Here is a 45,354-nt window from a genome sequence, read left to right on the forward strand (position 1 = left end):
AGCGTACGAGAACAACAAGCTGTTCAAGCGGATCGTGCGCCAGGTCGGCCAGGCGATCGGCGACTACAACATGATCGAGCAGGGCGACAAGGTGATGGTGTGCCTGTCGGGCGGCAAGGACAGCTACGCGATGCTCGACGTGCTGCTGCGCCTGCGCGAGCGCGCGCCGATCGACTTCGACATCGTCGCGGTCAACCTCGACCAGAAGCAGCCGGGCTTCCCTGAACACGTGCTGCCCGAGTACCTGACGCAGGTCGGCGTGCCGTTCCACATCGAGAACCAGGACACCTACAGCATCGTCAAGCGGCTCGTGCCCGAAGGCAAGACGACCTGCTCGCTGTGCTCGCGGCTGCGCCGCGGGATCCTGTACCGCGTGGCCGGCGAGCTCGGCGCGACCAAGATCGCGCTCGGCCACCACCGCGACGACATCCTGCAGACGCTGCTGCTCAACATGTTCTACGGCGGCAAGCTGAAGGGAATGCCGCCGAAGCTGCAGTCGGACGACGGCAGGAACGTCGTGATCCGCCCGCTCGCATACGTGAAGGAAACCGATCTCGAGAAATACGCGGAGCTGCGCGAATTCCCGATCATCCCGTGCAACCTGTGCGGCAGCCAGCCGAACCTGAAGCGCGCGGAAATGAAGGCGCTGATCCGCGAATGGGACAAGCGCTTCCCGGGTCGCGTCGACAACATGTTCAGCGCGCTCGCGAACGTCGTGCCGTCGCACCTGATGGATACGACCCAGTTCCCGTTCGCGTCGCTGCGCGCGACCGGCGTTGCCGATCCGCAGGGCGACATCGCGTTCGACGAGGAGCCGTGCGCGTCCGGCGAAGAGACCGCCGCGCCGGGCGCCGCGAAACCGATCTCGATCGTCCAGTTCGACGACCTGTAAGCAGGGTCCGAACACCCGCCGGAACCGGGGCCGCAGCGTCGTTCCGGCGCTGTCGCCCCGCCGCGACAGGCCCGGAACGACGGGGGCCGCATGCTAAAATGGACGGCTTCGAACTCCTCTGACAAGCTGGCGCCATGAATATCGTGATTTTGGCGGCAGGCACCGGCAAGCGCATGCGTTCCGCGCTGCCGAAAGTGCTCCATCCCCTGGCCGGCAGGCCGCTCCTCTCCCACGTCATCGCCACCGCGCGCACGCTGCAGCCGTCGCGGCTCGTCGTCGTGGTCGGTCACGGCGCCGAGCAGGTCCAGGCCGCCGTCGCCGCGCCCGACGTCCAGTTCGCGGTGCAGGCCGAGCAGCTCGGCACCGGCCACGCGGTACGCCAGGCGCTGCCGCTGCTCGATCCCGCGCAACCGACGCTGGTGCTGTACGGCGACGTGCCGCTCACCCGCGCGTCGACGCTGCGGCGTCTCGTCGACGCCGCGCGCGAGGGCCGCTACGGGATTCTGACCGTCACGCTCGACGACCCGACCGGCTACGGCCGCATCGTGCGCGACGCGTCCGGCTTCGTCACGCGCATCGTCGAGCAGAAGGACGCGTCGCCCGAGCAACTGAAGATCGCCGAGATCAACACCGGCATCATCGTCACGCCCACGGCCCAGCTGTCGATGTGGCTCGGCGCGCTGAAGAACGAGAACGCGCAGGGCGAGTACTACCTGACCGACGTCGTCGAGCTCGCGATCGAGGCCGGCTTCGAGATCGTCACGGCGCAGCCCGACGAGGAATGGGAAACGCTCGGCGTGAACAGCAAGGCGCAGCTCGCGGAGCTCGAGCGCATCCATCAGCGCAACGTCGCCGATGCGCTGCTCGTCGACGGCGTCACGCTCGCCGATCCGGCGCGGCTCGACGTGCGCGGCACGCTGCGCTGCGGCCGCGACGTGTCGATCGACGTGAACTGCGTGTTCGAAGGCAACGTGACGCTCGCCGACAACGTGACGATCGGCGCGAACTGCGTGATCCGCGACGCGTCGGTCGGCGCCGGCACGCGCATCGACGCGTTCACGCACATCGACGGCGCCGAGCTCGGCGCGAACACCGTGATCGGCCCGTACGCGCGGCTGCGCCCCGGCGCGCAGCTCGCGGACGAGGCGCACGTCGGCAATTTCGTCGAGGTGAAGAACGCGGTGATCGGCCACGGTTCGAAGGCGAACCACCTCACCTACATCGGCGACGCCGACATCGGCGCGCGCGTGAACATCGGCGCGGGCACGATCACCTGCAACTACGACGGCGCGAACAAGTTCCGCACCGTGATCGAGGACGACGTGTTCGTCGGCTCCGACACGCAGCTCGTTGCGCCGGTGCGCGTCGGCCGTGGCGTGACGATCGCGGCCGGCACGACGATCTGGAAGGACGTTGCCGACGGCCTGCTCGCATTGAACGAGAAGACCCAAACGACGAAGAGCGGCTACGTCCGCCCGGTCAAGAAGAAGAGCTGAACCTTTAGCGGGCGCCCGGACGGCGCCCGCGTCGACTTACAGGACTGACCCATTCATGTGCGGCATTGTCGGCGCAGTTGCGCAGCGTAATATCGTTCCGGTGCTGATCGAAGGATTGCGGCGCCTTGAATACCGTGGCTACGACTCGTGCGGCGTCGCCGTGCTCGAGCCGGGCGCGCCCAAGCGCGCGCGCAGCGTCGCGCGCGTCGCCGATCTCGATGCGCAGGTGCAGGAATCGCATCTCGAAGGCACGACCGGCGTCGCGCACACGCGCTGGGCGACGCACGGCGCGCCCGTCACGAACAACGCGCATCCGATCTTCTCGTCGAACGCGCTCGCGCTGGTGCACAACGGCATCATCGAGAACTTCGAGCCGCTGCGCGAAGCGCTGCGCGCGAAGGGCTACGAGTTCGTGTCGCAGACCGACACCGAAGTCATTGCGCACCTCGTGCACAGCCTGTATCGCGGCGACCTGTTCGAGGCCGTGCGCGAAGCCGTGCAGCAGCTGCACGGCGCCTATGCGATCGCGGTGACGCACAAGGACCAGCCGCACACCGTCGTCGGCGCGCGCCAGGGTTCGCCGCTCGTCGTCGGCCACGGCGACGGCGAGAACTTCCTCGCGTCCGACGCACTCGCACTGGCCGGCAGCACCGACCGCTTCACGTTCCTCGAGGAAGGCGACGTGTGCGAGCTGTCGCTGGACGGCGTGAAGATCGTCGATCGTCACGGCGCGCTCGCGCAGCGCGAGATCCGCGTCGTCAGCGCATACGGCGGCGCGGTTGAGCTGGGCCCGTATCGCCACTTCATGCAGAAGGAAATCTTCGAGCAGCCGCGCGCGATCGGCGACACGGTGCCGCAAACCGAAGCGTTCGACGCGACGCTGTTCGGCGATGCGGCCCCCGCCGCGTTCGCGGAGATCGACAGCCTGCTGATCCTCGCGTGCGGCACGAGCTACTACTCGGGCCTCACCGCGAAGTACTGGCTCGAATCGATCGCGAAGATCCCGACCCAGGTCGAGATCGCGAGCGAATACCGCTACCGCGAATCGGTCCCGAACCCGCGCCAGCTCGTGCTGGTGATCTCGCAGTCGGGCGAGACGGCCGACACGCTCGCCGCGCTCAAGCACGCGCAGTCGCTCGGTCACACGCATACGCTCGCGGTGTGCAACGTCGCGACGAGCGCGATGGTGCGCCTCACGGAGATGCAGTTCCTGACGCACGCAGGCACCGAGATCGGCGTTGCGTCGACCAAGGCGTTCACGACGCAGCTCGTCGCGTTGTTCGTGCTGGCCGCGACGCTCGGCAAGCTGCGCGGGCACGTCGACGCCGCGCAGGAAGCCGAATTCCTGAAGCAGTTGCGCCACCTGCCGGCCGCGCTGAACAGCGTGCTCGCGCTCGAGCCGCAGATCATCGCGTGGTCGGAGGAATTCGCACGCAAGGAAAACGCGCTGTTCCTCGGCCGCGGGCTGCACTACCCGATCGCGCTCGAAGGCGCGCTGAAGCTGAAGGAAATCTCGTACATCCATGCGGAGGCGTATCCGGCCGGCGAACTGAAGCACGGGCCGCTCGCGCTCGTCACTGAAGCGATGCCGGTCGTCACGGTCGCGCCGAACGACACGCTGCTCGAGAAGCTGAAGTCGAACATGCAGGAAGTGCGCGCACGCGGCGGCGAGCTGTACGTGTTCGCGGATGCCGACACGCAGATCGTCAACGACGAAGGCCTGCACGTGATCCGGATGCCGGAACACTACGGGCAGCTGTCGCCGATCCTGCACGTCGTGCCGCTGCAACTGCTCGCGTATCACACCGCGTGCGCGCGCGGCACCGACGTCGACAAACCGCGTAACCTCGCGAAGTCGGTGACGGTGGAGTAAGCAATCGGCGCAGCGCGGTCCGGCGCGCCGACGAGACTGACGGAGAGACCATGGTAAGACTGTTTGGATGCGGATTGCTGGCGCTGACCTTCGCGTCGACGGGCTGGGCGGCCGAGCACTACGTCGAAGTCTGGAACCCGCCCGAGGCGCGGTTGCCGGCGGCGCGTACGCCGGATGCCCGCACGCCGGCAGCGCGCCCAGGTGCCGACGCGCACGCCGGCGTCAAGACCGTGGAAAAGCACGCGAGCGTGCAGCCGAAGGCTGCGGTCAAGCCGCACAAGCGCCGCGTCGCACAAGCCGTGAAAAGCACGCCGCATCGACCGACCGCCGCGACGGTCGATGCGCCGGCCGCACCGCGCCCGGTCGCGCAGCCTACGCCGGGCCGGCTCACGGTGATGCAGCCGGCCATGCCCGACACGCCGCACGCACTCAAGTTCTCGGACATCCCGCGGCAATACACACCGGACGGCAACGTGCTGCGTGTCGGCACGAGCAGCCGCTCCGCGGAGGTGACGCGATAATGGAAGCGCAGACCTATCACGGCTACCAGATCTGGGGCCATTCGATCCTGCAGCAGGATGAAATCCTGCAGCCCGAACGCTTCGCGGCGAGCGGCACGATCACGCAGAACAATCGGCTCGTCGAAGCGTCGGGCGTGCTCGGCGTGTTCGATACCGAGGACGAAGCGCGCGAAGCGGGGCTCGAATGGGCCCGCGCATGGATCGACAACCATCGCTGAACGGGCCGCGCGGCTGCGCGCGAGCCGTCAACGCAAGAAAAAAGGGGCGTCCATGACGCCCCTTTCTGCATTCGGCCCCGGCCCGCTCAGGCAACGGGCCGCGGCGGCGGCACCACCGTCCGGGGCCGGCCGACGAGCCGCGCCAGCACGACGATCGCGACCAGCGTGACGACGTACGCAACGATCTGGATCCCCGCCGGACGCGCGGTATAGCCGATCAGCGTATGCAGCGCCTTGCCGACGATGCTCGATTCCTTGAGCAGCCACGAGGTATCCCAGACCGCATCGCCCCACGACGGCACGAGGCCGGCGGCAAGCAGGAAGCCGACGCACTGGCTCGCCATCCCCGCCGCGAGCAGCACGATCAGCGCGTTGGTGACGGAGAAAAGGCGCTTGAGCGGAATCTGCAGCAGGCCCGCATACATCGCGTAGCCGAGCCCGGCGCCGCCCAGCACGCCGAGCAGCCCGCCGACGATCATCTGCGGCGTCTGTCCCGGATCGCCCGCCGCGATGCCGTACAGGAACAGCACGGCCTCGGAGCCCTCGCGCAGCACCGCGACGCCGACAACGATCGCGAGCCCCGTCAGCGGCCGGCTGCCGGCTGCGACGGCCCGGCCGACCTCGCCCATGTGCAGCGCCATCTCGCGGCCGTGGCGGCTCATCCAGATGCAGTGCCACGCGAGCATCAGCGTCGCGACGAACATCACGCCGGCGTTGAAGACTTCCTGCCCCATGCCGGAGGCCCACTGCGAAATCACGTCGGCGAACGCGGCGATCAGGCCGGCGCCGATCACGCCGCCGACGAGGCCGCCGCCGACCCACCAGCCGCGGCTCGGCACGCCCTTCGTCGCGGCCATTACGATCGACACCACCAGCGCGGCCTCGAGCACTTCACGAAAGACGATCAGGGCGGTAGACAGCATGGCGATATCCGCTTATTTGACGGTCAGGTGCGTCTTCGACTGCGCTTCATGATACTCGTCGTGGAACTCGTAGGTGCCGGCGTTCAGCGGCCCGACCAGGATCTCGACCGACTTGCCGGCCGGCACGACCTTCTCCGCCTTGAAATCGTCACTTTCGAATTCCGCGGGCGTCGCATCGAGGTTCTTCACGACGAACTTCACCTTCTTGCCGGCCGGAATCGTCACGCCGTCCGGCGAAAACTTGTGATTCTTCAGGGTCAGGTTGACGACGTCGTCGGCAGCGAATGCGGACGTTGCCGATGCGCCCAGCAGGGCCAGTGCGAAACCGAAAGCGAAGCGATTCATACGGGTACCGAAATGAAATATCGAGGGGAATCGATAGTAAGATCGATTCGCATTCCCTTCTCCCAGTACCCTTACTTGCGTCATGGACATCGGGCGTCAGTGATGCGACGCGCACCTTGTCGCGCAAGGCTCCGCGAGATTTCGCCGGCAATATGCGGCCGTCAATCGGGAAAAATTCGGACTGACGCACACGGGCAGATTGCGATTCGTCTGACATCAGCTTTACAAATTGCTTGTGCGGTGTCGAACGCGACGAATGGCTTGACCTTCCCACCATGGCAAGCTTCATGCTGGCGATGTTTGTGAATCGCCAATCAACCCAGGAGAACACGATGGAATTCGAAGTCCAGGACATGACCTGCGGCGGCTGCGCCAACGCCATCACGCGCGCCGTGACGGCAGCGGACCCCGCCGCGAAGCTCGACATCGACGTGGCCGCGAAGACGGTCAAGGTCGAATCGGCGCAAGGCGCCGAACGCGTGCAGTCGATCATCGAAGCCGCGGGCTTCCACCCGGCATTGCGCTCGGCCTGACGCGCGCGGGCGCGGCGCCCCTCGGCACCGCGCCCGTACACCGGCCGCGTCAGCGCAGCCGGATCAGCGTCGACTTCAGCTCGGTGTATTTCTCGAGCGCGTGCAGCGACTTGTCGCGGCCGTTGCCCGACTGCTTGTAGCCGCCGAACGGGAAGTTCATGTCGCCGCCTTCGTCGTAGCAGTTCACCCACACCGTGCCCGCCCGCAGCCGGCGCGACACGTCGTGCGCGGTCGTCAGGTTCGACGTCCACACGGCCGCGGCCAGCCCGTATTCGGTGTCGTTCGCGATCCGCACCGCCTCGTCGACATCGTCGAACACGATCACCGACAGCACGGGGCCGAAGATCTCCTCGCGCGCGATCTTCGCATCGGGCTTGACCTCGAACACCGTCGGTTCCACGTAGAAGCCGCCCGTCTCCTCCTTCACGCGCGCGCCGCCCGTGACGAGCGTGCCTTCCTTGCGCCCGGCATCGATGTAGCCGAGCACGCGCTCGAGCTGGATCCCGTCGACGATCGCGCCCATCGATACCGACGGATCGAGCGGGTTGCCCGGCACGTACGCACGCGCGGCCGCCACCAGCTTCTCGATGAACGCGTCCTTGATGTCGCGATGCACGAGCAGGCGCGAGCCGGCCGTGCACATCTCGCCCATGTTGTAGAAGATCGCCCCGGCCGCGGCCTGCGCGGCGCGCTCGAGGTCCGGACAATCCGGCAGCACGATGTTCGGCGACTTGCCGCCGAGCTCGAGCCACGCGCGCTTCAGGTTCGACTGCGCGGCGTACTGCATGATCAGCTTGCCGACCGCGGTGGAGCCGGTGAACGCGATGCAGTCGACATCGCGATGCAGCGCGAGCAGCTTGCCCGGTTCGCCCGCGCCCGGCACGACGTTGAACACGCCGGCCGGGATGCCGGCCTCGTATGCGAGCTGCGCGACGCGAATCGCGGTCAGCGGCGATTTCTCCGACGGCTTCAGCACGACGCTGTTGCCGGCCGCGAGCGCCGGGCCGAACTTCCATGCGGCCATCAGGATCGGGAAGTTCCACGGCACGACGGCCGCCACCACGCCGACCGGCTCGCGCGTGACGAGACCGACGAGATGATGGTCGGCCGGCGCGACTTCGCCGCCGACCTTGTCGATCGCTTCGGCGAACCACTCGACGCAATAAGCGGCGCCCGGCACGTCAACCGTCGTGGTGTCGCCGATCGGCTTGCCCGCATCGAGCGTCTCGAGCAGCGAAAGTTCGTCGAGATGCTCGCGCATCAGCGCGGCCCAGCGCAGCAGCACGGCCTTGCGCGCACGCGGGTTCAGTCCGGCCCACACGCCGGCGTCGAACGCGCGGCGCGCGGCCGCGACGGCGGCGTTCACGTCGGGCTCTCCGCAATCGGCCACCTTCGCGAGCACGCGACCGTCGATCGGGCTCACGCAGTCGAACGTCCTGCCGCCGTGCGCGTCGCGCGACGTGCCGTCGATGAATGCGCGCCCTTCAATCGTGAGCGACGCCGCCTTGTCCTGCCAGTCAGCCAAAGTCAACTTGTTCATCAGGATGCCTCAATTGTCGTGGCATTCGCGCTGCGGCACGCCGCGCAACGGCAAGACTGCCGGCGACGAATGCAGTGATGCGGGCTCAGAAGGTGGCCGGCGAATTCGCCGACACGACCTCGCAGAGCTGTTCCGCGCTGGGATTGCGAAAACGGTGCGGCAAACGGCTTTCGAAGTAGTAGCCGTCTCCGGGGTCGAGCAGCCAGGTCGCGCCGTCGACGGTGAGCTCGAGCCTGCCCGACACGACCACGCCGCCCTCGTGCCCCGCGTGCACGAGCATCTCTGGCCCCGTATCGGCGAGCGGCTGGTAGATCTCGCGCATGATGCACATGTTGCGGTCCTTCACGCCCGCGCCGACGAGATGAAATGCGAGCGCGTCGTTGCCAAGGTTCGGCATCTCGTCGCGGCGCGATACGACCGAGCGCGATTCGACGAGTTCGAACGTGAAGAACTCCGCGAGACTCATCGGAATGCATTCGAGCAGTTTCTTCAGCGAGCCGACCGACGGGCTTACGCGCCCCTGTTCGATCAGCGAGATCGTGCCGTTGGTCACGCCGGCCCGCTTCGCGAGTTCACGCTGCGACAGGCCATGCTTGTTGCGCACGAAACGCAGGCGCTCGGCGACTTCGGTGGACATCGATTCGGTTTCGGACACGATAGAAGTGCGGTGAAAAAGTGAAACGACGCGTGGAGCGGCGTTACGCAGCCGTTGAATATTCTAATCACTTTATGCCGCACATCAGCGGGGAAAACCCTGAAAGGCGTTCGAAATAATGAACACCCAGCGGGTCATTCCATTTACGAATATTTTGTTCGGAGTGCCTCGGGAAAGCCCTGACACGAGACCGTCAAAAAACATTTGACGCCGTTTTTGGCTCGTATATGCTGGCTCTCAGGTCAGCGTCATTGGCCATTCATCGGCACCGAAAAACGTTATTGCAACGTAAAAATTGATGCCCATCGATGTAAATGACGCAGGTCCGGCACCTCGATTATTTTAAACGCCTCGCGCGCCGAAACGATCAGGTGTTCAATACTTTCAACAAATCAGTCGAGTGTAATCGTGAGAGTCCGTGGCCCTCTGGTGAGGTGGGATCGAGGCGATGTGCGAAGTTTGCGCAGCGCTGTTCCCGCTTCCGATGGCAGTTGCGGCTGGCATAGTCCTCGCCTGCTGCATCTGTCGATCTACACCATCCTGTCCCGTCGTTCCGTTCGCCGTCACAACGCCGTTTCCGCACGCGCGTTCGTGGCCGTCGATACCGACGAAGTCGCATCGCTGCTGCCATAGCGCCTCTCCTCCTTTTCTCGTCGTTCGTTTCAACTGCCTGCTCGTCAGCCGCGTCGTCTGCGCGGTGACGGAACGCGTTCGCGCATCCATTGCCGCGTCGCGCAGCGCAACGAAACGAACGACGGCCTGACCGTCGCGCGCAGCGCGGATCGCCATGCGACCCCGTTGCGCCCATTCACCAGCGGCCTTGCGCATTTCGCCAGGCTGCGGGGCCGTGTCGCGCCTGCATTTCGCGATTTTCCCGCGTAACGCACGCCATGGCCCTACGGACAACTGATTGACGTCATGGAAAGGAAACCCCTCGTCGGCATCACCGCCGACTTCACGCAAATCGGCGCACATGCGTCGCACACGGTCGGCGACAAGTACGTCGCGGCGATCGTCGACGGCGCACACGCGCTCGCGATGGTGCTGCCCGCGCTCGGCGATCGCCAGTCGACCGACGACGTGCTCGCCACGGTCGACGGCCTGTTGTTTACCGGCAGCTATTCGAACGTCGAGCCGCACCTGTATGGCGGCGAGCCGAGCGCGCCCGGCACGAAGCACGATCCCGCGCGTGACGCGACGACGCTGCCGCTGCTGCGCGCGGCGATCGCCGCTGGCGTGCCCGTGCTGGCCGTGTGCCGCGGCTTCCAGGAGCTGAACGTCGTCTGCGGCGGCACGCTGCATCAGCGCGTGCACGAAGTGCCCGGCCTCGCCGATCACCGCGAGGACGACGACGCGCCGATGGACACGCAATACGGCCCCGCGCACGTCGTGCGCCTGACGCCCGGCGGCGTGCTGCACACGCTCGCCGGTGGCCGCGACGACGTGCACGTGAACTCGCTGCACAAACAGGGCGTCGCGCAGCTCGGTGCCGGCCTCGCCGTCGAAGCCGTCGCGCCGGACGGCCTGATCGAGGCCGTCAGCGTCGTCGATGCACCGGCCTTCGCCCTTGCCGTGCAATGGCACCCGGAATGGCGGCATGCGCATGACCCGCTGTCGAGCGCGATCTTCCGCGCCTTCGGCGACGCATGCCGCGCCCGCCGGAACGCCAGCGAGCGCACCAGGGCCGCCGCCGCGCTCGCATGAGCGCGTCGAACAACCAACGAGAACGAACATGCAAGACATCGACGAATTTCTGAAGCAGTACCGGATCACCGAGATCGAAGCAATCATTCCCGACATGGCCGGCATCGCGCGCGGCAAGATCACGCCGCGCAACAAGTTCACGTCCGGCGAATCGATGCGCCTGCCGCAGGCCGTGATGGTACAGACCGTCACCGGCGAGTATCCGGAAGACGGCTCGCTGACCGGCGTGACCGACCCCGACATGGTGTGCGTGCCCGACACGTCGACCATTCGCCTGATCCCGTGGGCGGTCGACCCGACCGCGCAAGTGATCCACGACTGCGTGCACTTCGACGGCTCGCCGGTCGAGATCTCGCCGCGCTACGTGCTGCGCCGCGTGCTCGACCTGTACAAGGCGAAGGGCTGGAAGCCCGTCGTCGCGCCGGAGCTCGAGTTCTACCTGGTCGACATGAACAAGGACCCGGACCTGCCGCTGCGTCCGCCGGTCGGCCGCACGGGCCGCCCCGAGACGGGCCGCCAGTCGTATTCGATCGAGGCGGTCAACGAGTTCGACCCGCTGTTCGAGGACATCTACGAGTACTGCGAAGCACAGAACCTCGACATCGACACGCTGATCCACGAAGTCGGCGCCGCGCAGATGGAGATCAACTTCATGCACGGCGACGCGCTGTCGCTCGCCGACCAGGTGTTCCTGTTCAAGCGCACGGTGCGCGAGGCCGCGCTGCGTCACAACATGTACGCGACGTTCATGGCCAAGCCGATGGAAAACGAGCCGGGTTCGGCGATGCACGTGCACCAGAGCATCGTCGACGAGGAGACGGGCCAGAACCTGTTCACGTCGCGGGAAACCGGCGGCGCGACGTCGATGTTCTACAACTACCTCGCGGGGCTGCAGAAATACACGCCCGCCTTGATGCCGATCTTCGCGCCGTACATCAATTCGTACCGCCGGCTGTCGCGCTTCATGGCCGCGCCGATCAACGTGCAGTGGGGCTACGACAACCGCACGGTCGGCTTCCGCATCCCGCACTCGGGCCCGGCCGCGCGCCGCATCGAGAACCGGATCCCGGGCGTCGACTGCAACCCGTATCTCGCGCTCGCGGCGACGCTCGCGGCCGGCTATCTCGGCATGACGCAGCGTCTCGAACCGACCGAACCGCTCGTCAGCGACGGCTACGAACTGCCGTACCAGCTGCCGCGCAACCTCGAGGAAGGGCTCACGCTGATGGCCGCGTGCGAGCCGCTCGGCGAAATTCTCGGCCACAAGTTCCTGAAGGCGTATTTCGCACTGAAGGAAACCGAATACGAAGCGTTCTTCCGCGTGATCAGCTCGTGGGAACGCCGCCATCTGCTGCTGCACGTCTGAGCGTGCGCACGACCGAATACGGAATCACGGAGGAAACATGACTTACCGCAACGAATCTGCATGGATCCAGCCGGCCGCGCCGGCCGCCGCACCGCGCACGACGCAGGCACGCTCGACCGCCGAATACCGCGCGCTCGACGCTGCGCACCACATCCACCCGTTCTCGGACATGGGCGCACTCAACCGCGCGGGCAGCCGCGTGATCGTGAAGGCCGACGGCGTCTATCTGTGGGACTCGGACGGCAACAAGGTCATCGACGGGATGGCCGGCCTCTGGTGCGTGAACGTCGGCTACGGCCGCAAGGAACTCGCCGACGCCGCATATCGCCAGCTCCAGGAACTGCCGTTCTACAACACGTTCTTCAAGACGACGCACCCGCCGGTGATCGAGCTTTCCGCGATGCTCGCGGAAGTGACGCCCGCCGGCTTCAACCACTTCTTCTATTGCAACAGCGGCTCGGAAGGCAACGACACCGTGCTGCGCCTCGTGCACCAGTACTGGCGCGTGCAGGGCAAGCCGCAGAAGAAATACGTGATCTCGCGCAAGAACGGCTACCACGGCTCGACGATCGCGGGCGGCACGCTCGGCGGGATGGGCTACATGCACGAGCAGATGCCGTCGAAGGTCGAGCACATCGTGCACATCGATCAGCCGTATTTCTTCGGCGAAGCGCAGGCCGGCGAGACGCCCGAGGCATTCGGCCTCGCACGCGCGCAGCAGCTCGAGGCGAAGATCCTCGAACTCGGCGCGGAGAACGTCGCGGCGTTCATTGGCGAGCCGTTCCAGGGCGCGGGTGGCGTGATCTTTCCGCCGTCGACGTACTGGCCGGAAATTCAGCGGATCTGCCGCAAGTACGACATCCTGCTCGTCGCCGACGAAGTGATCGGCGGCTTCGGCCGCACCGGCGAATGGTTCGCGCATCAGCACTTCGGCTTCGAGCCGGACCTGATCACGATGGCCAAGGGCCTGACGTCGGGTTACGTGCCGATGGGCGCGGTGGGCATCCATGAACGCATCGCGCGCCCGATCATCGACAACGGCGAATTCAATCACGGCCTCACGTACTCGGGCCATCCGGTCGCGGCGGCGGTGGCGGTCGCGAACCTGAAGCTGCTGCGCGACGAAGGGATCGTCGAGCGCGTCAAGCACGACACTGGCCCTTACTTCCAGGCGCTGATGCGCGAGACCTTCGCGCGTCATCCGATCGTCGGCGAAGTGCACGGCCACGGGATGGTCGCGAGCCTGCAGCTCGCCGAGTCGCCGGCCGAACGCCACCGCTTCGCGAACGGCGGCGACGTCGGCACGATCTGCCGGGACTTCTGCTTCAGCGGCAACCTGATCATGCGTGCGACCGGCGACCGGATGCTGCTGTCGCCGCCGCTCGTGATCTCGCGTCAGGAAATCGATGAGCTCGTATCGAAGGCGAAGAAGGCCGTCGATGCGACCGCCCAGCAACTGGGCCTTTCGTAACGACTTTGCCTACAGGCGTGCGGCGGGTGCCGCACGCCGCCATAACCCAGGGGAATTCCACCATGCGTGCCTGCTTTCTTCGCCAAGCCTGTTCCGTCGCGGCCCTTGCCGCCGCGGCCGCGTTCACTTCGGTCGCCAGCCCGTCGGCGCACGCCGACGAACTGAACGTCTACAACTGGTCCGACTACATCGCACCCGACACGATTCCGAACTTCCAGAAACAGACGGGCATTCACGTCAAGTACGACAACTACGACAGCGACGACACGCTGCAGGCGAAGCTGCTCGCGGGCAGCTCGGGCTACGACATCGTCGTGCCGACCTCGAACTACATGGCCAAGCAGATCCAGGCCGGCGTGTATCAAAAGCTCGACAAATCAAAGATCCCGAACCTCGCGAATCTCGATCCGCTGCTGATGAAGATGATCTCGGATGCCGATCCGGGCAACCAGTACGGCGTGCCGTGGGCGTATGGCACCGACGGCATCGGCTACAACGTGCAGGCAGTGAAGAAGGCGCTCGGCGACAAGGCGCCGGTCGACAGCTGGGCGCTGGTGTTCGACCCGGCCAACATGGAAAAGCTGAAGGGCTGCGGCGTGTCGTTCCTCGACCAGGCCGTCGACGTGTTCGCAGCCACGCTGCAATACATGGGCAAGAACCCGAACAGCACGAACCCCGGCGACTACCAGGCTGCGTTCGAAGTCCTGAAGAAAGTCCGCCCGTACATCACCCAGTTCAACTCGTCCGGCTACATCAACGACCTCGCGAACAACGACGTATGCGTCGCGCTCGGCTGGTCAGGCGACATCGGTATCGCGCATCGCCGCTCGGCGGAGGCCAAGCGCGCGTATGACATCAAGTTCGCGAATCCGAAGGAAGGCGGGCTGCTGTGGTTCGACGTGATGGTTGTCCCGAAAGATGCGCCGCACCCCGAGGCCGCGATGAAGTGGATCAACTACGTGTCGGACGCGAAGGTCAACGCGGCGATCACCAACACGGTGTTCTACCCGACCGCGAACAAGGCCGCGCGTCAGTTCGTGACGCCGGCCGTCGCGCAGGATCCGACCGTCTATCCGCCCGAAGACGTGCTGAAGAAGATGGTGCTGATGAAGCCGATGCCGGCCGACATCCTGCGCCTCGAGAACCGTCTGTGGGCGCAACTGAAAACCGGCCACTGATCGCCATGCATCACGGCGGCGCAGGCATCGCTCCACGCCTGCGCGCCTGAGATACGCGGACCGCCGTCCGCCTGCGCGCGCCGCGCGCCCTGTTCCATCCGGCACGAGCCGTTGTCCGCGAGTCGCGTTGCGCGTCTCGCGCGGGGACGCTCACGCCTGCAATCCGTGAAGAACGAATGGTGACTCCCATGCAATCGATACCCTCTTCCGCTGCTGCACGCCAGACCCAACCGGCCGCCCCGGCCCGCTCGAAGAACGACGCGTTCGTGCGCATCGAAAACGTCGTGAAGAAATTCGGCGACAGCACGGCCGTCGACAACGTGAATCTGACGATCGCGAAAAACGAATTGTTCGCACTGCTCGGCAGCTCGGGCTGCGGCAAGTCGACGCTGCTGCGCATGCTCGCCGGGCTGGAAACGGCCACCTCCGGCAAGATCTTCGTCGACGGCGAGGACCTCGCGTCGCTGCCGCCGTACCGCCGGCCGGTGAACATGATGTTCCAGTCGTACGCACTCTTTCCGCACATGTCGGTCGAGTCGAACGTCGCATTCGGCCTGAAGCAGGAAGGCACGCCGAAGAACGAAATCAAGGAACGCGTGGCCGACGCGCTTGCACTCGTGCAGATGAGCAAGTACGCGAAGCGCAAGCCGCATCAACTGTCGGGCGGCCAGCAGCAGCGCGTCGCGCTCGCCCGCTCGCTGGTGAAGCGCCCGAAGCTGCTGCTGCTCGACGAGCCGATGTCCGCGCTCGACAAGAAGATCCGCCAGAAGACCCAGCTCGAACTCGTGAACATCATCGAGAAGGTCGACGTGACCTGCGTGATGGTCACGCACGACCAGGAAGAAGCGATGACGATGGCGAGCCGCCTCGCGGTGATGAGCGAAGGCAAGATCGTGCAGATCGGCTCGCCCGGCGAAGTGTACGAATTCCCGAACAGCCGCTTCTCGGCCGAATTCATCGGCTCGACGAACCTGTTCGAGGGGCGCGTCGTCGAGGACGAACCCGATCACATCTTCGTCGAGAGCGACGACCTCGAGGCACGCATGTACGTGAGCCACGGCGTGACCGGCCCGCTCGGCATGCCGGTCGGCATCTCGGTGCGCCCGGAACGCGTGCACGTGTCCCGCGAAAAGCCCGGCTCGCATCACAACTGGGCGCGCGGCGTCGTGACCGACATCGCGTACATGGGCGCGTACTCGCTGTACCACGTGCGCCTGCCGAGCGGCAAGACGGTGGTGTCGAACCTGTCGAGCTCGCACCTGATGCACGACAGCGCGCCGGCGTGGAACGACGACGTGTTCGTGTCGTGGTCGCCGGCCAGCGGCGTCGTGCTGACGCAATGAGGGCGACATGATGAGAACTTCCGCTTCCACGCCTTCCGCGCCGGTGCCGACCGGTGCGACCGCTACGACTCAGGCCGCCAAACGCCGCAGCCGCTTCGCCGCGCTGTCGCGCTTCCTGCCGTCGGGCCGCGGCATCGCGATCGGCGTGCCGTTCGTGTGGCTCACGATCTTCTTCGCGCTGCCGTTCGTGCTGGTGTTCAAGATCAGCTTCGCCGACCAGGTGATGGGGATCCCGCCGTACACGTCGCTCGTCGAGATCAAGGACGGCGTCGTGCACTTCGCGCTGCAGCTGTCGCACTACGCGTTCCTGCTGCAGGACGACCTGTACATCGCGACCTACCTCAGCTCGCTGAAGATGGCCGCCGTGTCGACGCTGCTGTGCCTGCTGATCGGTTACCCGATGGCGTACTACATCGCGCGCTCGGAACCGGCCCGGCGCAACGTGCTGATGATGGCCGTGATGCTGCCGTTCTGGACATCGTTCCTGATTCGCGTGTACGCATGGATCGGCATCCTGAAGGATGACGGCCTCCTGAACCACACGCTGATCGCACTGGGCATCATCCACACGCCGCTGCGCCTCTATCACAGCGACGCGGGCGTCTACATCGGGATGGTCTATTCGTACCTGCCGTTCATGGTGATGCCGCTGTATGCGCACCTCGTGAAGATGGATCTGACACTGCTCGAGGCCGCGTACGACCTTGGCGCCAGACCGTGGGTCGCGTTCACGCGCATCACGCTGCCGCTGTCGAAGAACGGGATCATCGCCGGCAGCCTGCTGGTGTTCATTCCGGCGGTCGGCGAGTACGTGATTCCGGAGCTGCTCGGCGGCGCCGACACGCTGATGATCGGCCGCGTGATGTGGGACGAGTTCTTCAACAACATGGACTGGCCGATGGCGTCCGCGGTGACGGTCGCGATGGTGCTGCTGTTGCTGGTGCCGATGGCGCTGTTCCAGTACTACCAGGTCAAGGAACTGGAGGAAGCGAAATGATCAAGCCGAGCAAACCGCTGTCGACAGGCGTCCTCGCCTTCGGCTTTCTGTTCCTGTACATCCCGATCATCAGCCTGGTCGTGTACTCGTTCAACGAGTCGAAGCTGGTGACGGTGTGGTCGGGCTTCTCGCTGAAGTGGTACGCGGCGCTGTGGCAGGACGACGAGCTGCTCACGGCCGCGTGGCTGTCGCTGAAGATCGGCCTCCTGACGGCCACCGCGTCGGTCGTGATCGGCACGTGGGCGGGCTTCGTGCTCGCGCGCTTCGGCCGCTTCAAGGGCTTCACGCTGTACACGGGGATGATCAACGCGCCGCTCGTGATTCCCGAGGTGATCCAGGGCATCTCGCTGCTGCTGCTTTTCGTGGCGCTGGAGCAGATGTTCGGCTGGCCGAAGGGTCGCGGGATGGTGACGATCTGGATCGGCCACGTGATGCTCTGCGTGTCGTACGTGGCGATCATCGTGCAGTCGCGCGTGAAGGAGATGAACAAGTCGCTGGAGGAAGCGGCGCTCGATCTGGGCGCGACGCCGCTGAAGGTGTTCTTCGTGGTGACGCTGCCGCTGATCTCGCAGGCGCTGCTGTCGGGCTGGCTGCTGTCGTTCACGCTGTCGATCGACGACCTGGTGCTGTCGGCGTTCCTGTCCGGGCCCGGCTCGACGACGCTGCCGCTGGTGGTGTTCTCGCGTGTGCGTCTTGGCCTGAACCCTGAAATGAATGCACTCGCGACGCTGTTCATCACCGCAGTGACGATCGGCGTGATCGTCGTGAACCAGATGATGATCGCGCGCGAGCGACGCCGCGTGGCCGACATGAAGGCGGCGTTCGCGGCGGCCTGACTTCCCTCTTCCCGTTCCATCGATAACAAGACCCGCGCGCCGCGTGATGCGGCGCGCAAACCGATCACACATTGACAGGCCCACGACAAGGAGAATCCGCAATGAAGAAGAAACTGATCTGCCTGCTGGTGGCCGGCGCGTTGCCGGGCATCGCGCTGGCCGACTCGACCTCCGCCGAAATCAAGGCACTGCAGGCGCAGGTCGCCGCGCTGCAGAAGCAGATGAAGGCCATGCAGGCGCAGCTCGCCGCGAAACCGGGCGGCGCGCCGGTCGCGCAGGCCGGCGCGACGGCCTCGGCCAAGCCGGCGATGGTGGCCGCCGATCCGTCCTCGCCGGACTACGGCCGTGCCCAGGCGACGCTGACCAACGACGAAGTCAGCGAAATGAAGCAGCAGATCGCGAACCAGCAGCTGAAGGTCGACTCGCTGACGGACGCGGCCAACACCGGGCCGCTCGCGGGCCTGTCGGTCACGGGCTACATCGACCCGACCTACATCTACAACCGCGCGGCCGGCACGTCGTCGTTCCTGTTCGCGAACCACGAGAACGCGTACAACTACTTCAACAGCACGTTCGGCGATCTCTACCTCGACATCAAGAAGACCTTCGGCGTCGGCCCGATGGCGCCGTCGGCGGAGATCACGCTGATGCCGAACCGCGGCAACGGCATCACGCTGCTGCAGAACTCGCGCGGCTCGATCACCGACAACCTGCTGAACACGGCGGTCGTCAACGTGCCGATCACCGCGTCGACGACGCTCGTCGCCGGTTTGATCCCGAGCTTCGGCGGCTACGAGGTGCAGCAGTCGAACCAGATGCTCACGCTCACGCACAACCTGCTGTACGATTTCTCGGATCCGGGCAGCTACGTCGGCGTCGGTGCGAACTACACGAAGGGCAACTGGGCGTGGAAGTTCTTCCTCGGCAACGAGCAGTACCGCACGTACGGCTCGGTCACGCAGACGGGCACCAATGCGCTCGGCGACCCGATCAGCACGAGCAACAAGGTGCCGACCTTCACCGCGCGCGCGGACTACACGTGGTCGAGCGCGCTCGATATCGGCGGGTCGTTCAACATCGGGCGGCAGACGCTGGCGAGCGCGATCGACGACCAGGGCGTCGTCCACTACGGCCCGGGCGGTGCGGCACCGAGCGCCTATGGTTCGTTCTTCTTCGGCGAACTCGATGCGACCTACACGCTCGCCGATATTCAGTACAACGCCGAAGTCGACTACGGCCGGCAGCAGCATGCGGCGTTCAACGGCGGGCTCGCGCAGTGGTACGGTCTGTCGCTGCTCGCGCACCGCAAGTTCAACGCGCCGGTGGTCGGTCGCATGGGCGTGACGCTGCGCTACGACCTGCTCGCCAACACGAAGAACGGCGGCGGCGGTGGCGGCATCGCGCTGAACGGCAACGGGATGGATCCGAACAACGGCTTCGGCGTCGACGCGGACTGCCTCGCGATGTCGAAGGCCGGCGGCGGCCTGGGCTTCGAGTGCAAGGGCGCGGTGCGCCAGGACGTCGCGCTCGATCTGCTGTTCTATCCGACCCAGCAGATCACCGTGAAGGTCGAATACCGGCACGACTGGGCGAACAACAAGGTGTTCCTGCGCAACGACGGCTCGTACGGCAAGTCCAACGACCTGCTCGCGACGCAGTTCATCTATTCGTTCTGATGCTGGCCTCGCGGGACGCCGTGCCGCGTGCATGGCGTCCCGCATCGTTTCACCCGGCCGGATCGCGGTGCGTCGCGCACCGGCGCCGGCCGTCCTCGAGGGAGTCGGTTTGATGACGCAGTCTTTCACCCGCCGCGCCGACGCGCTCGCGCGCGACTCGTACTACGAAGCGACCGCCGCGCGACCCGCGGCCGACGATCCCGTGCTGGAAGACGCGATCGACGTCGACGTGTGCGTGATCGGCGCGGGCTTCGCGGGCCTGTCGACGGCGCTCGACTGCCGCGCGCGCGGGCTGTCGGTCGCCGTGATCGATGCGCACCGGCCCGGCTGGGGCGCGTCGGGCCGCAACGGCGGCCAGGCAATCACGGGCTTCGCGAAAGACGAGGTGATCGAGCGGCAGCTCGGCGCCGCCGGCGCGCGTGCCGCGTGGTCGCTGTCGCTCGACGGCGTCGCGCTGATCGCCGAGCGCATCGCGCGCCACGGCATCGACTGCGACTTCACGCGCGGCTACCTCACGGTCGCGACGAAGCCGCGCCGCATCGACGACCTGCGCGCATGGATGGATGCCGCGACGTCGCGCTGGGGCCATCCGTCGCTGTCGTGGCTCGACACCGGCGCGATTCGCGCGCGCATCGCATCGTCCCGTTATCTGGCGGGCGTCTACGATCCGCTGTCGGGTCACCTGCATCCGCTCAAATATTGCCTGGGCCTCGCCGATGCCGCGCGCCGCGAAGGCGTCGCGCTCCATGCGCACACGCCCGCGCTCGACGTCGTTCGCGGCGCGCGGCCGGTCGTGCGCACACCGTCGGGCGAAGTGCGCTGCCGCTTCGTCGTGTCGTGCTGCAACGCAGGCCCCGGCGGCATCCTGCCGGCCGCCACCGCCGCGCGCATCGCGCCGATCGCGTCGTACATCATCGCGACCGAACCGCTCGGCCGCGCGCGCGCCGACGCGCTGATCGCGCAGCGCGAAGCCGTGTGCGACAACAACTTCTTCCTCGACTACTTCCGGCTGTCGGCCGACCATCGCATGCTGTTCGGCGGCCGCGCGAACTCCGCGGGCGCGTCACCCGACACGCTCGCGGAAACGATCCGGCAGCGCATGGTCGGCGTGTTCCCGCAGCTCGCCGACGTGCGCGTCGACCACGCGTGGGGCGGCTTCGTCGACGTCACGCGCAACCGCGCGCCGGACTTCGGCGCGCTCGATCCGAACTTCTTCTACGTCCAGGGCTTCAGCGGGCACGGCGTCGCGCTGACCGGAGTCGCCGGACGCGCGATCGCCGGCGCGATCGCGGGCGACACGCGCGCGTTCGACCTGTTCGCGCAGCTGCGCCACCGGCGCTTTCCCGGCGGCGACGCGTGGCGGCAACCCGCGCTCGAACTCGGGATGCTGTACCACCGCGTGCGCGAGCTGTTCTGAGTCCCTTCATTCGCTTTCCTGATCATGCAGACATTCGCCAACCAGCCGCACGTCGCGTCTTACTACGCGGCGACCGCCAACGATACGACCCGCCATGCGCCGCTCGCCGGCACGACCGACGCCGACGTGTGCGTGATCGGCGCGGGCCTCACCGGTTTGTCCGCCGCGCTCAACCTCGCCGAGCGCGGCCACTCGGTGACCGTGCTCGAAGCGTCGCGGGTCGGATGGGCGGCGAGCGGGCGCAACGGCGGCCAGCTGATCGGCGGCTTTGCATGCGACATCGACACGTTCGGCAACTTCATGCCGGAAGGCGACGTGAAGCGGATCTGGGACATGGGGCTCGAAACGCTGTCGCTCGTGAAGTCCCGCATCGCGCGGCACGACATCGACTGCGCGCTCGTACCGGGCTACCTGACCGCCGCGAACACCGAGCGCGACGCGGATGCGCTGAAGCGCTGGCGCGACGAGGCCGCGAAGCGCTTCGGCTACGACCGCTTCCATTTCGTGGAGGCAGACGAGCTCGGCGACTACGTGCAGTCGGCGCGCTATCGCGGCGGTCTGTACGACCCCGACAGCGGCCACCTGCATCCGCTGAACTACACGCTCGGGCTCGCGCGTGCGGCCACCGACGCCGGCGTGCGGATCCACGAGGACAGCTGCGTGACGCGCGTGCGCGACATGTCGGGCGGCCACGTCGTCGAAACCGCCCAGGGGCAGGTGCGCGCGCGCTTCGTCGTGCTCGCGTGCAATACGTACGTGGGTACGCTCGCGCCCGCGCTGTCGAAGAAGATCATGCCGGTCGGCACCTACGTGATCGCCACCGAGCCGCTCGGCGAAGCGCGCGCCGCCGCGCTGATGCCCGCGCGCGCGGCGATCTGCGACAGCCGCTTCGTGCTCGACTATTTCCGGCCGGCGCCCGACACGCGGCTCGTGTGGGGCGGCAAGGTCAGCTATTCGACGCGGGAACCGCGCGATCTCGCGGCGGCAATGCGCGCGGACATGCTGAAGACGTTCCCGCAGCTCGCGGACGTCAAGGTCGACTACGCATGGGGCGGCTTCGTCGACATCACGATGAACCGCGCGCCGCACTTCGGGCGCGTCGCGCCGACGATGTACTTCGCGCAGGGCTTCTCGGGGCACGGCGTGAACACGACCGCGCTCGCGGGCAAGCTGATCGCCGAGGCGATCGACGGCCAGGCGAGCCGCTTCGACCTGTTCGGCAAGATCCGGCATCGCGACTTCCCCGGCGGCGCGACGCTGCGCACGCCGGCGCTGGTGCTCGCCATGAGCTGGTACCGGCTGCTCGACGCGTTCGGCATGCATTGAGCGGGCCGCGTCGGAGCGATGCGAGCCGTAAGCGCGTCGCACACCGCGCGTCTCACGCCACACACCGATGCAAAATGAAAAACGGCCGCGCAACCAGCGCGGCCGTGCAATCGATTCGCGTGACATCGGTGCGTCGGGCACATACCGTGCCCACGCACCGCGCACGACATGCACCGATCAGTCCGTCCCGTACTTCGGCGAATGCGGACCGTACAGCAGCCCGTTCGGCGGACCGGCCGACAGCAGCCGCGTGCTGGTGAACGCGGCGACGTCATGGCTCTGGTCGATCAGCGTGTTCGCGATCTGCTTGACCGCTGCCGTCACCAGCATGCCGATCAGGCTGCCGCCGCCGTTGTTGCCGCCCTCGTCGCTGCTCGCGCTCGCCCGGCCCTGCCACAGCACGTCGCCGGTGCGCAGATCGACGAGCTTCGCCGAGGCCGACACGACCGTTGCGCTCGCAAGGATCCGGTAGACGGTGCCGTACTGCGACACCTTCGAATACAGCGCGGCATCCGCACCGAAAATCTCGCGCAGCTTCGCGGGCGACGTCTGCTGGATCTCGGCCGCGTTGGTCAGGCCGTTCTGCTTGAACGTCTCGTCCATCACGGCAACCGGCACCACGTAGTAGCCGGATTCGGCGAGCGGCAGCGTCATCTGCGACAGCATCCCGTAGGTTGCCGCCACGTCGGACGTCTCGTTGAGGGGCGGCAGGACGAGGATCGAGCGCGGCTGGCTCTTCTTGAACGCCGTGTAGTCGGGTCGTTTCACCGGCTGCGCGCACGCGCTCAGCAGCGCGACGATCGACAGCACGGACATCAGCTTGAATGAGAGTGTCTTGAACATGGCGGGCGCGTTACGGTTTGGCGGTGGTCGGGGCAATATCCTTCTGGCCGGCGATCGCCTGGGCGGCTGGCTTCTGATCCGCGGTCTTCGACGCACCGGTCTTCTTCTTCATCAGGAAATCCATGAAGGTCGACGATTCCGGGAACGACTGCTTCTCGGCCTGCAGTTCCTGCTCGGCCTGCTGCTCGTTGCCGACGCTCGCGTACAGCATCCCCAGATGCGCATGGAAGCCCGGCGGCGGCATGTTGCCCTTCGCGCGAATCTCCTGCAGCGCCTTTTCGAGCGCGTCGATCTGCTCCTGCGGCGACTTCTGCCCCTTGAAGTACTCGTACACCTGCGGCTGATAGCCGGTCCACTGATAAAGCGGCGGCGTGGAGCTCGCGCAGCCGGCGAGCAGCAAGGCGGCGGCCGTTGCCGGCAGCCAGTTACCCCGTTTCATGGTCTGTTCTCTTTTGATGTCGTTGTCAATCGGTCCAGCGCGGCGCCGGCCCCGGCGCCGCGCTGCTACATGGGCTGCGACGCTTACTGCGGTACCTTCAGCGTGCCGGCGTCGACCTGGTCGACGAGATGATTCACGGCTTCCTGGATCGCGAGGTCAAGCACCTTGCCGTTGAGCGTCGAGTCGTAACCGGCCGTGCCGCCGAAGCCGATCACTTCCCGGTTCGACAGGCTGAACTCGCCCGCACCCTGGCTCGACGCGACGACTTCCGACGTCGTCGTGTCGACGATGTTCAGGTTGACCTTCGCGTACGCGACCTGCGTCTTGCCGCGGCCGAGAATGCCGAACAGCTGGTGATCGCCGACGTCCTTGCGGCCGAACTCGGTCACGTCGCCGGTCACGACGTAGTTCGCGCCCTTCACGGCCTGTGCCTTCTTCATGAAGCCGGCTTCCTGCTTGATCTCGTCGAGGTTCTCGCGATCGAGCACGTTGAAGCGGCGGCTCTGCTGCAGGCGCGTGACGAGGATCGTCTTCGCCTGTCCGCCGAGGCGGTCGATGCCGTCCGAGAAGATGCCGCGCATGTAGCTCGAGCGATTGTCGAACTTGCCGACCGCGATCGCGACGGGCTTGCCCGCATACGGCTTCTGCGCGCTGCTCACTGCCGGCACGTCGAGCGTGCGCGACGATTCGGTCGCGCAGCCGGACAGCGCCGCGACGAGCGCCGCCGCCACGAGAACGGTGCGTCGTGTCTGAATGTTCACTGCTGGTCTCCTTGCGTGAAAAGATTGCCCGGAACGGGCGCGCCGGCGCGTTGACGAGCCGGCGGTCGATGCGGTGATTGAAACGGTTGGGGCACGCATTGGCGCGCGCGACTTCATCGCCCGGACGGCGACGGAGATGGCGGCATGCGAAGGGAAAGTGCGCGCAACGGACGTGCTGCGGCAAGACGCGAACGCGCGGCGCATGGATCGACCACCCCGCTTGCGCCGGCTACCCCTTGATTTTGTTTACTGCGCTGTTGATCGCGCATGATCGGCCCCGAATATGATTTTGGCCGATGATACCAAGCCTGATTATCGAGACGGGGATTCTTTGGAAGAATTGACGTTCTTTACGAATCATCGCGGATCCGTGGTGCGTCACACGCCAGCCGGGCGCGCGGAACACGCGCGCCGGCCGGCGAGCCGGCGCACCGGTTGCGGTCAGTCGGCCACTTTCTGGCGCATCGTCACGAATTCCTCCGCTGCGGTCGGGTGAATGCCGATCGTGTCGTCGAACTGCGCCTTCGTCGCGCCCGCGCGGATCGCGATCGCGATGCCCTGGATGATCTCGCCCGCGTCGCGGCCGACCATGTGCGCGCCGATCACGCGCTGGCTGTCGCGCGCGACCACGAGCTTCATCAGCGTGCGCTCGTCGCGGCCCGACAGCGTGTGGCGCAGCGCCTTGAACGACGCGCGGTAGATGTCGACCTCCCCGTGCAGGCGACGCGCATCGGCCTCGGTCAGGCCGACCGTCGCGACCTCGGGCTGGCTGAACACGGCCGACGGCACATAATCGTGATCGGCCGCGACACGCGCGCCGCCGAACAATGTCCGCGCGAGCAGTCCGCCGTCGCGCGTCGCCACCGGGGTGAGCTGCGGCCGCGACGTGACGTCGCCGATCGCATGGATCGAGGGCACCGACGTCGCCGAATACGCATCGACGGCGATCGCACCACGCGCGTCGAGCACGACGCCCGCCCGTTCGAGCCCCAGCCCTTCGACGTTCGGCACGCGGCCGGTCGCGTAGAGCACCGCGTCGTACGGCCCGTGCTGCGCGTCGCCGACACGCACGGAGAGCGTGCCGTCGTCCGCGCGCGCGATCGATTCGACCACCGCGCGCGCATGGATCGCGACGCCCTGCCTGGTCATCTCGTCGGTCAGGAATTGACGCACGTCGTCGTCGAAGCCGCGCAGGATCTTCTCGCCGCGATAGAAGAGATCGACATGGCTGCCGACGCCGTTGAAGATGCCCGCGAACTCGACCGCGATATAGCCGCCGCCGACCACCGCGATGCGTGCGGGCAGCGTCGCGAGCGACAGCGCCTCGCGCGACGTGATCGCATGCTCGATGCCGGGCCGCGACGGCAGCGACGGGCGCGAACCGGTCGCGATCGCGATGTGGCGCGCACGGATCGTGCGTTCGCCGATCGCGACGGTATGCGCATCGACGAGCGTCGCGCGCCCCGCGTGCATCGCGACGCCGGATTGCCGCAGCAGGTTGATGTAGATGTCGCTGAGCCGGTTGATCTCGCGATCCTTCGCGGCGATCAGCGCGGGCCAGTCGAGCGTGCCGGCGCCGAAGGTCCAGCCGAAGCCCTTCGCGTCCTCGAGCTCGTGCGGATAGTGCGATGCGTAGACGAGCAGCTTCTTCGGAATGCAGCCGCGCAGCACGCAGGTACCGCCGATCTGCTCTTCTTCCGCTATGCCGACGCGCGCGCCGTATGACGCCGACATCCGGGCGAGCCTCACGCCGCCGGAGCCGGCCCCGATGACGAACAGGTCGTAGTCGAAATCCATCGCAAGCCCTCATCTCGATTCGGATGACGGCACGATAACAAGATTCGGGAATTCGTGTGGACCGTGGCGCCGCAGGACGCGCGCGCCATAAAAAACGGCGAGAGACGTTGCCTCTCGCCGGTCAAACCAGCTGCCGGGTTTGCCATGCGTCACCGATCGACCACATGCCCGGCCTGCCGGCCGCGCGGCACCGGTCCGTCCGGGCGCGCGAGGGGCGCACCCGCGGCGGGACCGGCCGCCATGCTCAGGCCTGCGACGTGTCGCTGCCGTCCGTCGCCTGCGTATCGTCTGCCTGCTGGGGCTGCTCTTCCTTCTTCTCGAGCATGCCTTCGATCGCCTCGGCGCCCTTGAAGCCGGCGACGGCTGCCGCCGCCTTGGTCAGCAAACCCGCATCCGGATCGACCTTCTCGGCCGCCTCGACGGCTGCCACTGCGCCAGCGATTTCACCCACGGTGTTCAGGATACCCATCGTCATCCCCTTTCAAGAAAATCGTGAGCGCATCGTCCCACGAAAAAAACCGGCAGACCGTGTTTGTCATCACCGGATACACAAGTTACGCACGAGGCCGGCCGCACGCGAAACGCACGCCGGAACGACGCCCGCGCGTGCGTTGCGGCACGCGGCGGACCCTGCACGCAGCGTAGCGGAATCGCTTCGCGCGCACTGTCAAAGTATGTTCTGGAATGCCGACGGAATCCTTACGGGCTGGCCGTTCCCGATGGAGCGGTCGCTGAATGGTCGGCCACGCGCATGAAGGTCGCGTGACGAAAAAAAGAGGCTCCCGCAGGAGCCTCTTCGATACGCGCCGAGCCTGGGCCGGCGCATGCATACCGACTTTCGTCAGAAGATATTGCGCAGGCCGATCGCGATGCCGGTCTGGTTGCTGCGACCCGGCAGTTCGACGTTCGCCGCGCCGTTCGTCTTGTTGAAGTCGATGGTGCCGTAGACTTCCGTGCGCTTGCTGAGCGCGTATTCGGCGATGCCGACGATCGCGTAGCGGTTGCCGCTCGCGAGCGTGCCGTTCGTGGTCATCGCGTTGCGCATGTGGTCGTAGTAGAACGCGCCCGTCAGCGTCAGCGGCGTGCTGACCTGCCAGCTCACGCCCGCGAACGGACCGTCGTCGATCCGGCCCGTGCCCTTCGCGACCGGAATCGACTGCTGCGCGAGCAGGCTGTCGACGAAACCGGTGTCGTCCTTCGAGCGCAGGTAGCCGGCATAGACCTTCGCCTTGCTGAACGCGTACACGACGTTCGCGTGGTAGATCGTCTGCTTGCGTGCGGAGTTGTCGCTGTTCTGCTGCGCGCCGGCCGCGATGCTGAGCGGGCCCATCACGTACGACAGCGAGACGCCCCACGCATTGCCCTTGCCGAGCGAGCCCGGGATCTGGCCCGAGAAGCCGCCCGCGCCGGTCGATTCGTAGTTCGTGCCCGTCGAATACATCGCCTTCGCGGTCAGGCCCGCGAAAGTGCCCGAGTACTTGATCTGATTGTCCGCATACAGGCCGCCGCCGAGTGCGACCGGCAGCCAGGCATTTTCGAAGTAGTTGCCGACCGTCAGCGGATCGTAGGTGTCCGACAGCAGGTCGAAGAGCGGCGTCTTCTGGCGGCCGAGCGTCACCGTGCCGTACGGGCTATCCAGACCGACGTATGCCGCACGGTTGAACAGGCGGCCGCTGTCGGAGAATGCGCCGTTCTGCAGGTTCACGCCGCTTTCGAGCTTGAACACGGCCTTCAGGCCGCTGCCCAGGTCTTCCGTGCCGTAGATGCCGAAGCGGCTGTTGGTGATCGCGCCGTTGGTCATCGACAGCAGGCCGTCGTTCTTGGCGTTTGCGTTGGTCAGGTAGCGGACGCTGACGTCGGCGACGCCCCAGAGCGTGACCGAGCTTTGTGCGGCCGCGTACTGGCTGGCGAATGCGAGCGCGGCGCCCCCTGCGATGACTGCGAGTCGGGTGGTCTGCTTCATGAGCTTTCCTATTTGTAGGTGTCTCCGTTCATTGCCGGCCGCGTGCGCAGCCGGGTGGCGATCGCGCACGTTCATGGCGCGCGCGATATGGGCTGAATCATATGACGACTGCAATCTCTGAAAGAAATTGAAACGCGCGGTAATCGCGCGACTGTCGCCCGGGAACAACGTTTCCCGTACCGGGCTTGCCTCGCGCGCCGTCAGGCCGTTCGCGCCACCCCGTCGCCGTCGCGACCGTCGCCGCCGCCGGTCCCCGCGCGACGCCACGCGCGCCGCACGATCTCCGCGAACGCGCCCGCAAGCAGCAGCACGGCGCCCCACAGCGCGACGTCCGGCGCGAGCCGCGTCGCGAGGCCGCCGACCACCGCGCCGGCCAGGAAGCAGAAGCTGATCGTCGCGAGCAGCGCCGAGTCGTGCAGCGCACCCGCGTCGTAGCGCGGGATCAACCCGACGAACAGCTTCTGCGCGGCACGCCGCAGGTTGCCGGTCGTCATCACCGACGTGTACGACAGTTCCTCGAGATGGGTGAACGACAGCGTCTGCAGCGTCGCGACGAACGAGATGCCCGGAATCAGCCACGCGCTCGACGCGCCGACCAGGCCACTCGCGGCGACGCCGAGAAACGCGATCTCGACGATCAGGCTCGCGAACGCGGTGTGCCGCATCCAGCCGCGCTGCGCGGCGAGACCGAGCAGGTGCGCCACGAACACTGCGATCACGAAGCCGACGAGCGGCGGCACGTGATGCAGCGCGGCGGCCCATTCGCCGGCCGACAGGTTGATGCCGAGCAGCGCGACGTTGCCGGTCATCGTGTTCGCGAACACGTGGCCGTGGCCGACGTACGTGTACGCGTCGAGGTAGCCGCCGGACAGCGTCAGCAACGCGGCGACAGTGAGATTGCGGCTGGCGCCGTCCAGATCCATCGATCCTCCCGTGAATATTCGCGCCAGTATGCTGCACGGGAGATGGCTTGTCCTTGGCTCACTGCCCGATGCCCGTGAGCCCGATCAACGCGCCGCCCGCGAGCAGCCACAGCGGATGGAGGCGCGTGCGCCACGCGAGCACCGCGCAGGCGGCCGTGATGCCCCACTGGATCGCCGTGCGGTTCGACGCCTCGGAGATCAGCACCGCGCTGGCCGCGACGAGCCCGACCGTGACCGGCATCAGCCCCTGCTGCACGTAGCGGCGCCACGGCCGGTCGCGAAAGCGCTCCCACGCGTGCAGCGCCAGCACAGTGACGAGCGACGACGGCCCGAACTTCGCGATCGACGCGACCAGCAGCCCGGCCCAGCCGGCCACGTGCCAGCCGACCAGCGACACGATCATCATGTTCGGCCCCGGCGCGGCCTGCGCGAGCGCGAACAGCGCGGTGAACTCGTGCGCGCTCATCCAGTGGTGCACGTCGACGACCTGCCGCTGCATCTCCGGCAGGATCGTGTTGCCGCCGCCAAACGCGAGCAGCGAAAGCTGGCTGAAGATCGTCGCGATCGCGACCAGCGTGTCGTTCATGACTGGCCTCCGTCGCGCGCGGCGGCGTGCTGCGGTGCCGGCGTATCGCGGCGGCGCGACGCGAGCCAGATGCTCGCGGGCGTCAACACCAGCATCGTGGTCAGGAGCGGCATGCGCAGCACCGCGATCGCGACGAACGCGAGCGCCGCGATGCCGGCCGCGGTGCGCGGCGCGTGCCGCAGCTGTTTCGCGACCTTCACGGCCATCGCGACGAGCAGGCCCGCGGCCGCGGCAGCGAGCCCGCCGAACAGGTGCTGCACACGCGGATCGCCCTGCGTCTTCGCATACAGCACGCCGAGCGCGACGACCACGAGCGTTGGGCCCGCGATCAACCCGAGAATGCCGGCGAACGCGCCCGCGACGCCGCGAAAGCGCATGCCGACGGCGACCGACAGGTTGATCACGTTGCCGCCCGGCAGGAACTGGCACAGCCCGAGCAGATCCGTGAATTCGTCGGCGGTGAGCCATTTGCGCTCGTCGACGATCGTACGCCGTGCGAACGGCAGCGCGCCGCCGAACGACATCAGGCCGAGCGACAGGAAACCGGTGAACAGCTCGGCGAGGCGGATCCGGCGCGGGGACGCGACGGGCGGCGGAGAAACGGATTGCATTGGGGTCCTCATCAAACGGTGCCTCGAGGTTACCGCCGTTCCGCACCCCGGCAAAGCGATTTTATCGGCGCGCCTTTGTGACCTAGAATCACAAGCATGGCACGCGATCTCCCTTCCTTTTCCGCGCTTCGGGCCTTTGAAGCAGCGGCACGACACGAAAGCTTCAGCGCCGCCGGCGACGAGCTGCATGTGACTCACGGTGCCATCAGTCGGCAAATCGCCGGGTTCGAGGCGTGGCTCGGCAAGCCGGTGTTCCACCGCTATGGCAAGCGCGTGAAGCTCACCGACGAAGGCCGCCGCTATCTGGATACCGTCCGTGCCGCGTTCGACAGCATCGCGCTCGCCACCGAGCAGCTGCGCAACACCGGTGCCGCACGCGTGCTGCGCATCAATGCGCTGCCGACCTTCGCGATGAAATGGCTGCTGCCGCGCCTGTCGCGGTTCCAGCGCGACGTGCCGAACGTCGAGCTGAAGCTGTCCACGTCGAACGCGCCGCTCGACACGCTCGACGGTTTCGACGTCGCGATCCGCCGCGGCCCCGGCCACTGGCCGAACTGCACGAGCGGCCACTTCCTCGACGAAAGCGTGATTCCGGTCTGCAGCCCGGCGCTGCTCAAGCGCGCGCCAATCGCCCGGGCGGACGATCTCGCGCGGCACGTGCTGCTGCATTCGGATACGCGGCCGGAAGGCTGGCGCGACTGGTTCGCGGCGGCCGGCGTGACGATGAAGGGGCGCAAGCGGCAGTCGTTCGATCACTTCTACCTGGCGCTGCAGGCGGCCGTCGACGGGCTGGGCGTCGCGCTCGGCCCGCTGCCGCTGATCGACGACGAGCTCGCGAGCGGCCGCCTCGTGATGCCGCTGCCCGGGCCGCGCATCGCGACGCGCAGCTACTGGTGGATCGCGCCGGGTGCGCCGGCCGGCGATACGCTCGTCGCGCAGTTCTGCGCGTGGCTGCAGGCGCAGTCGAATATCGGCCCGTAAATACGTGCCGGCGGGCGGCATTGCACCGCCCGCTGCCAGATCAGACCACCGGGCCCGGTTCCTTTTCCTTGCGCAGGATCGCGTACAGGATGATCGCGCCGAACGTCGCCGTGCCGATCCCGCCGAGCCCGAAGCCGCCGAACTTCAGCGAGAAGTCGCCGGCGCCGAGCACCAGCGTGACGGCCGCGACGATCAGGTTGCGGTTGTCGGAGAAGTCGACCTTGTTGACGACCCAGATCCGCGCGCCCGTCACCGCGATCAGCCCGAACACGACGATCGACACGCCGCCGAGCACCGGGCCCGGAATCGTCTGGATCACCGCGCCGAACTTCGGCGAGAAGCCCAGCCCGATCGCGATCAGCGCGGCGACCGCGAACACCAGCGTCGAATAGATCCGCGTGACGGCCATCACGCCGATGTTCTCCGCGTAGGTGGTCACGCCCGTGCCGCCGACGCTGCCCGACACGATCGTCGCGAGCCCGTCGCCGATGAACGCGCGACCGACGTAGCGGTCGAGGTTGGTGCCCGTCATCGCGCTCACCGCCTTGATGTGGCCGAGGTTCTCCGCGACCAGGATCACCGCGATCGGCGCGAGCATCAGCATCGCGTGCGGATCGAAGACCGGCGCACGGAAGCTCGGCACGCCGAACCACGCGGCATGCGCGACGATCGAGAAATCGACCGGCTTGCCGAGGCCCATCCCGTTGGTGGCGATCGCATAGATCACGTAGGCGATCACCAGCCCGACGAGGATCAGCAGGCGCTGCATCATCCCGCGCGCGAACACCGCGACGCCGCCGACGCACAGCACCGTGACGAGCGCCATCACCGAGTCGAAGGTCGACGCCGACACGCCCTTGACCGCGATCGGCGCCAGGTTCAGCCCGATCACCGCGACCACCGCGCCGGTGACGACGGGCGGCATCAGCGTCTCGATCCAGCGCGTGCCGATCGCCTGCACCAGCGCGCCGAGCGCGACGTACACGACGCCGCACGCGATGATCCCGCCGAGCGCGACGGGGATGTTCGGGTTCGGCCCGCTGCCGCCGTAGCCCGTCACCGCGATCACGAGGCCGATGAACGCGAAGCTCGAGCCGAGGTAGCTCGGCACGCGACCGCCGACCAGCACGAAGAACAGCAGCGTGCCGATGCCCGACATGAAGATGCACAGGTTCGGGTCGAAGCCCATCAGCAGCGGCGCGAGCACGGTCGAGCCGAACATCGCGACGACGTGCTGCACGCCCATCGCGACCATCTGCGGCCACGCGAGGCGTTCGTCGGGGCCGACCACGCGCGAGGCGGCGCCGGTCGGTTGCACCCGCCAGCGCGGGAAGTAGGAATCGGACATGGGGAAAAGGGCTCCTGTCGAACGCCGGCTGCGGACGGTGCGCCGGTCTGGAATCTGGCGCGAGTTTACGGAGCGGAATTGGGGCTGGCAAGCGCGAACCGCCGGTGCAGCGGTCGTGCCGTCGGGCGGAGTGCCGGACGGCACGATCGCGCAGATGAAGCCAGATGAAGGCCGACGGAGGCCTGCCGGCGCTCGCCGCGATGCAAGCGTGCGCTCACGTCGCGGCGGGCGCCACGGGGATCACGGATTGATGTACTGGAACAGCGACATGTTCTGCAGCTGCGCGTACGCCTTCTGCGCGCCGCTCAGCGCGTTCTGCACCTGCAGGTACTGGCTGATCGTCGTCACCATGTTGGTGCTGGTCAGGTCCGACAGGTTGCTGCTCGTCTGCAGCGCCGCGGTCTGGTTGACGGCCTGCATCGCCTTGACTTCCTGCTCGCGGCCGCCGACCGATGCCAGCACCGTCGTGACGTTGCGCATCGTGTTGTTGATCTTCGTCGCGGCCGTGCCCATCGTGTTCGACAGCGCGGCGCTCGCCGTCGCGTTGCCGGTGACGGGCGTCTTCAACGCCGTGATCATCGAATCGAGCGTCGAGAACACGTCGACCCCGCTCGCCTGCGGCGCGGGCGTGACCGAAAAGGTGTCGTTGACCGACGGCGTGCCCGACACCGCCACCTTCATCCCGCTGCCGAGCGCGATCGCGGTGCCCGACGTATAGGCCTGCGCGGGCGTGGTCGTCGGCGGCGACGCCGTATTGTCGGTCACCGTGTAGGTCGGCGCGGCCGCCGTGCCGCCGAAGGTGATCGTGAACTGATGCGCGTTCGTCGCGGCCGACGGGTCCGTCACCGTGACGTTGCCGATGGTGGCCGTGCCCGTGTTGCCCACGCCGGCCGCCTGGACAGGCGAGCTGCCCAGCGCCTGCACCGACATGAACACCGAGAGGCCCGAGTCGCCCTGCGGCACGCTGCGCGAATCGTCGATCTGTACCGTGCGCGTGCCCGTATCGCCGACATAGCTGATGCCGCCGGCCGCGTTCTTCGTAAACGGCGCCGCCGCATTCTTGTAGCCGGCGAACAGGTAGTTGCCCGCGCCGTCCGTCGAGTTCGCGAGCGACAACAACTGGTCGCGATAGCCCTCGAGCTGCGTCGCGAGCGCCGCGCGGTCGCTGTCCGCGAGCGAACCGTCGCCGGCGCGCACGATCACCGACTGGACGCTGCCGAGCACGGTGCCGACGTTCTGCAGCGTCTGGTCCTCGGCCTGCAGCGACGCGAGCGCCACGTTCTGGTTCGCCGCGTACTGCGACAGCGTGGCCGACGTCATCGACAACTGCACCGCCTGCGCCGCGCCCACCGGGTTGTCGGCCGGCGTCGTCAGGCTCACGCCGCTCGAGATCTGCTGGTAGAGCTGCGCGAGCTGGGCCTGCTGATCGTTCATCTGGCCAACGTTCAGCTGGTAGAACTGGGTCGTGGAAATCCGCATCGTTTCTATCCTCTCGAATCCGGTCAGCTGAACAGGCCCAGCACGGTCTGGAACAGCGACGACGCCGTCTGGATCACTTTCGCGTTCGCCTGGTAGAGCTGCTGGTACTGCATCAGGTTCGCGGCTTCCTCGTTCTGGTTCACGCCCGACACCGACTGCTGCGCGGACGTGATCTGGCCGACCAGCGCCGTCTGTGCCGTGCTCGACGACTTGAGCTGGCTCGCGGCGTTGCCGATGTTGTTCACGTAGTTCGCATAGGCCCCGGTGAGCGTCGTCGTGCCGCCGCCGAGCGTCTTCGCGTTGACGAGCTTCGACAGCGCGAGCGCGTTGCTGCCGTCGCTCGTGCCGCCCGCGTACGGTCCGATCGTGAACGAATCGCCGTCCGACGGCGTGCCCGACAGCGTGACGGTCACGCCGTTCATCGCCCCGGCGGCCGTCCCGGACATCGTCATCACCGCACCGGTCGACGGGTCGTACGGCACGGAGTCGGTCGGCGTGTTGATCGTCACCGAAGTCGGCGGCGTGCCCGGGATCGTCACCGTGGTTCCGACCGGGAAGCCCGACAGCGACTGCGTCGCCGCATCGTAGGTCAGCTTGGTCGACGGCACCTGGTAGCCGGCGCTCACCCCGCTCAGCGCGATCTTGGCGGTGCCGATGTTGGTGCTCGACGGCGACGTGATGGCCGGCGACGCGGCCGCGATCGCCGAGCCGCTCGTCGTCGCGAGGCCGAAGCCCGACAGCGCGCCGCGCGTCGGAAGCACGGTGAACTGGTCGCCGGCATTCATCGCGCCGGACGAGAACGAGAAGTTCAGCCCGCCGAGCGAAAGCGGCATCGGCCCGGCCTTCTGGTCGACCACCGTGCCGCTCGCGCGGTCGGTCAGCGTGTAGTTCGTGCCGTCGTACGACAGCGTGTAGTCGCTCGTCGTCGGCTGCGACGCGTTGGCGAACGAGACGGAAAGAGACGCGTTGCCGGTATTGCCCTGATTCGAATAGACGTCCGGGGCCGCCACCGTGAACAGGTTGCCGCCCGGCTTGCCCGACAGATCGATGCCGAGCGCGTTCTGCCCGTTGACCTGCGCGGCGAAACTGGCCGCGACCGCGCCGAGTTGCGCCTGCGCGGGGTCGAGCGTCTGGCTGCGGAACGCGAGCAGGCCACCGAGCGTGCCGCCCGACAGCGACGCATCCGGCAGCGCCTGGTTCGGGCCTGGCGGATTCGCGCCGGCGATCCCCTGCGACACGACGGTCAGCTCGCTCGGATCCGACGGCGACGTGACGGTCGCGAGCTGATAGCTCTTGTCGGCGAGAACGAGCGGCTGGCCGCCCGCGAGGAACACGCTGTAGCCGCTGTCGTTGCGCACCACCTGCACGCCTGCGAGGCTCGACAGGTTCGACACCGCGAGGTCGCGCTGGTCCATCAGCTGGTTCGGCGGCTGCCCCTGGCTGCTCGCCGCCGAGATTTGCTGGTTCAGATTCGCGATCTGCGCGGTGTACGTGTTGATCTGCGACACCGTGCTGGTGAGCTGCGTATTCACGCTCTGGCGCAGCGCGTCGTACTGCTGGCCGGCCGCATTGAGCTGATTCGCGAGGATCTGCGCGTTGCTGATCGCGGTCTGCCGCACCGACGGATCGGCGGCGCTGTTCGCCACGTTCTGCAAGCCGGTGAAATAGCCGGTGATCGCCGTCGAGATCCCGGCCGTCGGGCTGCCGACGTAGTTGTTCAGCTGCGCGACGAGCGAATACCACGTCGACAGCGCGCCGCCCTGCGACTGCGCGCTGTTCAGCTGGTCGCTCAGGTACTGGCTGTACTGCCGCTGCACCGTGACGGTGTTCACGCCCTGCGGCATGTAGCCGCTCGACGTGTACTGGCCGCTCGCCTCGGCATAGACCGGGCGTTCGACCGAATAGCCGGGCGTCGCGGCGTTGCTGATGTTCTGACCGGTCGTCGTGAGGCCCCAGAGCGCGGCATTGAGGCCGCTGACACCGAGGTTCATGAGTGTGTTGGACATGCGCGATCCTGATGAGCCGGCCGCGCTGCGGCCGCCGGGTTGCGTAACTCCCGGTATAACGGCCGCGGATCGGAAAAATTGAGGGAAAAATGCGCATGCGACGCGCGCGTGCGCGTCGTCTGTCGAACGGCGCGGCGGACGCTGCCGGCACCGGTGCGAAAGCGGCCCCGGGCGGGGCCGCGAGACGGGAGTACGTCAGGCCCGCGCGAGCGAGCGGCGCTTCATCTCGAGCTGCGTGATCAGGCGCTGCAGCGTGTTCTCCGCGCTGCCCGGCAGCGACATGAAGCGAAAACCGAGCTGGAAGCGGCGCGAACCGTTCGGCATCTGGGTCGAACGCTGCGACACGAGCCGCAGGTCGAGCGACAGCGTGCCGTGGCCGGTCAGCTCGAGCTCGACGTCCGGCAGCAGCGTGCCGACCTCGAGCGCCTCGACACGCTCGTCGGCCGTGCGCAGGCCGACGCCGCCGAGCGACAGGTTATGCACCTCGAACACGAAGCTCTCGCCGTCCGGCAGCTTGCCGCGACACAGGAACGGATCGACGATCGGCGCATCGACACGGAAATACTCGCGGCGCTGGATGCACATCAGCACGTCGGGGAAATCGGCGACGAATGCGGGCAGCCCCTCGTAGCGCGTCTCGCGCGGCGTGCTCGTGGTGAATTCCACGCGCACGCCTTCGGGCGCCGCCGCGAACGTGCAATGCGACGCGCCGAGGATGCCGGCGTTCTGCTCGGACAGCGCGCCCCAGTCGAACGTGAACGTGCGCGCGCCGACGTCGACCTCGAGCAGGCGCGTGACGAGCTGGCCGCCCGGGTACTGGACGGTCAGGAAGTCGCCTCGGTTCACGAGGTTGCGCAACTGCACGCCGATCTCCAGCGGATTGCGGCGGGCGTAGTCAGGCCCGGAATGGCCCGCATCCAGGCTCGGATCGGTCGACGTTTCGATATTCATGGCTAGCCGGTTTTCTTTTCATGGGCGCCCGGGCAACCGGTGCGCAGTAAAACCGGGCCAGAACATGGCCCGGTTGCAGGTCTCACACACTTAGCGGCAGTGCTCACCGAAAGTTTAGATCGAAATGCCGGTTTTTTTCGCGCAAACGTTGAAACCGCGCGCGGCAGGGTGCCGGACGCGGTCCGTAAGACTGCAAGAAACGGGCGGCAGGCGGGGCCGTTCCGGCCCCTGCCCCGTCAGCCGATCTGCTGCATGATCGAGATCAGCTTCTTCGCGTAGTTCGGGTCGGTCGCGTAGCCGGCCTTCTGCATCCCGTGCGCGAAGCCCTCGACGCTGCGGCTCGCGCTCAGCACGCCCGCGTAGCGCGGGTTGTTCTTCAGCAGGTTGGCATAATCGGTCATCGCGTGCTCGTACGAATCGTACGCGCGGAACTTCGCGACGACGCGGCGCGGCGTGCCGTTCACGTATTCGGTCGTCAGCGCCGACACCGTGCGGCCCGTCCAGCCCTTGTTCGCCTTGATGCCGAACACGTTGTAGCTCGTCGAGCCGTCGCTCGCGCGGATCTCGCGCTTGCCCCAGCCCGATTCGAGCGCGGCCTGGCCGACGATGAAGCGCGCCGGGATGCCGGTGGTCGCGCTCGCCGCCTGGGCCGGGCCGGCGAGCCGGTCGACGAACGCGTCGGCGTCCTGCGCGCCGCTCGCGCCCTTCAGCGGCGGCGTCAGCGCGCTGCCGGCCGTGTAGCCGCGCGCGCCGGCGAGCCCGCCGTTGTTCGCCGCGTTCGCGTAGGCCCTCGCCATCGCGTTCATCGCAGCCAGGCTGCCTTCGTTGCCCGACGTGCCCGAGCCGGCCGCACCCAGGCCGACCGCGCCGAGCCCGGCCGCGCCGGCGTCGGCCGCCGTGTCGCCGCCCGCGCCCTGCCCCGCGTTGCGCAGCAGCTGCTTCATCAGCGCGTCGGCCACGCCGATCCCGCGCTTCGACATCTGCTGCGCGAGTTGCTGGTCGAGCATCGACGTGTACATCTTCGACGTGTGCGAATCGAGCAGCCCGCCGTCGGGCGACGCGTCGCGCATGCTCTTGAGCATCATCTGCGTGAACATCGCGTCGAACTGGCCCGCGACCGCTTTCGCGCCGGCCTGCGGCGACTGCTTCGCCTGCGCGCGCAGCGCGTCGAAGCCCTGCACGTCGAGTGCGAAGCGCTGCGTCAGGTCATTCGCGTTCGGGAGGTTCGCTGCCATTTAGATGATCTCCAGATCGGCGCGCAACGCGCCGGCCGCCTTCATCGCCTGCAGGATCGACATCAGGTCCGCCGGCGTCGCGCCGAGCGTGTTCAGCGCCTTCACGACGTCGGCGAGGTTCGCGCCGGCCGTCACCATCTTCAGCGCGCCGTTGTCCTGCTTCAGCTGGATCTGCGATTGCTGCGCGACCACCGTCTGCCCGTTCGAGAACGGCCCCGGCTGCGACACCACGGGCTGCGTGTTGACGACCACCGACAGGTTGCCGTGCGCGACCGCGCAGCTTTGCAGCGTGACCATCTGGTTCATCACGATCGAGCCGGTGCGCGCGTTCAGGATCACCTTCGCGGCGGCCTTGTCCGGGCTCACGTCGAGGTTCTGCAGGCGCGCCATGAACGCGACCTGCTGCGCGGAATCCGCCGGCGCGGCGAGCTGGATCGTGCGGCCGTCGAGCGCCGTCGCGGTGCCCGGGCCGAAGCTCGAATTGACCGCGGACACGATCCGCTGCGCGGTGCCGTAGTCCATGTCGTTCAGTTGCAGTTGCAGCACGCCGTTCATCTGCGCGATCGCGTTCGGCACCGAGCGCTCGACGATCGCGCCGCCGACGATCCGGCCGGCCGCGAGCTGGTTCACCTGCACGCGGCTGCCGTTCGCGCTCGCCCCCGCGCCGCCGACCGCCATGTTGCCCTGCGCGAGCGCGTACACCTGGCCGTCCGCGCCCTTCAGCGGCGTGAGCAGCAGCGTGCCGCCGCGCAGGCTCTTGGCGTTGCCGAGCGACGAGACCGTCACGTCGAGCGCCTCGCCCGGCCGCGCGAACGGCGGCAGTGTCGCGGTCACCATCACGGCCGCGACGTTCTTCAGCTGCATGTTGTTCAGCGACGACGTGCCGCCGTTCGCCGAGCCGTTGTTGATCGAGATGCCGAGGTTCGCGAGCATGTTCGCGAGCGTCTGCGTGGTGAACGGCGTCTGCATCGTCTGGTCGCCCGTGCCGTCGAGGCCGACGACGAGGCCATAGCCGATCAGCGGGTTGTCGCGCACGCCCTGGATCTGCGCGAGGTCCTTCAGGCGCTCCGCGTGCGCGGGGGCCGCGCCGAGCGCGCATGCCGCCAGCAAGAACGCGGCGGCGAGCCGCGCGACGGCAGGCACGCGCGACACACGGGACGACAGGCGATGGAAAAGAGGCTGCTGCATCGTCATCACCACGGTGCGATGTTGAGGAAGAAGCGCTGCAGCCAGCCCATCGTCTCGGCTTCGTTGATGTAGCCCTTCGCCGAGTATTCGATCCGCGCGTCGGCCACCTGCGTCGAGTAGACCGAGTTCGCGCCCGAGATCGTGTTCGGGTTGACGACCCCGGAGAAGCGCACGAACTCGTTGCCCTGGTTGATCAGCATCTGCTTCTCGCCGCTCACGACGAGATTGCCGTTCGGCAGCACGTTGGTGACGGTCACGGTGATCGTGCCGTTGAACGTGTTCGCCGCGCTGGCGCCGCCCGTCGCCGCGAACTTGTTGCTGCCGGCCGCGGAGAGGTTCGCCTTCGCGAACAGCCCGCCGAGGAAGCCGGCCGTCGGCACGTTGAAGTCGGTGTTGCCTTGCCGGTTGGTATTCGCGCCCGACGACTTGGTCGCGTTGATGTTTTCCGCGATCACGATCGTCAGGATGTCGCCGATGTTGCGCGGCCGCTGATCCTCGAACAGCGGCCGGCCCGCGTAGCCCGGGTTGTAGATCGAGCCGGGCGCCTGCATCGACATCGGCATCGGCGGCTGCGCCGTCATCGGCTGCTGGATGATCGGGTCGCGCGGAATCTGCGCGCAGCCGGCGAGCGCGGCCACCGCGACCGCGCACGCGGCGCGGACGGGGGCTGACGGGAGGAGGCGAACCTGCTTCATGGCGACGACGGGACTTTCCGGTTAGCTCTTCATCTGCGTGACGGTCTGCAGCATCTGGTCGGACGTCGTCACGGCCTTGCTGTTGATCTCGTATGCACGCTGCGTCTGAATCATGTTGACGAGTTCCTGCACGACGTTCACGTTCGACGCCTCGACATAGCCCTGGTTGAGCACGCCGGCGCCGTTCAGGCCCGGCTGCGACACGTTCGGCGCACCCGACGACGTGGTCTCGGCGAACAGGTTCTCGCCCTTCGCCTCGAGGCCGGCCGGGTTGATGAAGGTCGCGATCTGCAGCGAGCCGATCTGCACCGCGTTGCTCGAGCCCGGCTGCGTGACCGATACGACGCCGTCCTTGCCGATCGTCAGCGACTGCGCGTTCTGCGGCACGGTGATCGCCGGCAGGATCTGGTAGCCGCTCGACGTGACGAGCTGGCCTTGCGCGTTGGTCTGGAACGAGCCGTCGCGCGTGTACGCGTTCGTGCCGTCCGGCATCAGCACCTGGAAGAAGCCCGCGCCGTTGATCGCGACGTCCTTCGAGTTGCCGGTCTGCGTGAGGCCGCCCTGCGTGTACAGGCGCTCGGTCGCGACCTGCTGCACGCCGGTGCCGAGCTGCAGGCCCGACGGCAGTTCGGTTTGCTGCGTCGAGTTCGCGCCCGGCTGGCGGATGGTCTGGTACAGCAGATCCTCGAACACCGCGCGCGACGCCTTGAAGCCGTTCGTGCTGGTGTTCGCGAGGTTGTTCGAGATCACGTCCATCTGCGCCTGCTGCGCATTCATGCCGGTGGCGGCGATGTAGAGCGATCGGTTCATGTTGAATCTTCTCCTGGTAGCGAGGGCCGTGCCGCTCAGCTGAAGTTGAGCAGCTGGTTCGCCGACTGCTCGTTCTGGTCGGCCGTCTGGATCAGCTTCGACTGCAGCTGGAACGCCCGTGCGTTGTCGATCATCGCGACCATCGCGGTCACCGGGTTCACGTTGCTGCCTTCGAGCGAATTCGGCGTGACGACCACGCCCGGGTCGGCGTCGGCCGGATTGCCGTCGGCGGTGCGGAACAGCCCGTCGTTGCCGCGCGTGAGCGTGGCAGGGTCGGGGTTCACGAGCTTCATCTGGTCGACGATCGCGACCGCCGTCGGCGGGTCGCCCGGCATCAGCGCGGACACCGTGCCGTCCTTGCCGATCGTCACTTCCGCGTTCGGCGGCACCGAGATCGGGCCGCCGTTGCCGATCACCGGCAGGTTGCTCGCGTTGACGAGCTGGCCGTTTTCGTCGACGTGCAGGTTGCCCGCACGCGTGTACGCCTCGCTGCCGTCGGCGGTCTGCACCGACAGCCAGCCGGCGCCCTGCACCGCGACATCGAGCGGGTTGCCGGTGCGCGTGATCGGGCCCGGTGCGTAATCCGCGCCGGGCGTCGACGCGAGCACGTAGGTGCGCGTCGTCGTCGGGTCGATGTTGCTGCCGTCGCCGAAATTCATCGGCACCGCGCGATACGTCGCGAGTTGCGCGCGAAAGCCCGTCGTCGACGCGTTCGCGAGGTTGTTCGCGACGATCGCCTGCTGGTCGAGCGACTGCGACGCGCCCGTCATCGCCGTGTAGATCAGTCGGTCCATGGCTGCCGGTTATCCGCGCATTACAGGTTGATGAGCGTCTGGTCGACGGTCTGCTGCGTCTTGATCGTCTGCGCGTTCGCCTGGTAGTTGCGCTGCGCGGTGATCAGGTTGACGAGCTGCGACGTCAGGTCGACGTTCGAGTTCTCGAGCGCACTGCCCTGCAGCGCACCGTGGTTCGTGCTGCCCGGCGACGAAATCTGCGGCACGCCCGACGCGGACGATTCGGCGTACTGGTTGCCGCCGAGGTTGACGAGCCCGTTGGGGTTGTTGAAGTTCGCGAGCACGATCTGGCCGAGCACCGCCGTCTGGCCGTTCGAGTAGTTGCCGGTCAGCTTGCCGTCGGCGCCGATCGAGAAGGTCGTCAGCGTACCGCTCGCATAGCCATCCTGCGCGAGATTGTTCACACCGTCCTTGCCGCCGTACTGCGTGGTGCCGGTCAGGTCGAGCGTGAGCTGCTGCGGCGTCGCCGAGCCGTCGGTGTTCGGGACGGTGAACTGGAACTGGCCGAGCGATGCGGTCGGGGTGGCCGGCGTGCCCGTCGTCGTGCTCTGGATCGCGCCCGACGAGTTGAACGTCACCGTGCCGAGATCCGTCGTGGCGCCGCCCTGCGTGCCTGCGTAGGCTTCCCACGTGCCGGCCGCCGATTTCACGAAGTACATGTTGACCGCCTGCGAGCCACCGAGCGAGTCGTACACCTGGATTGACGTCGAGTAGTTGTACGTCGTGGTGTCGGTCGCGCTGAACGGCGTCTTGGCCGGCACCGTGTCCTGCGAGTTCAGGTTGAACTGGGCGGAGATCTTGGTCGTCGCGGTCGGCGCGATGTTGGTGGTCGGCGCCTGCAGCGGCACGGTCTGCGCGGTGTTGATCACGCCGCCCGTGTTGGCCGCGTAACCCATCAGGTTGCGGCCTTGCGAATCGACGATGAAGCCGTTCTTGTCGCGCTGGAACGTGCCGTCGCGCGAGTACGTCGTCACGCCGTTGTTCGACATCTGGAAGAAGCCGTTGCCGTTGATCGCGACGTCGAGCGACGAGTTCGTCGTGTTGATCGTGCCTTGGCCGAATTGCTGCTGCACCGATGCGAGCGTCGTACCGATCCCGATCTGCGTGTTGACCGACGTCGCGACCGAGTTCGCGTACATGTCGGAGAACTGCGCGGTGCTCGACTTGAAGCCGACCGTGTTCGCGTTCGCGATGTTGTTGCCGATCACGTCGAGCGCGTTCGATGCGCCGGCGAGGCCGCTCAGACCCTGTTGATAACCCATTTCGGTCTCCGTTTTCGAGAAAGCTGGATCAGTTGGTGGTGGTCGTGCCGCCGGACGACGACGACGCGGTGTTCGGGAAGATCGACGCGACCTGGGTCAAGCCCACCGTCGTGCCGTTCGACAGCACGAGCCCCGCCGTGCCGTCGGCCTGCTTGATCACGCTCTGCACTTGCGCGGCCGCGAGCACGGTCGGCGCATACGTCTTGCCGTCCGAGCCCGTGTACTGCGCGCTCACGGTGTAGTTGCCGTCGGGCAGCGCGTTGCCGGCCGCGTCCGTCGGCGTCCAGTTGAACGGCACCGTGCCGGCCGACTGCTTGCCCGCGTCGATCGTGTTGACGACGGCGCCCGAGCTGTTCTTCACGGTGATCGTCAGGTTCGACACGTCGCTCGTGAGCGACACGCCGAACGGCGACGCCGCGCCGCTCTTCACCGCGACGCTGTTGCCCGGCGCGAGCACGTTCGTGCCGATCAGCAGCGCGGCCTGCGTCTGCTGCCCGGCCGCGAGCTGGGTCGACAGCGACGTGAGCGACGTGTTCAGCTGCGCGATGCCGCTCACCGTGTTGATCTGCGCGAGCTGCGACGTCATCTGCGAGCTGTCGACCGGGCTCGTCGGATCCTGGTTCTGCAGCTGCGTGACGAGCAGCTTCAGGAACGTCGCCTGCAGATCGCTCGCCGACGTGCCGTTCGTCGACACGTTGTTGGTGTTCATCGTGTCGGTCGGCAGGGTCGACACGTTGGTGCCGCTGCCGCCGATCGTCGTGCTGGAGGAAGTCATCCTGGGTGGCCTTGTTTCGGAACTGTCGGGTCTGGGTCTCGATGGGGAAGGACGCTCTGCGCGCGGCTTACGTGCCGATCGTCAGCGTCTTGAGCATCAGCGTCTTCGCGGTGTTCAGCGTCTCGACGTTGGCCTGGTACGAGCGCGACGCCGAGATCATGTTCACCATCTCCTGCACCGGATCGACGTTCGGCATCTGCACGTAGCCGTTCGCGTCGGCGGCCGGGTTCGCCGGGTCGTAGGTCGACTTCATCGGCGACGGATCGTCGACCACCTTCGTCACGCGCACGCCGCCGACGCCCTGGCCGGACGCGGTGCGCGCGCCGCCGATCGGGTCGGTGGCGAACACGACCTGCTTCGCCTTGTACGGCTTGCCGTCGGGGCCGGTCGCGCTGTCGGCGTTCGCGAGGTTCGACGCGGTGACGTTCAGGCGCTGCGATTGCGCGGACAGCGCCGAACCGGCGACGCCGAAGATGTTCATCAACGAGGGCATGGGGGCTCCTTGTGCTCGGATACGGAAGCGGCGCGCGCTTACGAGTTCGTCGAGATCGCGGCGATCATCGCCTTGATCTGCTGGGTCATCACGGTCATCCCGGTTTCGTAGTGCAGCGCGTTGTTCGCGAACTGCACGCGCTCGACGTCGAGATCGACCGTGTTGCCGTCGAGCGACGGCTGCAGCGGCATCCGGTACTGCGCGCGACCGTAGTCGTCGGCCGGGCCGCCCGTCGGAATCAGCTTCGCGGTGCCGGCCATGTGGCCCGGCGCCGTCGACACCATCGTCATCCCGCTCGTCACGCCGGCCGGCTGCGCCATCGGCAACTGCGCGGCGTTGCTCGGCGCGAGGCCGCCGCCGGTCTGCTTCAGCGAGCGCGCGAGGGTCGACGCGAAATCGACGTCGCGGGCCTGGTAGCCGGGCGTGTCGGCGTTCGCGATGTTCGACGACAGCAGTTCCTGCCGATAGGCGCGCACGTCGAGCGCCTGTCGGCCGAACGCGAATTCGGCATCGAGTTTGTCCAGCATGTGTGCGTCTCTCCGTATGAAGCGCTGCACGCCCCCTTGCGCCGGATGGCGACCCAAGGGGCTTTTTTCCATGACAGCGATGGTAGGCGTCGGGCGCAACCGGCAATCGGACGAATAACGCGGCAAAGGCCCCCTCTATTCATCGTTTGCGCGACGGCCCGGCTCCCTAGAATGCGAATCGGATCAACGGCTTCGAGGACACGGCGATGACAGGCGCACTTCGCGGAAACGACGGACGCGGCACGCGCATGGCGCGTGCGTTCGCGCTCGCCGCGGCGCTGTGGCTCGCGGTGCCGCTTGCGCACGCGGACGACGGGATGATCGTGATTCCCGGACGCGGCGAGACGGCCGAGACCGCGCTCGCGCATGCGAACGCGGCGAGCGGCGGGCAGTTCGGCGGGAATGCGGGCACGGCGTCGGGTACGGGCATCGCGATGGCCGGCGGTGCGGGTGGCGCGGGCGGTGGCGCCGGCGTGACCGGCGCGGCCTCGGCCGGCTATGCGGCGCAGCCGGCCGGCGCGATGGTCGTGACGAGCGTCCCGCCGCCGGCCGCCGTGCCGGCGCCCGCGCCGCGCCC

At 67.2% G+C, this 45,354-nt stretch carries 44 protein-coding genes and 1 pseudogene (1 of these 45 only partly in view); 19 read left to right on the forward strand and 26 right to left on the reverse strand.

Going from position 1 to position 45,354, the window contains the following annotated elements; translation table 11 throughout:
• From ttcA to BTE28158_RS26650, 5 genes are all read left to right on the forward strand, one after another.
• Nucleotides 1-892, forward strand: partial view of a tRNA 2-thiocytidine(32) synthetase TtcA gene (gene ttcA / locus BTE28158_RS26630; protein WP_059605714.1) — the 3' portion only. It extends 104 nt beyond the left edge of the window; 892 of the gene's 996 nt are visible here — the last part of the coding sequence; the start codon falls outside the window, past its left edge; the stop codon is at nt 890-892.
• A gap of 134 nt (nt 893-1,026) precedes the next feature.
• The gene (gene glmU / locus BTE28158_RS26635) at nt 1,027-2,388 is read left to right on the forward strand and encodes a bifunctional UDP-N-acetylglucosamine diphosphorylase/glucosamine-1-phosphate N-acetyltransferase GlmU (RefSeq protein ID WP_151051407.1); all 1,362 of its coding nucleotides are present in this window, start codon (nt 1,027-1,029) and stop codon (nt 2,386-2,388) included.
• A gap of 55 nt (nt 2,389-2,443) precedes the next feature.
• Nucleotides 2,444-4,261, forward strand: a complete 1,818-nt coding sequence (gene glmS / locus BTE28158_RS26640; RefSeq protein ID WP_059605721.1) for a glutamine--fructose-6-phosphate transaminase (isomerizing) — start codon at nt 2,444-2,446, stop codon at nt 4,259-4,261.
• A gap of 50 nt (nt 4,262-4,311) precedes the next feature.
• A complete protein-coding gene (locus tag BTE28158_RS26645) occupies nt 4,312-4,782 on the forward strand; it encodes a hypothetical protein (protein WP_151051409.1) in 471 nt (156 codons plus the stop codon).
• Nucleotides 4,782-5,000: a DUF6566 family protein gene (locus BTE28158_RS26650; RefSeq protein WP_059450688.1), complete on the forward strand. Its 219-nt coding sequence runs from the start codon at nt 4,782-4,784 to the stop codon at nt 4,998-5,000. Before BTE28158_RS26645 ends, BTE28158_RS26650 begins: the two co-directional genes overlap by 1 nt.
• Before the next feature lie 86 nt (nt 5,001-5,086).
• Here the strand turns inward: BTE28158_RS26650 and BTE28158_RS26655 are convergent, their stop codons facing one another.
• Both BTE28158_RS26655 and BTE28158_RS26660 read right to left on the reverse strand, forming a co-directional pair.
• The gene (locus BTE28158_RS26655; protein ID WP_124629788.1) at nt 5,087-5,923 is read right to left on the reverse strand and encodes an FTR1 family iron permease; all 837 of its coding nucleotides are present in this window, start codon (nt 5,921-5,923) and stop codon (nt 5,087-5,089) included.
• A gap of 12 nt (nt 5,924-5,935) precedes the next feature.
• A complete protein-coding gene (locus BTE28158_RS26660; protein ID WP_059605730.1) occupies nt 5,936-6,268 on the reverse strand; it encodes a cupredoxin domain-containing protein in 333 nt (110 codons plus the stop codon).
• 332 nt (nt 6,269-6,600) lie between these two features.
• On the opposite strand from BTE28158_RS26660, the gene BTE28158_RS26670 reads away from it, so the two are divergent.
• Entirely contained in the window at nt 6,601-6,801 is a 201-nt protein-coding gene (locus BTE28158_RS26670) for a heavy-metal-associated domain-containing protein (RefSeq protein ID WP_006754615.1), read from the forward strand.
• Between the two features lie 49 nt (nt 6,802-6,850).
• Here BTE28158_RS26670 and BTE28158_RS26675 read toward each other — a convergent pair whose 3' ends face one another.
• Nucleotides 6,851-8,341 (reverse strand): aldehyde dehydrogenase, encoded by a 1,491-nt coding sequence (locus BTE28158_RS26675; RefSeq protein ID WP_124901959.1) that lies wholly within the window; start codon nt 8,339-8,341, stop codon nt 6,851-6,853.
• An 85-nt stretch (nt 8,342-8,426) separates the two neighbouring features.
• Nucleotides 8,427-8,978: a cupin domain-containing protein gene (locus BTE28158_RS26680; protein WP_014895828.1), complete on the reverse strand. Its 552-nt coding sequence runs from the start codon at nt 8,976-8,978 to the stop codon at nt 8,427-8,429.
• Nucleotides 8,979-9,446: 468 nt separating this feature from the next.
• Here BTE28158_RS26680 and BTE28158_RS32620 point away from each other — a divergent pair, with 468 nt between their 5' ends.
• The 11 genes from BTE28158_RS32620 to BTE28158_RS26730 all read left to right on the forward strand — a co-directional run bounded on the left by BTE28158_RS32620 (nt 9,447) and on the right by BTE28158_RS26730 (nt 22,310).
• The gene (locus BTE28158_RS32620; RefSeq protein ID WP_006488040.1) at nt 9,447-9,629 is read left to right on the forward strand and encodes a hypothetical protein; all 183 of its coding nucleotides are present in this window, start codon (nt 9,447-9,449) and stop codon (nt 9,627-9,629) included.
• A 285-nt stretch (nt 9,630-9,914) separates the two neighbouring features.
• The gene (locus BTE28158_RS26685) at nt 9,915-10,700 is read left to right on the forward strand and encodes a gamma-glutamyl-gamma-aminobutyrate hydrolase family protein (protein ID WP_151051411.1); all 786 of its coding nucleotides are present in this window, start codon (nt 9,915-9,917) and stop codon (nt 10,698-10,700) included.
• A gap of 28 nt (nt 10,701-10,728) precedes the next feature.
• Nucleotides 10,729-12,066 (forward strand): glutamine synthetase family protein, encoded by a 1,338-nt coding sequence (locus tag BTE28158_RS26690; protein WP_059605738.1) that lies wholly within the window; start codon nt 10,729-10,731, stop codon nt 12,064-12,066.
• Nucleotides 12,067-12,103: 37 nt separating this feature from the next.
• Nucleotides 12,104-13,537, forward strand: coding sequence for an aspartate aminotransferase family protein (locus tag BTE28158_RS26695; protein WP_174920175.1), 1,434 nt, complete (start codon nt 12,104-12,106; stop codon nt 13,535-13,537).
• A gap of 62 nt (nt 13,538-13,599) precedes the next feature.
• The gene (locus BTE28158_RS26700; RefSeq protein ID WP_151051074.1) at nt 13,600-14,715 is read left to right on the forward strand and encodes a polyamine ABC transporter substrate-binding protein; all 1,116 of its coding nucleotides are present in this window, start codon (nt 13,600-13,602) and stop codon (nt 14,713-14,715) included.
• A gap of 188 nt (nt 14,716-14,903) precedes the next feature.
• Complete coding sequence (locus BTE28158_RS26705) at nt 14,904-16,058, forward strand: ABC transporter ATP-binding protein (RefSeq protein WP_124902987.1); 1,155 nt, start codon at nt 14,904-14,906, stop codon at nt 16,056-16,058.
• A 10-nt stretch (nt 16,059-16,068) separates the two neighbouring features.
• On the forward strand, nt 16,069-17,055 hold the full coding sequence (locus tag BTE28158_RS26710) for an ABC transporter permease subunit (protein WP_124902993.1): 987 nt from the start codon (nt 16,069-16,071) through the stop codon (nt 17,053-17,055).
• On the forward strand, nt 17,052-17,891 hold the full coding sequence (locus BTE28158_RS26715) for an ABC transporter permease subunit (protein WP_044847895.1): 840 nt from the start codon (nt 17,052-17,054) through the stop codon (nt 17,889-17,891). Before BTE28158_RS26710 ends, BTE28158_RS26715 begins: the two co-directional genes overlap by 4 nt.
• 101 nt (nt 17,892-17,992) lie before the next feature.
• Nucleotides 17,993-19,567 carry a DUF3138 family protein gene (locus BTE28158_RS26720; RefSeq protein ID WP_124626909.1) on the forward strand — a complete coding sequence of 525 codons (1,575 nt, stop codon included), beginning with the start codon at nt 17,993-17,995 and terminating at the stop codon, nt 19,565-19,567.
• A gap of 112 nt (nt 19,568-19,679) precedes the next feature.
• The gene (locus tag BTE28158_RS26725) at nt 19,680-20,984 is read left to right on the forward strand and encodes an NAD(P)/FAD-dependent oxidoreductase (RefSeq protein ID WP_124626912.1); all 1,305 of its coding nucleotides are present in this window, start codon (nt 19,680-19,682) and stop codon (nt 20,982-20,984) included.
• Between the two features lie 24 nt (nt 20,985-21,008).
• Nucleotides 21,009-22,310, forward strand: coding sequence for an NAD(P)/FAD-dependent oxidoreductase (locus BTE28158_RS26730; RefSeq protein WP_151051072.1), 1,302 nt, complete (start codon nt 21,009-21,011; stop codon nt 22,308-22,310).
• Nucleotides 22,311-22,487: 177 nt separating this feature from the next.
• Here the strand turns inward: BTE28158_RS26730 and BTE28158_RS26735 are convergent, their stop codons facing one another.
• From BTE28158_RS26735 to BTE28158_RS26775, 9 genes are all read right to left on the reverse strand, one after another.
• The gene (locus BTE28158_RS26735; RefSeq protein ID WP_124626915.1) at nt 22,488-23,153 is read right to left on the reverse strand and encodes a DUF799 domain-containing protein; all 666 of its coding nucleotides are present in this window, start codon (nt 23,151-23,153) and stop codon (nt 22,488-22,490) included.
• A 10-nt stretch (nt 23,154-23,163) separates the two neighbouring features.
• On the reverse strand, nt 23,164-23,592 hold the full coding sequence (locus tag BTE28158_RS26740; protein ID WP_059607338.1) for a DUF4810 domain-containing protein: 429 nt from the start codon (nt 23,590-23,592) through the stop codon (nt 23,164-23,166).
• An 83-nt stretch (nt 23,593-23,675) separates the two neighbouring features.
• Nucleotides 23,676-24,347, reverse strand: coding sequence for a CsgG/HfaB family protein (locus BTE28158_RS26745; RefSeq protein WP_182670311.1), 672 nt, complete (start codon nt 24,345-24,347; stop codon nt 23,676-23,678).
• Between the two features lie 447 nt (nt 24,348-24,794).
• A complete protein-coding gene (gor, locus tag BTE28158_RS26750) occupies nt 24,795-26,150 on the reverse strand; it encodes a glutathione-disulfide reductase (RefSeq protein ID WP_124626919.1) in 1,356 nt (451 codons plus the stop codon).
• Nucleotides 26,151-26,394: 244 nt separating this feature from the next.
• Complete coding sequence (locus BTE28158_RS26755) at nt 26,395-26,619, reverse strand: hypothetical protein (RefSeq protein WP_014895816.1); 225 nt, start codon at nt 26,617-26,619, stop codon at nt 26,395-26,397.
• 372 nt (nt 26,620-26,991) lie between these two features.
• Nucleotides 26,992-28,113, reverse strand: a complete 1,122-nt coding sequence (locus tag BTE28158_RS26760; protein WP_151051070.1) for a porin — start codon at nt 28,111-28,113, stop codon at nt 26,992-26,994.
• A 200-nt stretch (nt 28,114-28,313) separates the two neighbouring features.
• The gene (locus BTE28158_RS26765; RefSeq protein WP_174920177.1) at nt 28,314-29,036 is read right to left on the reverse strand and encodes a YoaK family protein; all 723 of its coding nucleotides are present in this window, start codon (nt 29,034-29,036) and stop codon (nt 28,314-28,316) included.
• 58 nt (nt 29,037-29,094) lie between these two features.
• Nucleotides 29,095-29,622, reverse strand: coding sequence for a chromate transporter (locus BTE28158_RS26770; RefSeq protein ID WP_151051813.1), 528 nt, complete (start codon nt 29,620-29,622; stop codon nt 29,095-29,097).
• On the reverse strand, nt 29,619-30,233 hold the full coding sequence (locus tag BTE28158_RS26775) for a chromate transporter (RefSeq protein WP_151051815.1): 615 nt from the start codon (nt 30,231-30,233) through the stop codon (nt 29,619-29,621). The genes BTE28158_RS26770 and BTE28158_RS26775 overlap by 4 nt, the downstream gene beginning before the upstream one ends.
• Before the next feature lie 96 nt (nt 30,234-30,329).
• On the opposite strand from BTE28158_RS26775, the gene BTE28158_RS26780 reads away from it, so the two are divergent.
• Nucleotides 30,330-31,214: a transcriptional regulator GcvA gene (locus BTE28158_RS26780; RefSeq protein ID WP_059607347.1), complete on the forward strand. Its 885-nt coding sequence runs from the start codon at nt 30,330-30,332 to the stop codon at nt 31,212-31,214.
• A gap of 40 nt (nt 31,215-31,254) precedes the next feature.
• Here the strand turns inward: BTE28158_RS26780 and BTE28158_RS26785 are convergent, their stop codons facing one another.
• The 13 genes from BTE28158_RS26785 to flgB all read right to left on the reverse strand — a co-directional run bounded on the left by BTE28158_RS26785 (nt 31,255) and on the right by flgB (nt 44,777).
• On the reverse strand, nt 31,255-32,562 hold the full coding sequence (locus tag BTE28158_RS26785; RefSeq protein WP_124902973.1) for a solute carrier family 23 protein: 1,308 nt from the start codon (nt 32,560-32,562) through the stop codon (nt 31,255-31,257).
• A 240-nt stretch (nt 32,563-32,802) separates the two neighbouring features.
• Nucleotides 32,803-34,041: a flagellar hook-associated protein FlgL gene (flgL, locus tag BTE28158_RS26790; protein WP_059607351.1), complete on the reverse strand. Its 1,239-nt coding sequence runs from the start codon at nt 34,039-34,041 to the stop codon at nt 32,803-32,805.
• Nucleotides 34,042-34,064: 23 nt separating this feature from the next.
• Nucleotides 34,065-36,047, reverse strand: coding sequence for a flagellar hook-associated protein FlgK (flgK, locus tag BTE28158_RS26795; protein WP_151051817.1), 1,983 nt, complete (start codon nt 36,045-36,047; stop codon nt 34,065-34,067).
• Nucleotides 36,048-36,242: 195 nt separating this feature from the next.
• Nucleotides 36,243-36,998, reverse strand: coding sequence for a flagellar brake protein (locus BTE28158_RS26800; protein WP_124626932.1), 756 nt, complete (start codon nt 36,996-36,998; stop codon nt 36,243-36,245).
• Nucleotides 36,999-37,234: 236 nt separating this feature from the next.
• Complete coding sequence (gene flgJ, locus BTE28158_RS26805; protein ID WP_059607357.1) at nt 37,235-38,233, reverse strand: flagellar assembly peptidoglycan hydrolase FlgJ; 999 nt, start codon at nt 38,231-38,233, stop codon at nt 37,235-37,237.
• Nucleotides 38,234-39,421, reverse strand: coding sequence for a flagellar basal body P-ring protein FlgI (locus BTE28158_RS26810; protein ID WP_151052117.1), 1,188 nt, complete (start codon nt 39,419-39,421; stop codon nt 38,234-38,236). It lies immediately after the preceding gene.
• A 5-nt stretch (nt 39,422-39,426) separates the two neighbouring features.
• Nucleotides 39,427-40,116, reverse strand: coding sequence for a flagellar basal body L-ring protein FlgH (flgH, locus tag BTE28158_RS26815; protein WP_151052119.1), 690 nt, complete (start codon nt 40,114-40,116; stop codon nt 39,427-39,429).
• A gap of 21 nt (nt 40,117-40,137) precedes the next feature.
• The gene (gene flgG, locus BTE28158_RS26820; protein ID WP_014895799.1) at nt 40,138-40,926 is read right to left on the reverse strand and encodes a flagellar basal-body rod protein FlgG; all 789 of its coding nucleotides are present in this window, start codon (nt 40,924-40,926) and stop codon (nt 40,138-40,140) included.
• 35 nt (nt 40,927-40,961) lie between these two features.
• The gene (gene flgF, locus BTE28158_RS26825) at nt 40,962-41,720 is read right to left on the reverse strand and encodes a flagellar basal-body rod protein FlgF (protein ID WP_059607361.1); all 759 of its coding nucleotides are present in this window, start codon (nt 41,718-41,720) and stop codon (nt 40,962-40,964) included.
• Nucleotides 41,721-41,740: 20 nt separating this feature from the next.
• The gene (gene flgE, locus BTE28158_RS26830; RefSeq protein WP_059607363.1) at nt 41,741-42,982 is read right to left on the reverse strand and encodes a flagellar hook protein FlgE; all 1,242 of its coding nucleotides are present in this window, start codon (nt 42,980-42,982) and stop codon (nt 41,741-41,743) included.
• A 28-nt stretch (nt 42,983-43,010) separates the two neighbouring features.
• Nucleotides 43,011-43,757: a flagellar hook assembly protein FlgD gene (gene flgD, locus BTE28158_RS26835; protein ID WP_124626945.1), complete on the reverse strand. Its 747-nt coding sequence runs from the start codon at nt 43,755-43,757 to the stop codon at nt 43,011-43,013.
• A gap of 67 nt (nt 43,758-43,824) precedes the next feature.
• Nucleotides 43,825-44,250, reverse strand: coding sequence for a flagellar basal body rod protein FlgC (gene flgC, locus BTE28158_RS26840; RefSeq protein WP_059448498.1), 426 nt, complete (start codon nt 44,248-44,250; stop codon nt 43,825-43,827).
• A 38-nt stretch (nt 44,251-44,288) separates the two neighbouring features.
• Complete coding sequence (gene flgB / locus BTE28158_RS26845; protein ID WP_059448497.1) at nt 44,289-44,777, reverse strand: flagellar basal body rod protein FlgB; 489 nt, start codon at nt 44,775-44,777, stop codon at nt 44,289-44,291.
• A gap of 206 nt (nt 44,778-44,983) precedes the next feature.
• On the opposite strand from flgB, the pseudogene BTE28158_RS26850 reads away from it, so the two are divergent.
• Nucleotides 44,984-45,354, forward strand: a pseudogene (locus BTE28158_RS26850) (flagellar basal body P-ring formation chaperone FlgA); the annotation flags it as partial.

Origin of the sequence: Burkholderia diffusa, assembly GCF_902499115.1 — a bacterium.
Taxonomy (GTDB): domain Bacteria; phylum Pseudomonadota; class Gammaproteobacteria; order Burkholderiales; family Burkholderiaceae; genus Burkholderia; species Burkholderia diffusa.

Bases quoted from the DNA above. Each gene is read 5' to 3' on its own strand.
- BTE28158_RS26770 (WP_151051813.1), bottom strand. From the start codon at position 29,622: ATGAACGACACGCTGGTCGCGATCGCGACGATCTTCAGCCAGCTTTCG.
- BTE28158_RS26645 (WP_151051409.1), top strand. From the start codon at position 4,312: ATGGTAAGACTGTTTGGATGCGGATTGCTGGCGCTGACCTTCGCGTCG.
- BTE28158_RS26690 (WP_059605738.1), top strand. From the start codon at position 10,729: ATGCAAGACATCGACGAATTTCTGAAGCAGTACCGGATCACCGAGATC.
- flgF (WP_059607361.1), bottom strand. From the start codon at position 41,720: ATGGACCGACTGATCTACACGGCGATGACGGGCGCGTCGCAGTCGCTC.
- BTE28158_RS26715 (WP_044847895.1), top strand. From the start codon at position 17,052: ATGATCAAGCCGAGCAAACCGCTGTCGACAGGCGTCCTCGCCTTCGGC.
- flgB (WP_059448497.1), bottom strand. From the start codon at position 44,777: ATGCTGGACAAACTCGATGCCGAATTCGCGTTCGGCCGACAGGCGCTC.
- BTE28158_RS26700 (WP_151051074.1), top strand. From the start codon at position 13,600: ATGCGTGCCTGCTTTCTTCGCCAAGCCTGTTCCGTCGCGGCCCTTGCC.
- BTE28158_RS26725 (WP_124626912.1), top strand. From the start codon at position 19,680: ATGACGCAGTCTTTCACCCGCCGCGCCGACGCGCTCGCGCGCGACTCG.
- BTE28158_RS26755 (WP_014895816.1), bottom strand. From the start codon at position 26,619: ATGGGTATCCTGAACACCGTGGGTGAAATCGCTGGCGCAGTGGCAGCC.
- BTE28158_RS26655 (WP_124629788.1), bottom strand. From the start codon at position 5,923: ATGCTGTCTACCGCCCTGATCGTCTTTCGTGAAGTGCTCGAGGCCGCG.
- BTE28158_RS26800 (WP_124626932.1), bottom strand. From the start codon at position 36,998: ATGAATATCGAAACGTCGACCGATCCGAGCCTGGATGCGGGCCATTCC.
- flgE (WP_059607363.1), bottom strand. From the start codon at position 42,982: ATGGGTTATCAACAGGGTCTGAGCGGCCTCGCCGGCGCATCGAACGCG.
- BTE28158_RS26680 (WP_014895828.1), bottom strand. From the start codon at position 8,978: ATGTCCACCGAAGTCGCCGAGCGCCTGCGTTTCGTGCGCAACAAGCAT.
- flgH (WP_151052119.1), bottom strand. From the start codon at position 40,116: ATGAAGCAGGTTCGCCTCCTCCCGTCAGCCCCCGTCCGCGCCGCGTGC.
- BTE28158_RS26775 (WP_151051815.1), bottom strand. From the start codon at position 30,233: ATGCAATCCGTTTCTCCGCCGCCCGTCGCGTCCCCGCGCCGGATCCGC.
- gor (WP_124626919.1), bottom strand. From the start codon at position 26,150: ATGGATTTCGACTACGACCTGTTCGTCATCGGGGCCGGCTCCGGCGGC.
- BTE28158_RS26785 (WP_124902973.1), bottom strand. From the start codon at position 32,562: ATGTCCGATTCCTACTTCCCGCGCTGGCGGGTGCAACCGACCGGCGCC.
- BTE28158_RS26705 (WP_124902987.1), top strand. From the start codon at position 14,904: ATGCAATCGATACCCTCTTCCGCTGCTGCACGCCAGACCCAACCGGCC.
- BTE28158_RS26685 (WP_151051411.1), top strand. From the start codon at position 9,915: ATGGAAAGGAAACCCCTCGTCGGCATCACCGCCGACTTCACGCAAATC.
- BTE28158_RS26650 (WP_059450688.1), top strand. From the start codon at position 4,782: ATGGAAGCGCAGACCTATCACGGCTACCAGATCTGGGGCCATTCGATC.
- BTE28158_RS26765 (WP_174920177.1), bottom strand. From the start codon at position 29,036: ATGGATCTGGACGGCGCCAGCCGCAATCTCACTGTCGCCGCGTTGCTG.
- flgC (WP_059448498.1), bottom strand. From the start codon at position 44,250: ATGCCCTCGTTGATGAACATCTTCGGCGTCGCCGGTTCGGCGCTGTCC.
- flgL (WP_059607351.1), bottom strand. From the start codon at position 34,041: ATGCGGATTTCCACGACCCAGTTCTACCAGCTGAACGTTGGCCAGATG.
- BTE28158_RS26730 (WP_151051072.1), top strand. From the start codon at position 21,009: ATGCAGACATTCGCCAACCAGCCGCACGTCGCGTCTTACTACGCGGCG.
- BTE28158_RS26760 (WP_151051070.1), bottom strand. From the start codon at position 28,113: ATGAAGCAGACCACCCGACTCGCAGTCATCGCAGGGGGCGCCGCGCTC.
- BTE28158_RS26735 (WP_124626915.1), bottom strand. From the start codon at position 23,153: ATGTTCAAGACACTCTCATTCAAGCTGATGTCCGTGCTGTCGATCGTC.
- BTE28158_RS26740 (WP_059607338.1), bottom strand. From the start codon at position 23,592: ATGAAACGGGGTAACTGGCTGCCGGCAACGGCCGCCGCCTTGCTGCTC.
- BTE28158_RS26695 (WP_174920175.1), top strand. From the start codon at position 12,104: ATGACTTACCGCAACGAATCTGCATGGATCCAGCCGGCCGCGCCGGCC.
- BTE28158_RS26810 (WP_151052117.1), bottom strand. From the start codon at position 39,421: ATGCAGCAGCCTCTTTTCCATCGCCTGTCGTCCCGTGTGTCGCGCGTG.
- BTE28158_RS26720 (WP_124626909.1), top strand. From the start codon at position 17,993: ATGAAGAAGAAACTGATCTGCCTGCTGGTGGCCGGCGCGTTGCCGGGC.
- BTE28158_RS26675 (WP_124901959.1), bottom strand. From the start codon at position 8,341: ATGAACAAGTTGACTTTGGCTGACTGGCAGGACAAGGCGGCGTCGCTC.
- BTE28158_RS26780 (WP_059607347.1), top strand. From the start codon at position 30,330: ATGGCACGCGATCTCCCTTCCTTTTCCGCGCTTCGGGCCTTTGAAGCA.
- BTE28158_RS26670 (WP_006754615.1), top strand. From the start codon at position 6,601: ATGGAATTCGAAGTCCAGGACATGACCTGCGGCGGCTGCGCCAACGCC.
- BTE28158_RS26710 (WP_124902993.1), top strand. From the start codon at position 16,069: ATGAGAACTTCCGCTTCCACGCCTTCCGCGCCGGTGCCGACCGGTGCG.
- flgG (WP_014895799.1), bottom strand. From the start codon at position 40,926: ATGAACCGATCGCTCTACATCGCCGCCACCGGCATGAATGCGCAGCAG.
- BTE28158_RS26660 (WP_059605730.1), bottom strand. From the start codon at position 6,268: ATGAATCGCTTCGCTTTCGGTTTCGCACTGGCCCTGCTGGGCGCATCG.
- flgJ (WP_059607357.1), bottom strand. From the start codon at position 38,233: ATGGCAGCGAACCTCCCGAACGCGAATGACCTGACGCAGCGCTTCGCA.
- glmU (WP_151051407.1), top strand. From the start codon at position 1,027: ATGAATATCGTGATTTTGGCGGCAGGCACCGGCAAGCGCATGCGTTCC.
- flgK (WP_151051817.1), bottom strand. From the start codon at position 36,047: ATGTCCAACACACTCATGAACCTCGGTGTCAGCGGCCTCAATGCCGCG.
- glmS (WP_059605721.1), top strand. From the start codon at position 2,444: ATGTGCGGCATTGTCGGCGCAGTTGCGCAGCGTAATATCGTTCCGGTG.
- flgD (WP_124626945.1), bottom strand. From the start codon at position 43,757: ATGACTTCCTCCAGCACGACGATCGGCGGCAGCGGCACCAACGTGTCG.